The organism is Frigoribacterium sp. VKM Ac-1396 (assembly GCF_015350895.1).
GTDB lineage: Bacteria > Actinomycetota > Actinomycetes > Actinomycetales > Microbacteriaceae > Frigoribacterium.
This window is the reverse complement of sequence record NZ_JADKSD010000001.1, coordinates 1,240,953-1,298,623: the sequence shown is the minus strand read 5'-3', so window position 1 is coordinate 1,298,623 and position 57,671 is coordinate 1,240,953. Positions and strand designations below refer to the sequence as shown.

The following is a 57,671-nucleotide window of genomic DNA, read 5'->3' as shown; positions in this document are numbered from 1 at the left end:
CACTCGTTCAACCGCGTCGCCGACACCGACGGCACCCTCGTGTCGCTCGACGCGCTCGCCACCCCGGTCGAGGTCGACTCGGCCGCCGGGTCCGTCCGCGTCGGTGCGGGCACGACGCACGCCGCCCTCGCCGGCGAGCTCCAGCGTCGCGGCCTCGCCCTGCACAACCTGGCCTCGCTGCCGCACATCTCGGTGGCCGGCGCGGTCCAGACCGGCACCCACGGCTCGGGCGTCCGCAACCCGGCCCTCTCGGCCGGCGTCCGCGCCGTCGAGCTGGTGCGGGCCGACGGCACCCTCGAGACCGTGCGCCGCGGTGACGACGCGTTCGGCGCCTCCGTGGTCTCGCTCGGCGCCGTCGGCGTCGTCACCGCCCTCGAGCTCGACACCGTGCCGACCTTCGACGTCGAGCAGACCATCGCCCTGGGGCTGCCCTGGGCGGCCGCCCTCGAACACCTCGACGCGGTGCTGGCCAGCGCCTACAGCCTGAGCTTCTTCACCCGCTACGACGGCGACGGGGTCGACCAGGTGTGGTCGAAGCACCGCGTCGGCGACGAGGTCGGGCTCGACCTGCGCGACCTCGGTGCCGTGCGGGCCGACGCGACCACGCACATGATCCCGGGTGCCGAGACCGCGGCCGTCACGCAGCAGGGCGGCGTGGCCGGCCCGTGGCTCGAACGCCTGCCGCACTTCCGGTTCGACTTCACGCCGAGCGCGGGCGAAGAGATCCAGAGCGAGTACCTGGTGCCGGCCGAGCACGCCGCGGCCGCGATCGAGGGGCTGCGGGGCATCGCGCACACCTTCGCCGACGTGCTGATGGTCAGCGAGATCCGCACCATCGCGCCCGACGACGCCTGGATCAGCCCCAGCAGCGGTCGGCAGAGCGTCGCGTTCCACTTCACCTGGCACCGCCGGCCGGCCGACGTGCTGGCCGCCCTGCCCGAGATCGAGCGCGTGCTCGGCGCCTTCGACGCCCGTCCGCACTGGGGCAAGGTGTCGACCGCGACGCACGCCGAGCTGCGCCGGGTGCACCCGCGCCTCGGAGAGTTCGCCGCCCACGTCGAGTCGGTCGACCCCGAGGGTCGGTTCCGCAACGCGTTCCTGTCCGCGTCCGTCCTGGGGGAGCCCGCCCGTGTCTGAGCCGACCCCCGTCGCCGACGTCCCCGTGCCCGGCACGACCCCGCCCGTCGTCGAGCCTGCGCCGGGCGCACCGCCCACGGCGACGCTGACCACCTCGCCCGTGCCGGTGTCGGGTGCCCAGGTCGTGCTCGAGCGCGACGGCTACCGCGCCGAGCTGGCCGCGGTCGGGGCGACGCTGCGTGCCCTGACCTTCGAGGGACGCGACCTCGTCGTGCCGTTCGCCGCCGACCAGGTGCGGCCCGGCTTCCGGGGCGCCCTGCTGGCCCCCTGGCCCAACCGCGTGACCGACGGGCGCTACGAGCGCGACGGTGTCGAACGGCAGCTGGCCCTGAACGAGGTCGAGCGCGGGCACGCCCTGCACGGCCTCGCGCACTGGGCCGACTGGACGTTCGACCAGGCCCAGGCCGCGAGGGCGTCGGCCTCGTTCGTCCTCGTTCCGAGCGACGGCTACCCCTGGCGCCTCGCCCTGTCCGTCGTCTACGAGCTGGGCGACGACGGCCTGACCACGACGGTCACGGCCCGCAACGTCGGCGAGGGCACGGCGCCCTACGGCACGGCACCGCACCCGTACCTCGTGGCCGGCGAGGGCCGCGTCGACGACTGGACGTTCGACCTGCCCGCCGCGAGCTACCTCGAGGTGACCGACGACCGCCTCGTGCCCGTCGGCACCCGCCCGGTGGGCGACCGCGAGGGCTTCGACTTCCGCGAGGGGCACGCGATCGGCGACCTCTTCGTCGACCACGCTTTCACCGACCTCGACTTCGGCCCGGCCGACGGCACGTCCGCCGACGGCGCGTCCGCCGACGGCGCGTCACCCGACGGCGCGTCCGCGGACGGCGCGCCCGCCGTCGGCGCGCCCGGCGAGGCGCAGGAGGCGCGGGTCACCGCCACGGTCACCGCGCGCGACGGCCACGGAGTCACCATGTCGTGGGGTCGCGAGCTGCCCTGGGTGCAGGTGCACACCGCCGACCGGCCCGAGCCCGAGAACGACCGCGTCGGCCTGGCCGTCGAGCCGATGACCTGCCCGCCCGACGCCTTCAACTCGGGGCACGACCTCGTGCTGCTCGCCCCCGGCGAGTCGCACGCGGCGAGCTGGACCATCACGGCCTTCTAGCCGCGGCACCCGCCCCGCCCTGCCACCCCGCCCACCCGCCCCGCCCTGCGGCCCCACCCGCCCACCCCACCCGCAGCGCACCGCGTTTCGTGCACCGCACCCGGTCTAGACGCGGTGCCGTGCACGACACGCGGTGCGGTCGCCTCAAGCGGCCTCGACCGCACGCGGTGCGGTCGGCTCAGGCGACCTCGACCTCGGCACCCGCCGCGAGGGCCTCGGTCTGCCACGTCATCGCCGACACGGTGCCGGGCAGGCAGCGTTCGAGGGCGGCCTCGAGTGCGCGTCGCGTCCGGCGTGCCGCGAGCTCGTCGCGCACGACGACGTCGAAGCGCAGTGCGTCGGGCAGCTCGGTCAGCAACACCGTGCCCGCGTCCGCGAGCTGCACGAGGTACTGGCCCACGTCGACCCGGGCGGCCCGGTGCTCGGCCAGCAGGCGGCGCGACAGCCAGAACAGGCCGGCGGCGTCGTGCGCCGTGTGGACGGTCGCGGTCGCGGTGATCATGGCCACACTGTGACGTGACGACCGCTCACGCGCGTGAACGGCGTGTGGCGAACGTGTAAATCCTGCCGCGACACGCCGAGGGCGGACCGACTTGACAAGCACCTGGACCTCGTTCAGTATTGCCCCGCACCACCCGATGTGAGCGCTCACATTCTCAGGTCAGCGCTCGACCGTCCTCGTGACGGACCATCACCCACCACACCGTGACACCCCCAGCCACGTTTCCTGACGAAGAGGTCAACCGTGAACAGCTCCGCCCCCCGCCCGGCCGCCCGCCCGGCCCTCCGCACGTCGCCCGCCCCGCGTCTCCTCGCGTCCGCCCCGGCCTGACGTCCCCCTCGGCCCCGACGGGCACGCCTCGCGCACCCGTCGGCCCGGCACGTCCCCGGCCTCCCGAGTCGTCGCGTGCCTGCACCACAGTGATCCCTCCACAGCACCACCACCCGTCATCGACGACGCCGTCGAGATGACACCTGACACGAATGGAACAACCGTGAAGAAAAAGCTCCTCGTCGGCATCGTCGCCGTCGGCATGGCATTCTCCCTGGCCGCCTGCTCCGGCGGCGGCGGCGGTCGCGGCGGTGACGCCGGCGGCAGCAGCAGCGGCGACAACGCCGGCGCGCTGGTCGGCGTCGCGATGCCCACCAAGGTGTCCGAGCGCTGGATCAAGGACGGCGACGCCGTCAAGAGCGCCCTGGAAGACAAGGGCTACAAGGTCGACCTCGAGTACGCCGACAACAAGATCCCCCAGCAGGTCCAGCAGATCAGCAACATGATCACCAAGGGCGCCAAGGTGCTCATCGTCGCCTCGATCGACGGCGGCTCGCTCAGCGACCAGCTCGACTCGGCCGCCAAGGCCGGCATCAAGGTCATCTCGTACGACCGTCTGCTGACGGGCAACGAGAACGTCGACTACTACGTCTCGTTCGACAACTACAAGGTGGGCGTCGACCAGGGCACCAGCCTCCTGACCGGCCTCGGCCTCGTCGACGCCGACGGCAACAAGGTCGACGGCGCCACCCCGAAGACCATCGAGGTCTTCGCCGGCAGCTCGGACGACAACAACGCGACCTTCTTCTTCAACGGCGCGATGGACACCCTCAAGCCCTTCATCGAAGACGGCTCGCTGACGATCGGCTCCGGCCAGGACCAGTTCACGCAGGCCGCGACGCAGCAGTGGGACCCCGCCACCGCCAAGGCGCGCATGCAGAACCTGATCGCCTCGACCTACTCGGGCGGCACCAAGCTCGACGGCGTGCTCTCGCCCTACGACGGCATCTCGATCGGCATCATCTCGGCGCTCGAGGGTGCCGGCTACGCCAGCGACGCCCTGCCGGTCATCACCGGTCAGGACGCCGAGGCCGCCTCGGTCAAGTCGATCATCGAGGGCCAGCAGTACTCGACGATCTACAAGGACACCCGTCAGCTCGCCGACCAGTCCGTCGTGATGGCCGACGACCTGCTGACCGGCAAGACGCCCGAGACGAACGACGACAAGACGTACGACAACGGCGAGAAGGTCGTCCCGACGTACCTCTTCCAGCCCACCATCGTCACCAAGGACAACTACAAAGAGGTCCTGGTCGACAGCGGCTACTACACCGAGGCCGACCTCAAGTAGGTCCGTCCCTTCCGCGGACCGAGGAGGCGCTGGTCGCCGACCAGCGCCTCCTCGCGTCCCTGCTCCACAGCTGCACCCCACCGAGACACGGAAGAAGGAACACGTGGCGAACACGATCCTCGAGATGCGGGAGATCACCAAGACGTTCCCCGGCGTCAAGGCCCTGCAGGACGTCACGCTCGAGGTCGAGCGCGGCCAGGTCCACGCGATCTGCGGCGAGAACGGCGCGGGCAAGTCGACCCTGATGAAGGTGCTCTCGGGCGTCTACCCGAGCGGCTCGTTCGACGGCCAGATCATGCTCGACGGCCAGCCCGTCGACTTCAAGAACATCAACGACTCCGAGGCCGCGGGCGTCGTCATCATCCACCAAGAGCTGGCACTCAGCCCGTTCCTGTCGATCGCCGAGAACATCTTCCTCGGCAACGAGCAGGCCAAGAACGGCTTCATCGACTGGAACAAGACCAACCTCGACGCCGCCGGCCTGCTGGCCCGCGTCGGGCTGCGCGACAACCCGGTCACCAAGGTCGTCGACATCGGCGTCGGCAAGCAGCAGCTGGTCGAGATCGCCAAGGCGCTCTCGAAGCGCGTCAAGATCCTCATCCTCGACGAGCCGACGGCCGCCCTGAACGACGACGACTCGGCCCACCTGCTCGACCTGATCAAGAGCCTGCAGGGTCAGGGCATCACGTCGATCATCATCAGCCACAAGCTGAACGAGATCAAGGCGATCGCCGACAAGGTCACGATCATCCGCGACGGCAAGACCATCGAGACCCTCGACATGCACGCCGACGAGGTCTCCGAGGACCGCATCATCAAGGGCATGGTCGGCCGCGACCTCGAGAGCCGGTACCCCGCCCACGAGTCGACCGTCGGCGAAGAGCTGCTGCGCATCGAGGACTGGACCGTCCACCACCCGCTCGACGCGACGCGCGAGATCATCCACCAGGCCAACCTGAACGTGAAGGCCGGCGAGATCGTCGGCATCGCCGGGCTGATGGGTGCCGGTCGCACCGAGCTCGCGATGAGCGTCTTCGGCAAGAGCTACGGCACCGGCATCTCGGGCACGGTCTACAAGCGCGGCGAGAAGATCGACACCTCGACGGTGAGCAAGGCCATCGCCTCGGGTCTGGCCTACGCCACCGAGGACCGCAAGAAGTACGGCCTCAACCTGATCGACGACATCACGCGCAACGTGTCGGGCTCGGCGCTCGGCAAGCTCGCGAACTGGGGCTTCGTCAACCGGTCCGAAGAGAGCACCGTCGCCGAGCGCTTCCGCAAGAGCATGAACATCAAGGCGCCCACCGTGGCGTCGGTGACGGGCAAGCTCTCGGGTGGCAACCAGCAGAAGGTCGTGCTGTCGAAGTGGATGTACGCCGACCCCGACGTGCTCATCCTCGACGAGCCGACCCGCGGCATCGACGTGGGCGCGAAGTACGAGATCTACACGATCATCAACCAGCTCGCGGACGCGGGCAAGGGAGTCATCGTCATCTCGTCCGAGCTGCCCGAACTGCTCGGCATCTGCGACCGCATCTACACCCTCTCGGAGGGGCGCATCACGGCCGACGTGCCGATCGCCGAGGCGACCCCCGAGTTCCTCCTGAAGTACATGACCCTCGAACGAGAGAGCCCCGTCAATGAGCGCGCCTAGCCCCACCCAGGCCACCGACCCGAAGCCCACCGGCGGGTCGCCCACGTCCCGTCAGCCGCAGTCCGGCTCGGGCGGCAACCCGATCGTCTCCGCGGTCTCGTACCTCGGCGGCCAGCTGCGCCAGATCGGCCTCTTCATCGCGCTGATCGTGATCGTGCTGTTCTTCCAGATCACCACGAACGGCATCACGCTCGCGCCGATCAACGTGTCGAACCTGGTCGTCCAGAACAGCTACATCCTGATCCTGGCGATCGGCATGGTGATGGTGATCATCGCCGGGCACATCGACCTCTCGGTCGGTTCGATCGTGGCCTTCACCGGGGCCATGGCCGGCGTCATGATCACGCAGTGGGGCCTGCCATGGCCGCTCGCCGTCGTCCTCTGCCTCGTGCTCGGCGCGCTGGTCGGCGCCTGGCAGGGCTTCTGGATCGCCTACTTCGGCATCCCGGCGTTCATCGTCACCCTGGCGGGCATGCTCGCCTTCCGCGGTGCCGCGCAGATCGCCCTGCAGAGCCAGCAGATCTCGCCCTTCCCCCAGGGGTTCCGCGACATCGGATCGGGCTTCCTGCCCGCCTTCGGGACGACCGGCTACGAGCCGCTCACCCTCGTGCTCGGCGCCGTCGCGTCGCTGGCCCTCATCGGCACCGGCCTGCGCGGACGGGCGACGCGTCGCAAGTACCAGCTCGAGGACGAGCCCTTCCTGTGGTTCATCACCAAGATGGTCTTCACGGTCGCCCTGGTCATGTACATCGGCTTCTTGCTCGCGAGCTACTCGGGCACCCCGATCGTCCTGGTCGTGCTCGCCGTGCTGGTCGTCGCCTACTCGATGATCATGAAGAACTCGGTGTTCGGTCGTCACGTCTACGCCATCGGTGGCAACCTGCACGCCGCCGAGCTGTCGGGCGTCAAGACGAAGCGCGTGACCTTCCTGCTGTTCGTCAACATGGGCGTCATCGCCGCGCTGGCGGGCGTCGTCTTCACCGGCCAGCTCAACCTCGCCAGCCCCAGCGCCGGCAACGGGTTCGAGCTCGACGCCATCGCGGCCGTGTTCATCGGTGGCGCCGCCGTCACCGGCGGCATCGGAACGGTCACCGGCGCCATCGTCGGTGGTCTGATCATCGGCATCCTGAACAACGGCATGTCGATCCTCGGCGTCGGCACCGAGTACCAGTCCCTGATCAAGGGCCTCGTGCTGCTCGCCGCGGTCGCGTTCGACGTGTTCAACAAGCGTCGCGCCGCCTCGTCCGGCAAGTAACGAGCGCAGCACCCGACGACGAGGCGCGGTTCCCGATCACGGGAGCCGCGCCTCCTCGTCTCTCCGCCCCCGGGCGGACACCCGGTCCGACCCCAGGAGGCGCGGGTCGGCCGCGCAGGACACCGTCGTCCCGAAACCGAACCGAAATAGGATCACCTCGTGGCAACCCTCTTCGACGTCGCGGCCGCGGCCGGCGTCTCGCACCAGACCGTGTCGCGGGTCGTCAACGGCGACCCCACGGTCCGTCCCGCCACGAAGGCCAAGGTCGACGCCGCGATCGACGACCTCAACTACCGGCCGAGCCTCACGGCGAGGGCCCTGGCCAGCCGCAAGACGAAGTCGCTCGGCGTGATCAGCACCGGGTTCCCGTTCTACGGGCCGTCGAGCACCATGCACGGCTTCAACGGGGCCGCCCGCCGCGCCGGCTACCAGGTCTCGATGGCCACGCTCGACGTCGACGCCCGGCAGGGCATGCGTCAGGCCCTCGACTCGCTGGTCGGGCAGAACGTCGCCGCCATCGTGCTGATCGCCCCCGACTCCGAGGCCCTCGAGGTGCTGCGGCGCTCCGACGTCTCGGTGCCGCTCGTGACGGCCGACAGCGAGGCCGAGGACGGCCACCACACGGTGTCGTTCGACCAGGCCGCCGGGGCCGAGGCCGCCGTCGAGCACCTCGCGGCACTCGGGCACCGACGCATCGCCCACGTCGCCGGGCCCGACGGATGGATGGACGGCCGCGACCGCGAGCGCGGCTGGCGCGAGGCCTGCGCCCGGCTCGGCGTCGACTCGAGCGTGCTGTGCCGGGGCGACTGGACGCCGGGGTCGGGGCACCGCATCGGCCGCGAGCTCGCCCTGCGCGACGACGTGACCGCCGTCTTCTGCGGCAACGACCAGATGGCGCTCGGCGTGGTGCACGCGTACGTCGACGCCGGGCTCGTCGTGCCCCGCGACGTCAGCATCGTCGGGTTCGACGACATCCCCGAGGCCGAGCACTTCGTGCCCCCGCTGACGACCGTGCGGCAGGACTTCGAGGCCTTGGGCCGCCGCCTCATGACCACCGTCGAGGCCGTGCTCGCGGGCGACGACGCCCCCGTCGCGGCGCTCGAGCCCGAGCTCGTCGTCCGCCGCTCGACGGCCGCCCCCGCCCGCTGACCCGCGTCTGCGGTCCCGCGCCCGCGCCTGCGGTCCGGCGCCCGCGGTCCGGCCTGCCCGGCCTGCCCGGGGTGACCCCCGGAACCGGCAGAGAACCTCTGCCTAGGCAAATCGTCGAGCGCCGCTCGTGGGGGTCAAGCCCGGCCGCGGTCCGGCCTGCCCGGGGTGACCCCCGGAACCGGCGGAGAACAGCTGCCTAGGCAAATCGTCGAGCGCCGCTCGTGGGGGTCGGGCCCGAGCCTCGGTCACGGTCGCCGATCGGCCCGACCCGCGTCTCACGAGATTGCACGCGCGAGCCCTCGCGTGTGAGAATGTGAGCGCTCACTTTCGCATCAGGACAAGGACGTTCCATGGCTGAGACCGCCATCCCCTCCGACTCGTCGCCCGGGGGCCCCGGCCCCGCCGACACCTCGGCCGACACGTACGTCGTCGGCGTCGACTACGGCACGCTCAGCGGCCGGGCGGTCGTCGTGCGCGTGCGCGACGGCGCCGAACTGGCCAGCGCCACGTTCGAGTACCCGCACGCCGTCGTCGACCGCACGCTGCCCGGCACGGGCGAGCGGCTGCCCGCCGACTGGGCCCTGCAGGTGCCGTCGGACTACGTCGACGTGCTGAAGAACGCCGTGCCCGAGGCCCTGCGCGCGTCGGGCGTTGACCCCTCGGCCGTCGTCGGCATCGGCACCGACTTCACGGCGTGCACGATGGTGCCGACCACCGCCGACGGCACGCCGCTCAACGAGCTCGAGCGTTTCGCCGACCGCCCGCACGCCTTCGTCAAGCTCTGGCGTCACCACGCGGCCCAGGGGCAGGCGGATCGCATCAACGAGCTCGCCGCCGAGCGGGGCGAGAGCTGGCTGCCGCGGTACGGCGGGCTCATCTCGAGCGAGTGGGAGTTCGCCAAGGGCCTCCAGCTGCTCGAAGAGGACCCCGAGGTCTACGCCGCGACCGAGCACTGGGTCGAGGCAGCCGACTGGATCGTCTGGCAGCTCAGCGGTCGGTACGTCCGCAACGCCTGCACCGCCGGCTACAAGGGCATCTACCAAGACGGCGAGTACCCCAGCCGTGAGTTCCTCGCCGCCCTCAACCCCGACTTCGCCGACTTCGCCGAGACGAAGGTCGTGCACGAGATCGGCGCCCTGGGCGACGTCGCGGGCACGCTGACCGCCGAGGCGGCCGGCTGGACGGGCCTGCCCGAAGGCATCGCCGTCGCCGTCGGCAACGTCGACGCGCACGTGACCGCCCCGGCCGCGAAGGCGACCCAGCCCGGCCAGATGGTCGCCATCATGGGCACGAGCACCTGCCACGTGATGAACGGCTCCGAGCTGGCCGAGGTGCCCGGCATGTGCGGCGTCGTCGACGGCGGCATCGTCGACGGCCTCTACGGCTACGAGGCGGGGCAGTCCGGCGTCGGCGACATCTTCGCCTGGTACGTGAAGAACCAGGTGCCGCAGTCGGCGGTCGACGCCGCCGCGGCCGCCGGCAAGAGCGTCCACCAGCACCTCACCGACCTCGCCTACGAGCAGCCCGTCGGCGCCCACGGCCTCGTGGCCCTCGACTGGCACAGCGGCAACCGCTCGGTGCTCGTCGACCACGAGCTGAGCGGAGTCATCGTCGGGCAGACGCTCAGCACGACGCCCGAAGAGGGCTACCGCGCCCTGCTCGAGGCCACGGCCTTCGGCACCCGTCGCATCGTGCAGGCCTTCGACGAATCGGGCGTGCCTGTCACCGAGTTCATCGCCGCGGGCGGCCTGCTGAAGAACCCGCACCTCATGCAGACCTACAGCGACGTGCTGCGCCTGCCGATCTCGACGATCACGAGCGAGCAGGGCCCCGCCCTCGGCTCGGCGATCCACGCGGCCGTCGCCGCCGGCGCCTACCCCGACATCCGCTCGGCGGCCGAGGCCATGGGCAGCGTCGACCGCGCCACGTACACGCCCGACGAGGCGAACGCCGACGCCTACGACGCCCTCTACGCCGAGTATCTCCTGTTGCACGACTGGTTCGGTCGGGGCGGCAACGACGTGATGCACCGCCTGCGGGCGATCCGTCGTGAGGCGACCCGCGCCTCCTCGGCCCCGACGGCGGACGCAGGAGGCGCGGACGCGGTCGAGCAGGACGCCACCACCTCCGCCACGACCGAGGCGCAGGTGACCGCATGACCGGCTGGATCGACCGCTCGACGCAGGCGGCCATCGACGCCACCCGAGAAGACGTGGCCACCCTGCACGCCGAGCTCGTGCGCTACGGGCTGGTCGTCTGGACGGGCGGCAACGTCTCGGGCCGCGTGCCCGGCACCGACCTCTTCGTCATCAAGCCGAGCGGCGTGCTCTACGACGACCTGACGGCCGAGAACCAGATCCTCTGCCGCCTGGACGGCACCGTGGTCGAGGGCACCCCGGGCAGCGACCGCAGCCCGTCGAGCGACACCGCGGCGCACGCCTACGTGTACCGGACCATGCCGCACGTCGGGGGAGTGGTGCACACGCACTCGACCTACGCCACCGCGTGGGCCGCCCGGGGCGAGGCGATCCCGTGCGTGATCACGGCGATGGCCGACGAGTTCGGCGGCGAGATCCCCGTCGGCCCGTTCGCGATCATCGGCGACGACTCGATCGGCCGCGGCATCGTCGCGACGCTCGAGGGCCACCGCAGCCGCGCCGTGCTGATGCAGAACCACGGCGTCTTCACGATCGGCAAGGACGCCCGCGACGCGGTCAAGGCCGCCGTCATGACCGAAGACGTCGCCCGCACCGTCCACGTCACCCGCCAGCTCGGCGAACCCATCCCCATCCCGGCAGAGAGCATCGACGCCCTCTTCGACCGGTACCAGAACGTCTACGGACAAGCACCCGCAGGAGAACTGAAGTGACGAACGACACCCTCGACCCGACCGCCTTCCTCGCCTCGAGAGAGGTGTGGTTCCTCACCGGCAGCCAGGGCCTCTACGGCGAAGAGACCCTGAAGCAGGTCGCCGACCAGTCGCGCGCCATCGCCGACGAGCTCGCCGCCGCCTCCGACGTCCCCGTGCGGCTCGTCTGGAAGCCCGTGCTGACCGACGCCGACGCCATCCGCCGCACGATGCTCGAGGCGAACCTCGACGACTCGGTCATCGGCGTCACGGCCTGGATGCACACCTTCAGCCCGGCCAAGATGTGGATCGGCGGCCTCGACGCGCTGCGCAAGCCGCTGCTGCACCTGCACACGCAGGCGAACGTCGCCCTGCCCTGGGCCGACATCGACTTCGACTTCATGAACCTCAACCAGGCCGCCCACGGCGACCGCGAGTTCGGCTACATGCAGACCCGCCTCGGCGTGCCGCGCAAGACGGTCGTCGGCCACGTCAGCGACCCGCGCGTGCAACAGCAGGTCGGCACGTGGATGCGCGCCGCCGCCGGTGCCTCGGCCATGCGTTCGCTCAAGCTGGCCCGCTTCGGCGACAACATGCGCTTCGTCGGCGTGACCGAGGGCGACAAGACCGAGGCCGAGCTGGCCTTCGGCGTGCAGGTCAACACCTGGGGCGTCAACGAGCTGGCCGAGGCGGTCGCCGCGGCGTCCGAGTCGGCGATCGACGACCTGGTCACCGTGTACGAGGCCGAGTACGACGTCGTGCCCGCCCTGCGGACGGGCGGCGAGCGGCACCAGTCGCTGCGCGACGGTGCGGCGATCGAGATCGGCCTGCGGTCGTTCCTCGAGGCCGGCGGGTTCAGCGCCTTCACGACGAACTTCGAAGACCTGGGTGCGCTCAAGCAGCTGCCCGGCCTCGCGGTCCAGCGCCTGATGGCCGAGGGCTACGGCTTCGGCGCCGAGGGCGACTGGAAGACCTCGGTGCTGGTGCGTGCGGCCAACGTGATGGGCGCCGGGTTGCCGGGTGGCGCCTCCTTGATGGAGGACTACACGTACCACCTCGTGCCCGGCGAGGAGAAGATCCTCGGTGCGCACATGCTCGAGGTCAGCCCGGCGCTGACGTCGGGGCGCGCCTCGCTCGAGGTGCACGCGCTCGGCATCGGCGGCAAGGACGACCCGGTGCGCCTGGTCTTCTCCGCCGACCCCGGCCCCGCCGTCGTCGTCGCGATGAGCGACGTGCGCGACCGGTTCCGCCTGACGGTCAACGTGGTCGACGTGGTCGACCCCGACGAAGACCTGCCGAACCTGCCGGTGGGGCGCGCGGTGTGGAAGCCCCGCCCGTCGTTCGCCGTCTCGGCCGAGGCCTGGCTGACCGCCGGCGCCGCGCACCACACGGTGATGTCGACCGCCGTCGGCCTCGAGGCCTTCGAAGACCTCGCGCGCATCGTCGAGACCGAGTTGCTCGTCATCGACGAGGACACCCGCATCCGCGACTTCCGCCACGAGGTCGCCTGGAACGCCGCGTACCACCGCCTGGCCCGCGGCCTGTAGGCACTCGCGCAGCTCGCGCCCGTCGCACGTCCCGCGCTCCTCGCGCATCGAATGGTCCCGGATCGTCCTTCGCCCCCCGACGAACGACGATCCGGGACCACTCGTCTTCCGTCTCGGGGCATACGACGACGCCCGTCGTTGTTCACCCCCGCATGAGCATCCCCCTCTCCATCCTCGACCTCGCCCCCGTCGCACCCGGTCAGACCGTGCGCGAGAGCTTCGCGGCCTCCGTGGCCCTGGCGCAGCAGGCCGAGGCGAGCGGGTACCGGCGGGTCTGGTACGCCGAGCACCACAACATGGCGTCCATCGCCTCGAGCGCGACCTCGGTGTTGATCGCCCACATCGCCAGCCAGACCTCGACGATCCGTCTGGGCTCGGGCGGCGTCATGCTGCCGAACCACTCGCCGCTCGCCATCGCCGAGCAGTTCGGCACCCTCGAGACCCTGCACCCGGGTCGCATCGACCTCGGCCTCGGCCGTGCACCCGGCAGCGACCAGGCCACCTTCCGGGCCATGCGCCGCGACCCGTCGTCGTCCGAGCGCTTCCCGCAGGACGTCGTCGAGCTGCAGGCCTTCCTGGCCGGCGAGTCCCGTGTCGCCGGCGTCCAGGCCGTCCCCGGTGCCGGCACGAACGTGCCGCTGTACATCCTCGGCTCGTCCCTCTTCGGGGCCAAGCTCGCCGCGGCCCTCGGCCTGCCCTACGCCTTCGCGTCGCACTTCGCCCCCGGCGACCTGGTCGACGCCGTCTCGGCCTACCGTCGCGAGTTCCAGCCGTCGGCACAGCTGAGCGAGCCCTACGTGCTCGCCGCCGTGAACGCCATCGTCACCGACGACGCCGACGAGGCCGACGTGCAGTTCGCCCAGGTCAAGCGTCAACGTCTGCTGATGCTGCTGCGTCAGAGCGGCCAGATCGACCCCACCCGCGAGTTCGGCGACGACGAGCTCGACCACCTGCTGCGCACCCCGGTGGGCCAGCACGTGCAGACCATGACGACCTACACCGCCGTCGGCACGCCCGGCGACGCCCGCGAGTACATGGAGCAGTTCGCCCGCACCGCCCAGGCGGACGAGCTGATCGTCGCGCACTCGTCCTCGTCGCTGGAGGCGCGCCTCCGGTCCGTGGCGTTGCTCGCGGACGCGATGCAGCCGGCCCCCGCCGCCGCGTAGCCCGCCGGCGCCTCCGAGCGAGAAACGCTGCGCCCCGCTCGCCGGACACCACCGAGTGGACGAGACACCGAGAAATGCGACGGTGTCCTGTCCACTCGGCGGTGTCTTCGTCGTGACCGCCGGTGGCGACGCCGCGGTCGCTACGGTGCGGTGAACAAGAAGACGAAGACGACGGCGACCGGCTGCAGCGCGGCCCCGCCGAGCAACAGGGTGCGGCGAAGCCACGGCCGCGACGAGATCGCGGGCGTGCCCAGCAGCGGGCTGAGCGGCATCAGCAGTCGGAACAGGCTCTGCTGCGGCAGGAAGACCGCCACGAGGTAGCCGAAGAACCCGGCCACGAAGGCGACGACCTCGTGGCCGAGGCGCTGGGTCGACCGGCGGGTCACCCAGTACGTGAACGACCCGACGAGGGCTAGCACGAGCACGATGCCCCCGATGCCGAGCCAGCGGCCGGCGAGCAAGAACCACGGCGTCAACGGCACGAACGCGGGCCGGCCGACGTAGTCGACCCACCAGGCCATCTCGGTCTCGAGGTAGGCGTCCGCCTGGCCGGTGACCACGTGCGCCACGACGGGCCAGGCGAGCCCGGCCGCCGCCATCGCCAGCCCCGCCACGACGATCGTCGTCAGCTCGCGGCCGGGCAGCCGGCCGCCCACGACGAACTCGCGCAGTCCACCCCAGGCGCGACGCACCGAGCGCCGGGCGGCCGTCACGACCGCAGGAGGCGCGGTGCCGACCCCGGCGACCCCTCGCGTCCCGGCGGCGTCGGTCGAGAGGTCGTCGCTCGAGAGATCGTCGGCCGGGAGCGTGGCCGACCCGCCGTCGACCGTGAGGTGGTCGATCGCGCGCGTGCCCTGCACGGACGCGGCGGCGGGTCGCTCACGCTCGGTGTGCCACCGCACGATCAGGTGGATGCCGAGGGCGAGCGCGAGTGCGAGCGCCCCCGGTCGCACGAACGAGGCGACGATGCCGGCGGCCGCGACGAGCGCGTACTGCCGTCGTTGCATGGCCAGCAGGCCGCCGAAGATCAGCAGCAGGAAGAGGCTCTCGGCGTAGCCGACCGACATGACGAAGGCCATCGGCCCGAAGCAGAACAGCAGCACGGCCCAGATGGCGCCGCGGTGGCCGACCTTCGTGACGAGCAGCCGGTAGAGCACGACGGCCGCGGCGGCGCCGAACACGGTCGCCAGCAGGGGGGCGGCGACGGTGAAGTCCATGCCCGTCGCCACCATCAGCAGGTGGCAGAGGTACGGGAACACCGGCAGGAACGCCCACTCGTTGGGCAGCACCTCGCCGGTCGCGTCGGTCGGCAACGTCGACGGGTAGCCGTGCAGGGCGATGGTGCGGTACCGGTCGGCGTCCCACGACGAGGTGAAGTCCAAGAAGCTCCGGTCGCTGCCGGGCGTGATGAAGGTCGCACCGGCGAGCTTCGCGATCTCGTAGACGGCGAAGAGGACGCTCGTCGAGAACAGGCGGGACGCCAGGTAGACCACGAGCACGCTGCGCCAGCTGCCCGAGAGGCGGGCCGCCAGGTCGACCGTGAAGGCGGGTCGGCGCAGCGTCGTCGCGGTCGGCGACGCCATCGTCTCGCGGCTCACCGCCCCGCCCCGTGTCCGGTCATCTGGACGACGCTACCAACAGTCGGCTGGGACGGGGCAAGATCGACGGGTGCCCCCTTCGTCCTTCGCCGCCCTCGGGATCGACGACGTCGCGGTCGCGGTCTACCGTCACGTCGTGGCCGGAGCCGGAGCGGCGGACGAGGGCGGGGCGGCGGCCGCGCCGACCGCCGGGGCCGTGGCACGGGCCGTGCACCTCGACGAGGCGACCGCGCTGGCCGCCCTGGAGCGCCTCCGTTCGCTCGGGCTCGTCCAACGGTCCGCCGGGGGAGGGGGGTACGGCGCGGTCGACCCCCGGGTGGCGGTGCCCGCCGTGGTCGCGGCGCGCGCCGACGCGCTGGTCGAGGTGCGGGCCGCCGTGCCCGAGCTGGGCGAGCTGTTCGACGAGGGGCGTCGTCCGCGCGACGCCGACGAGCTGACCCGCGTCGTCGTCGGGCAGGCGGCCGTGGGCGACTGGTACTCGCAGCTCGAGCACCGCGCCACCACCGACTTCGTCGCCTTCGACCGGCCGCCCTACGTCGTGGCCTCGAACGAGTCCACACAACGCGTCGCCCTCGGGCGCGGGGTGCGCTGGCGGGCGGTCTACACGGTCGCGAGCATCTCGGCCGACGGCAGCTGGCAGGGGGTGCACCGACTAGGCGCCGAGGGGGAGGAGGCGCGCATCACCCACGACCTGCCGATCAAGCTGGCCGTCGCCGACCGCCGGGTGGCACTCGTCTCGATCGGCCACGACCCCGGCCGACCCGAGGCCCTCGTGACCGAGTCCGAGCCGCTCGTCACCGCGCTCTACGATCTGTTCGAGGCGCGGTGGCGCAGCGCCCTGCCCGTGCCCGGCGCCCCCGGTGCGGGTGAGCCCGCGGTCGACTGGGCCGAGGTGGCGGCCCGACTGGCGGCCTCGACCTCGACCTCGACCTCGATCTCGACCTCGGCGTCGGCCGGCTGGCCGGTGCCGACGGCGTCCTCGGCGGGCGGTGCGCCGACGACGCGCGACGAGGAGGCGCGACTCGCGTCCCGACCCCCCACCCCCGCCGAGCGCGACCTGCTCGCCCTCGTGGCCGCCGGGGCGACCGACGACGTCATCGCGGCGCAGCTCGGCATCTCGTCCCGCACCCTGCGGCGGCGGCTGCACGCCCTGTTCGACGAGCTCGGCGCGAGCAACCGGTTCCACGCCGGGGTCGAGGCCGCCCGACGCGGCTGGGTCTGAGTCGGCCCAGCGACCCCGGTCGGACCGGTGTGCGGGCGTGCGTCCCCCCAAGGGAGGACGGCCTCGGTGCCCCGCCCGCGCCTCCTCGTGTGAACTCTCTGGCCGGTCGCGGTCACTGGCCGGTTTCGGCCATGACCCCCACTAGAGGGTCACGCGCATTCACAGGTAGTTCTTATGGATCGACCGTGGCCCGGGGCCCCGGCGCACCCCCGACAGCACGCTCCGAGCGGCGTGCATCGAAAGGCGATCAGTGATCACACCATCCGGCCGACGCAGGCCGACCGCACCCCCTCGCACCCGCCTCCGCGGCGGCTTCGCCGCGATCCTGGCCACCGGCGTCGTCGCCGCGGGCCTCGTCGCGGTGCCGGCCACCGCCTCCTTCGCCGCCGACGGCCCCGCCGTCGTGGGCGACAGCCAGTTCGCCGACGGCAAGTACATCGTCACGCTGCGCGAACCGGCCGCCGCGACCTACGAGGGCGGCAAGGCCGGGCTCGCACGCACGGCCGTGCCCCAGGGCAGCCACCTCGACGCGCAGAGCGCGCCCGTGCAGGACTACGCCGAGCACCTCGAGGGCGTCCAGCAGGACGTCGCCGCCGCCGCCGGCGCCACGGTCGAGGCGAGCTACGCCATCACGACGAACGCCTTCTCGGCCGACCTCACGGCCGCCCAGGCCGCGAAGCTCGCGAGCGACCCGGCGGTCGCCGCCGTCTCGAAGAACGAACTGCTGAAGCTGCAGGCGACGCCCTCGACCGAGTTCCTCGGACTGGGCGACGCCGAGGGCAACGGCGGCGTCTGGGACGCCGTCGGGGGTCGTGACAAGGCCGGCGAGGGAGTCGTCGTCGGCATCATCGACTCGGGCATCGCGGCGGGCAACGCCTCGTTCGCCGGTGACCCGCTGGGGTCGGCGAGCGACGCCGAACCGCACCTCGAGGGTGACGCGACCGTCTTCGCCAAGGGCGACGGCGGCACCTTCACCGGCGTGTGCCAGACCGGCGTCCAGTTCGACGCGAGCGACTGCAACACCAAGCTGATCGGCGCCCGCTACTTCGTCGACGGCTTCGGGGTCGGCAACATCGGCACCGAGGAGCAGGGCGAGTACCTCTCGCCCCGTGACGGCAACGGCCACGGATCGCACACCGCGTCCACCGCAGCCGGCAACGCCGACGTCGAGGCGACCATCGGCGACCGCTCGTTCGGCACCGTGTCGGGCGTCGCCCCGGCCGCCAAGATCGCGGCGTACAAGGTCTGCTGGGACGGCCCCGACCGCGTCGCCACCGACGACGACGGCTGCGCCACGCTCGACCTGATCGCCGCCATCGAGGCCGCGGTCACCGACGGCGTCGACGTCATCAACTACTCCATCGGCGGCGGCGGGGCCACGAGCACCTTCTCGGCCACCGACCAGGCGTTCCTCGGGGCGGCCTCGGCCGGCGTCTTCGTCGCGGCCTCGGCCGGCAACGACGGACCGACCCCCACCACGGCCGACAACGCCGCGCCGTGGATCACCACCGTCGCCGCGTCGACCATCCCCAGTTACAGCGCGACGGTGCAGACCGCCGACGGCACGAACTACCTCGGCGGCTCGATCACCGTGCCGACGGGTCAGGACGGCCTCTCGGGCGACTTCGTCTCGTCGACCGCGGTCGCCGCGGCCGGAGCCGACGCCACCGCCGTCACGCTCTGCGCGCCCGACACGCTCGACCCCGCGAAGGCGGCCGGCACGATCGTGCTCTGCGACCGCGGCGTCTACGACCGCACGGCCAAGTCGGCCGAGGTCGAGCGGGCCGGCGGCATCGGCATGGTGCTCGTCAACCCGACGAGCAGCTCCGTCGACCTCGACGAGCACGCCGTGCCCACCGTCCACCTCAACGCCGACGACTACGACGCCATCCACGCGTACGCCGACACCGAGGGCGCGACCGTCACGCTGCTCGACGGCAACCCGGGTGCCCTGCCCGAGCCCGCCACCCCGCAGATCGCCGGTTTCTCGTCGCGCGGTCCGGTGACGGCCGACGGCGGCAACCTGCTGAAGCCCGACATCTCGGCACCCGGCGTGGCGATCCTCGCCGACGGTGCCAACGCGCAGGGCGAGCCCGGCACGTACGAGTTCCTCTCGGGCACGTCGATGTCGTCGCCGCACATCGCGGGCCTCGCGGCGCTCTACCTGTCGAAGGGCGTCCACCCGGACTGGACCCCCGACGAGGTCAAGTCGGCCATGATGACGACCGCCTACGACCTGGTCGGCGAGGACGGCGCTCCCAGCCAGGACGTCTTCGCCCAGGGAGCCGGCCACGTCGACCCGACCGCGTTCCTCGACCCCGGCCTCGTCTACGAGAACGGCCCCGCCGACTGGCAGGCGTACGTCGACTCGATCGACACCGTCGAGGGCACCGACTCGTCGCTCAACCTGCCCTCGATCAGCGTCGGCTCGTTGGCCGGCACCGCCCAGGTCACCCGCAGCGTCACCTCGACCGAGGCGGGCACGTACACGGTCGCCCCGATCGAGATGGACGGGGTCACGGCCACCGTCGAGCCCTCGACCCTGACGTTCGCCGCAGCGGGCGAGACGCAGGACTACACGGTCACCTTCACCCGCACCACGGCCGCACTCGACGAGTTCGCCACGGGGTACCTGACCTGGAGTGACGGCGAGCACGACGTCCGCAGCCCGCTGGCGGTCCGACCCGTCCGCCTGCAGGCACCGGCCGAGGTGGCCGGCGAGGGCTCCACCGGCGAGGCGGCGTTCGACGTCACCGCGGGCGACGCCCTCGAGCTGCCGCTGACCACCGAGGGGCTCGTCGCCGGTCAGGTGACGACCGGCTCGGGCACGGCGGGAGCCGCCGCGGCCGAGACGCCGATCACGATCGCCGAGGGCACCACCCACGCGCGCTTCGTGCTCGACAGCGCCGACGACACCGCCGACCTCGACCTGCTGCTCTACACGGCCGGCGCCGACGGCGCCCCCGACCAGCTCGCCGCCGCCTCGGCGACGGGTTCGGCGGACGAGCAGATCGACCTCGACGCCCCCGCGGCCGGCGACTACGTGCTGCTCGTCGACTTCTACTCGGGGTCGGGAGCGCTCGACTACACGCTCACGTCGTACCTGCTCGACCCGGCGACGGCCGTCGGAGGCCTCACGGTCGACCCGGCGACCCTCTCGGCCGGACTCGGCGAGACCGCGACGCTCACCGCGTCGTGGACCGACCTGGCCTACGAGCAGACCTACCTCGGCCGCGTCGTCTACGGCGACACCGGGCAGGTGACCTACCTCACGGTCGCCTCGGGCGAGGAGCCCGAGGTGCCCACCGATCCGGGCCCCGGCCCCGGCCAGCCCGGCAACCCCGGTGGCGGCTGGAGCCTCGGCGACGTCCTCCAGTGGATCTGGAACGCGCTCGGCGACCTCTTCCACGGGTGGTTCCCCTGGCGCTGGTAGCGGGCCAGGCCTGACGGCCTGCCGGCCTGCACGGCCTGACGGCCTGACGGCCTGCCCGGCCTGACGGCCTGACGGCCTGCCCGGCCTGCACGGCCACGAGGCGGTGGCCACCTTCCCCGGAAGGTGACCACCGCCTCCTCGTGCGCCCCGCCCCGCCCCGCTCCGCTCCGCTCCGCCCCGCCCCGCCGCGCCCCGCTCCGCTCCGCCCCGCCCCGCCCCGCCCCCGCTCCGCCCCGCCCCCGCTCCGTCGCGCCCCGCCGCGCTCCGCCCCGAACCACCGACCTCCCCCTCAGACCGAGGCGGCAACTCCTGGCTGGTGCTGCGCAGCCCCCGCGTCATCCCGCATCGGCGTCCGGCCGGGCACACCGAGCAGGAGTTGCCCTTCTCGCCGTGACGTGGCGGCAATTCCTGGCTCGTGTCGTCCTGTTTGCATGCGGCCCCGTGACCGGGCTCGGGTGGGCGCAAGAATCAGGAGTTGCCCTTCCCCCTCCGCCCTGCCCCGTGACCCCTCGTCGGACGGCAACTCCTGGCGGGCGCTGCGCGGGCGGCCGCGATGCCCGCGCCCTCGTGCGGGGCGGCGCAGGCGGCAGGAGTTGCCGTCACCACCGGCCGTCGAGTCGGCGGCGACGTCCCCCGAAGCGGGTGGCTCGGGGGACCGCCGAGGTCGCCCGTTCACCCATCCGGGTGATCTGTCCCCCGAATGGTGGACACTGTCAGCAACCCGGCCCTAGTTTGGGGGCACCCGAGACGTGACGATCCCTGTTCACCCGACTCCGGCGCCGTACCCGAACACGGCGCCGGGGGAGCAGGTCGAGGCGCGCGTCCGCTCTACCCGAAAAAGGCACCACCATGCACTCGCTCACCCTCGCGGGGACTCCCCGTCGCGGGCGGAGGGCCCTGCGCCTGTCCGCCACCCTGCTCGCCGTGTTGGCCCTGGCCGGAACCGCCGCCCTCACCGGGCCGGCGACCTCCGCCCAGGCCAGGGAGATCGACGGCGCGATCACGAACGTGACCGTCACCCCGACGACTCCCAAGCAGGGGACCCAGCTCACCACGGCGCTCGCGTGGCAGGTGCCGGACAGCACGATGGAGGGCGACACCTTCACGCTCACGCTGAGCGAGCACCTGAAGAACCTGCCGACCGACTTCGCGCTCCGCGATCCCGCGACCAACGCGGTCGTGGCGGAGGCCACGGTCGTCGGCACCCGCCCCTACGTCGTGACGTTCACGATGACCGCCTACGCCGAGGACCACCTCGACGTGAGCGGCGAGGCCTTCGTGACCTCGGACTTCGAGTCGCGGACCACGCCGTCGGGGGTGCCCACGCCGTTCACGTCGACCACCAACGACGGCCGCAGCTTCACCACCGTGGTCACGCCGACCGGAACGCTTCGCGGTCTCGACGTACCCACCAAGTACGGCACCTACACCGGGGCCGACCAGGGGCGCTCCACGGCCTCGCGCTTCCTCACCTGGCACGTGCTCACCCCGTTGGGTGCCTTCGAGTCGGCGACGACCAGCGACGCCGTCCCGGCGGGTCAGGCCTGGAGCTACGACTGCGACACCATCGTCTTCGACTCGATCCGCGTCAAGGCCGACGGCAGCTTCGCCGCCCCCCTCACCGTCACGCCCACGTCGTTCACGTGCTCGGCCGCCGGCTTCACCGTGAACTGGGGTCCCCAGGTCGAGAACGTCCAGGACCGCGTCAGCATCGCCGTCAGCCTGCCCGCGCCGACCGGCACGGCGACGCCCCCCCAGACCTTCACCAACCTCGCGACGGTGTCGACGGTCGTCGGCGGCGTCACCACCACCGGTTCGGTCAGCTCGTCCAAGACCCAGGCGTCCGCCGGGGGAGAGGGCAGCGGGGTCGTGCCCGCCCCCGCCGTCACCATCACCAAGGACGACGACGCCGGCAACGCGGCCGACACCGCTGAGACCGCTGTCCTCCTCGGCACCGACGGCACCGCCTCGCTCGCCTACCAGGTGACCAACACCGGTGCCGACCCGCTCGCAGACGTCACCGTCTCGGACGCGGTCGTCGCCAACGGCACCGTGACCGACCTCAGCTGCGACTTCTCGCCCCTCGGCGGCCCGGCGACGGGTGTGACGTGGGCCGGACCGTTCGCGGTCGGTGCCTCGTTCGACTGCACGGCGGCGCTCTCCGGAGTGCAGGCCGGCGACGTCGACCACCACGACGTCGGCACCGTCACGGCGCGCGGCATCGAGTCCGGTCAGGCCGTGACGGCTTCGAACGACTGGTTCGCCCGGGTCCCTGCGGCCGCGAGCACGCCCACGACGCCGTCGGCCTCGCCGACCACGCCGGCCGCCGTCGCCGCCCCCGCGGCAGGCCCGACCACGCCGGTCGCGACCACGCCCCGGGGCACCACGACCGGCCTCGCCTTCACCGGCGCCGAGCTGGCCGGCCCGGTCGGCCTGGCCGCGCTGCTCACCCTGCTCGGAGCCGCGCTCGTCATCGGCACCCGTCGTCGGGCGGCCCGCGCCGCCGCGGCGGCCGGCACCGACCGCTCGAACAGCGACGCGTAGCACGCGACCGGGGGTGCCGGGTGCGGCGGACGTGACGTCCGCGGCGCCCGGCACCCCCCGTTCGTCCAACCTGCACATGCTCGAAACACTCGTGGACTAGGTTCGCTACTCGTGGATGAACACAACGGACACACCATGCGCGTCGTCAGCTACAACCTGCGCGAGCACACCGCCAAGGGCGAGATCCGATCGCTCGCCGAGGACAACGACGCCGACGTGCTGTGTCTGCAAGAGGCCGACACGAAAGACATCCCCGACGAGTTCGGCGATTTCGCCCTCGCGGCGTCGACGCAGAACAACCGGCTGGGGCTCGCGGCCTACTACCGGCGTACGCGCTTCGAACTGCTGGGCACGAACGTCTACGCGCTCAAGAAGTCGATGCACGACCGGGTCATGTCGCCGGCGCACGAGCGTCTGCTCGCCATGCACCTGGCCGACCGGCAGAGCGGGCGGGACGTCCTGATCGGCTCGTTCCACGCCGCCCCGCTGACGGCCACCAACGCCCTGCGCAAGAAGCAGGTCGAGTCGGCCCACCGCCTGATGCGTGCGCTCGCGCCGGGCGTGCCGATGCTGATGGTGGGCGACTTCAACTACCCGTGGTTCCACGGCGGTCTGCGGAGGCACATCGAGCGCGACGGCTTCGTGCTCACCCGCAGCTCGACCCCGACCTACCTCGGCTACAAGTACGTCAAGGGCCACTTCGACTTCGCGACCAGCTACGACCTCAAGATCGAGGACGTCGTCACGTTGCCGGCCGGCGTCAGCGACCACCGTCCGATCCTGGTGCGCGCCCAGGGCCTCTGAGCCCCCGCCCCGCGCCGGGCTCCGGCCTGCGGGGACGACGACGGGCCCGGTCACCTCTCGGTGGCCGGGCCCGTGGTCGTGTGGGCGGGGACCGCAGGAGGCGCGGTGCGGCCGACAGCCTCACCGCGCCTCCTCGGGTCGTCGCGCCTCGGGCGCCGGGGCGACCTAGGCGGCGAGGGCGAGTTCGCGCGTCTCGACCGACGAGGCCTGCACGATGGTGCGGCTCGGCTCGTGACGCCAGCTGCGGCCGGGGATGACCCAGCCGGCGGCGCCGTGGACGGTGACCGTCGCGCCGGGGCGGACCGCGGCCGTGACGTCGTCGCGCCAGGCGCGGACGGCGAACTCGGTGCCGTGGTCGTCGACGACGACGAACTCGACGAGACGGGCGGTGGTCAGGGTGGGCGCGGTCGCGACCGTGCCGGTGATGCTGATGGTGTCGTTCATGATGCTCGATTTCGATGTGTGCTCTGTGCTGCGACAGAATCCGTGGGACGACCCGCCGGAAGGGCGGTCGTGGTCCGCCTGACGGCGGTGGTCGGGCCCGCGATGACGGCGGCCGGAGAAGTAGGGCAACGACGATCGGTGGTCGTCGTGCGCATCCGGCGAGGTCGTCTCGCGAGGCTTTTCGGGCGGTGGACCGGTGTGGACTCGGTCGTCACCGCACGGGGACCCTGTGAGAAGAGAGGCCCAAGCGACTCATGACTGTAACACGCCCGGGGTACGTGCACCAGTGCTTTCTCGGAAGGCTCGACGGTGGTCGGTGGTTGGCTCTACACATGACCACGATCCCCACCATCACCCTGAACAACGGAATCCAGATCCCCCAGCTCGGGTTCGGCGTCTACCAGGTCGACCCGGCCGAGACGAAGGACGCCACGCTGACGGCCTTCGAGGTCGGCTACCGCCACATCGACACCGCCGAGATGTACGGCAACGAGGCGGGCGTCGGCGAGGCCATCGCCGAGAGCGGCATCGACCGTGCCGACATCTTCGTCACCTCGAAGCTCAACAACGGCTTCCACAAGCGTGACGACGCGCTGAAGGCCTTCGACGGCACGCTCGACGCCCTCAAGCAGGACTACGTCGACCTCTTCCTCATCCACTGGCCGCTGCCCGGCATCGACGTCGACTACGTCGAGACCTGGAAGGCCATGGAAGAGATCCACGCCAGCGGTCGCGCCAAGTCGATCGGCGTCTCGAACTTCCAGCAGGTCCACCTCGAGCGCATCCTCGACGAGGGTTCGGTCGTGCCGGTCGTCAACCAGATCGAGGTGCACCCGTACCTCACGCAGGACGCCCTGCGCGAGTTCGGCGTCTCGAAGGGCATCCACACCGAGGCCTGGTCGCCCATCGCCCAGGGCGGCGTGCTGAAGGACGAGACGATCACCGAGATCGCCGAGCGCGTCGGCAAGACGACCGCCCAGGTGACGCTGCGCTGGCACATCCAGCGGGGCGACATCGTCTTCCCGAAGTCGGTCACGCGGTCGCGCGTCGAGGAGAACTTCGACCTGTTCGACTTCGAGCTGACCGACGCCGACGTGTCCGCGATCACCGGCCTGAACAAGGACGAGCGCACCGGCCCGAACCCGGACGAGTTCAACTACATCCCCAGCTGATCCCCTGATCGGCGACGGTGCCGTGCGTCACGGCCGCGCCGAGCAGTGAGCACCGAGGCCGGGCCGGCACGTCGTCACGACGTGCCCGCCCGGCCTCGTCACGTCGGGGCCTCCGGTGGGGGCTAGTACGATCGACGTCTCCCCAGACCACGACCAGACCCGGAGGGCGTGACACGGTGCGACGGATCGTCGGCGTCCTGCGCCTGCTCGTGGCCGCCGTCGGCGTCGTCGCCCTCGTCGCGGACTTCGTCTACGTCCTCGGGTTCAGCACCTTCAGCTCGATCAACTACTTCAGCTACTTCACGCAGCAGAGCAACATGGCCAACGTGGTCGTGCTCGCGATCGCCGGGGTGCTGCTGCTCGTCGGTCGGCCGGAGCCCGGGTGGTTCGCCGCCGTGCACGCCCTGGTGAGCACCTACGTGATCGTGTCGGGCATCGTGTTCGGCATCATCGTGGCCGAGTCGGCGAGTCACGACTACCGCATCGAGGTGCCCTGGTCGAGCCAGGTGCTGCACTTCGTGATCCCGACGTTCGTGCTCGTGGACTGGGTGCTCGGGCCCGACCGTCCCCGGGTGCGCTGGCGGGTCGTGTCGGTCGTCCTGGTGTTCCCGCTGGTGTGGGGGGTCTACACGATCGTCCGCGGGGCCGACGTCGGCTGGTACCCGTACTTCTTCCTCGACCCGGCCCAGGTGACCTGGCCGGGCGAGTTCGTCCTCTACAACGGCATCGCCCTGGGCACGATCGTCGGGGTGGTCGTCGCGCTCGTCGCCCTCAGCCATGTGCGGCCGCACGCCAGGGGGCGGCTGGGCGGCGGGTCGTCGTCGTCGACGGGCACCGCGCCTCCTGCGGTCGTGGGACGAGGAGGCGCGGGTCAGGCGGTCGGGTCGGCCGGCGGCTCGTCGGTGGGCGCGGGCGACCCCTCGGCCACGAGGTCGAGGTAGGGCGCGAGGCTCCGCATCGCGGCCGCCACGGCGTCGTCGTCGTCGAGGTCGGCGACCGTGGACGCGGCCTCGCCACCCGTCAGGGCGAGCAGCACCGGAGCGCCCGTGGCCGGCATGAGGTTGACGAACAGCCGGTAGGGCGCGTCGTCGTCGAGCACGGCCCAGACGGTCGCCTGCGTCGACCAGAAGGCCTCGTCGAAGCGCAGCCAGAGCACCTCGCGGGTGCCGACGCCGAGGGCCTCGATCGCGTCGGCGTGGGTCGACGGCAGTTCGGGGGAGAACTCGGGGACCCCGGACTTCAGCACACCGAGCGGGATGGTCGACACGGCGCGGTCGACCGAGAGTGACTCGCCCGTGGCGAAGCGCAGCCCCACGCCCTGGTCGCCGTACTGCAGCCGCACGACGTTGCTGTCACGGAGCACGTCGAGCCCGTCGAGCAGACCCGCCACGAAGCCGGACAGACCGCCCGTGACGAGGGTCGCGCCCGTGGGCAGCAGGTCGGCCGAGGGGTCGTCGCCCAGGACGGCGGCCGAGAGGTCGTCGGCTGCGGCACCCCAGCGGGCGGGCAGCAGGTCGTCGAGCACGAGGGCGAGCCGGTCGGCGTCCGAGACGCCGTCGGGGCCCGGAGAGGTCGAGACCTGGTCGGCACCCGACCCGGCGAGGGCGGCCGTGACGCTCGTGCCGACGTCGGCGTCGCTCGACCCGGCTCGCGCGGACGCCCAGGACGCCGCCCGGTCGAGCCGGTCGGCGGCGTCGCCGAGCGAGTCGACCGTGCCGTCGGAGGTGCGGACCTCGAGGGTCTCGTCGAGGGGGCGGGTGCGGACCCGGGCGAGGGCGAGGGCGGCCTCGAGGGCGACCGCCCCGGAGCCTTCGAGCAGACCGACGCCGAGCTCGAGCGGGTAGGGCCAGTCGTCGTCGTGGACGCTGTGCACCCGACCGCCGACCCGCCCCCTGGCCTCGACGACGACGACGTCGTAGCCTCGCTCGACCAGGGAGCGCGCGGCCGTCGCCCCGGCGATGCCGGCGCCGATGACGGCGATGCGCTCATCGGTCGCGGCGACCTCGGCGACCTGGGCCGCGACGTCGAAGCCCGACTGGCGGGCCCCGTAGACCGTGCCACCCATCGACGCGGCCACGGCCTCGCCGGCGAAGAACAGTCGGTCGTCGATCGGGGTGCCGAGCAGACGCCGGTCGGCGTCGGTCGTGCCGGGCGTCAGGTGGCTCGTGGCGCCGAGCGCGTAGGGGTCGTCGCTCCACGAACTGCGACGGAAGGCGGCGGGGGTCACCGTGCCCGTCGGGGCGGCGGACGGGGTCGTCGTCGGCGTCGGCGTGCTGCCGGTCGGCGGGGCGCTGCCGGTCGGCGTGGCGCTGCCGGTCGGCACGGGCACGTCCGTTGTGCACGCGGACAGCACGAGGATCGCGGCCCCCGAGACCGAACCCGTCAAGAACGCTCGCCGACTGATGCCCATGGTGCGCCCATTCTCGCAGCCGGGGCGGGCGTCCGCTCGCGACGGACCGGTGACGCGGTCGACGGCCGTGAGTCGGGGGCTCGCTGCGGTGGCGGGTCGCGCCTCCCTGGGGGCTCCCGCGGTGGCGGGTCGCGCCTCCCTGGGGGCTCCCGAGGTGGCGGGTCGCGCCTCCTGGGGGCCTCCCGCGTTCGCTCGCTGCGCCTCCTGGAGGTTCTCGCGGTCGTCGGTCGCACCGCCCGGTCGCGCCGACCGGCGTCAGGCGTCGACGGTCTCGAGGAACGTGCGGAGGAGGTCGGTCACCTGGTCGACGGGCAGGAGCGACGACGCGTGGTCCTGGCCGACGAGCGAGTAGAAGACGGCGGCGGGCATGCGACGCGCGGCCTCTTGCGACTCGCGGTGCCGGTCGACGTCGCGCGTGCCCGCGAGCAACAGGGTCGGGACCTCGACCGAGTCGAGCTGGGCCACGGTCAGGCCGCCACCCGTCTCGGCGGCGGTGAAGAAGGCGGCCAGGGCGGCGGGGTCGTCCTGCATGAAGGCGAGACGCGTCTCGGGGTCGATGGGTCGGCCGATCGTCTGACCCCAGCGGTCGACGAAGCGGGCCATGCCGCCGCTCGTCAGGGCATCGTGCCAGTCGGGCGTGAAGGTCGCCCCGATGTTGCCGTTCATCGGAGCCCAGCTGCCACCGATCGTGGTCAGGGTGCGGAGGCGCTCGGGCTCGTTCGCGGCCAGGGAGAGGCCGATCCGCGCGCCGAACGAGTAGCCGACGTAGTGCGCCGGATCGAGCCCGGTGGCGTCGAGGACCGCCGCGACGTCGCCGCGGTGGAGGTCCATGTCGTAGGCCGCAGGGTCGTGGGGCTTGCCGCTCTTGCCGTGCCCGCGCATGTCGAGCGCGACCACCGTGAAGTCGCGCTGCAGGTCACGCAGGTAGCCGAGACCGCGCCAGGTGCCCCGCGACAGGCCCGAGCCGTGCACCAGCACCAGGGGCGGACCGTCGCCGTCGACCTCGTAGGCGATCTCGGTGCCGTCGACGGGGTTGGGGGTGCTCGCACGCATCCGGCCAGTCTGGCAGTGCCCGGCGGTGCACGAGGGTTGTGGTCGTAGTGCTCGCTGCGCACGTTCTGCGCGTTCTGCTCGTCTTGCTCGTGTGTCCGCGAGCCCGTCCGCCTGTGCGCCTGTGCGCCTGTGCGCCCGCGAGCACGCGCTCCTGTGCGCCCGTGCGCCCGTGCGCCCGTGCGCCTGCGAGCCCGTCCGCCTGTGCGCCTGCGAGCCCGCGAGCACGCGCTTCTGCGCGCCCGTGCGCCTGCGAGCCTGCGAGCCTGCGAGCCCGGCCTCTCGTCCCGTCCTGCCTGCCCGCCTCACCCCCTCCTCCCGTCACGCCCCCGCCCGTCCCGCCCTGCTCGGCAGCAATCAAGGGTCGGCAACTCCTCCGTTGTGCCGCGAGCGACGCGTGCGACCCGTCCCCTCGTCCCCGGCCGCGTCACGGCGGAGGACTTGCCGACCCTGCGTGCCGCGTCGACCGATCCCGGACCCGGCACGAGGCCGCGCGCCGGGCAAGAGCTCGGTTGGGCCGGGAGTGGACGGTGCGAGGCAGGCCCGGCCGGCTGGCGGGTGATCGGAGCAGGCTCGGGTCATGATCGACGCATGGACGGCCGCGCAGGTCCGCGAGGCCGAACGTCCGCACCTCGACGCGGGAGAACCCCTGATGCAGCGGGCCGCCGACGGGCTGGCGACCGTCGTCCGAGAGGTGCTGCGCGCCTCCTCGGTTCGTCGGGGTGGTCGCCCTGCGCGCGTGCTGCTGCTCGTGGGCAGCGGGAACAACGGGGCGGACGCCCTCTTCGCGGGGGAGTCGCTCGCCCGCGAGCTCGTGCCGACCGGGGGCGCCGTGACCGTGGTGCCCGCCGGCTCACGTGTCCACGAGGAGGCGCTGGCCGCCGCGCTCGAGGCTGGGGCCGTCGTGGACGACGACGAGTCCTGGTTCGGCCCCGCTGGGGTCTCGGAGCGGCTGGCCGGGTACGACGTCGTGCTCGACGGCCTCGTCGGGACGGGATCTCGCGGGCCCGGTCTGCGAGGGGATGCCCTGCGGGTGGTCCAGGCGATGCTCGGTGCCGGTGCCGGAAGGGGGGCTGGCGGGGCTTCGGCCGTGGTGGTCGCCGTCGACGTGCCGAGCGGCATCGGGGTGGACGACGGAACCGTGCCCGATCCACTCGCCGTGCTGGCTGCGGACGTCACCGTGACGTTCGGCGGGTACAAGGTCGGGTTGCTCGTCGCCCCGGCGTCGCGACTGGCGGGGCGTCTCGTGCTCGTCGACATCGGCATCGGTGCCGAGCTGGCGCGCCTTCCCCCGGCGTTCTCCGCTCCCTGACCACCCCCTGCATCTGCACACCCGTCGTGAGTCGACCCCTCCGATCGACCCGCGGCTTTCGGTGGCAACTCCTGTCGCGTGTCGTCGCCCCCACCGCAACCGGCTTCTTGGCCCGCCCTCCGATGTCACGGGACAGGAGGTGCCGACCTGCAGGCGCCCGCACGGGCGATTCCTGCCCGCCGAGCGAAGTCAGCCCGCCGTCCACCGGGTGGAGGGCCGTGACCGAGCACCGATGAGGAGTTGCCGACGGTCAGCGCGTCGTGTCGGCGCCGACGTCGCGACTGGCTCGCGAAGGCCTCCTCCCCGACACTGGATCAGGGAGCGTCCTCCACAGGGTGTGCGCCACGAGCCGGACGTCGGCCACGTCTCGGCCACTCTCGGTCCCATGGCCACGATCGCCGAACTCGTCACGTCCGCCGGGGGGCTGCTCCACAAACGCGACCTGGTCGCGCACGGGGCCACCGACCGTCATCTCACCGCCGCCGTCCGGTCGCGCAGCGTGAGCAGGCCCCGACGGGGGTGGTACTCGACCTGGCCGAAGAGCGACCCCCGCTTCGTCGCGGTGGCTGTCGGCGGCCGGCTCACGGGCGCGTCGGCGCTCCACCTGCTCGGGGCCTGGTCGTGGCGCCGGCCACCCCTCACCGTGTCGGTTCCCGAGACGGCCTCGCGTCTCCGGCGCCGCCGCGGCGTGCGGGTCGTGTGGGATTCCGTCGACCTGAGCGGTCGTGGCTCGACGTGGGCGGTGGACCCCCGTGACGCGCTGGCGAGGGCGGTCGTCGAGGCGGACTCGTTCGAGGACGCCGTGGTGCTCGTCGACTGGGCGCGCGAGGCGGGCATCGTCTCGGACGACGACGACGCGGCCGAGGTGCTGGCCCGCCTGCGTGCCGACGCCGCCGGGCTCGTGGCCTGGAGCGAAGGAGGCGCGGAGAGCATCCTCGAGAGCGCCGCCGGCACACGACTCAGGCGAGCCGGGCACCACGTGGTGCGTCAAGTCCCCATCGAGGGAACGAACAAAATCATGGACATGGTGGTCGACGGGATCGTCGGCCTCGAGACCGACGGTCGGGCCCACCACGCCGATCGCTTCGATCAGGACCGGTCGAAGGATTCGGACATCGCGCGGAGCGGTCGAGTCCCCTTCCGGGCGAGTGCGCAGATGGTGCGCGACAGATGGCAGGCGACCGTCGACGCCGTCGAGGCCCTGATCCACATGGCGGGTGGTGCGAGGCCGGCAGCACACATCGGCGACGCCTCATTGCCGCGGGTGCTGGGGCCCCGAGGGCGCAGACGCTGGCGTCTCGCCGTACCCCGCCACGGTGTCGGTCTCGAACGGGGGCTACAGGCGGCGACGTCCTGATCTGATGGGCGGGCGGACGGGCGGGATCTATGCCCGTACCCCCGCCCGCCGCGGGTCAGGCCCGGGGGGACTGCCCCGACGGTGGCACCACCGAGAGGGGCGTGGTGATGGTCTCGAGCGACTTGCGTGCCGCGTCGACGCCGAAGAGGAGGGCGATGACACCGCCGACCAGCATGACCCCGGCTCCGAGGAAGTAGCCACCGGTCAGCGGCCCTCGGTCGCTCCCGTCACCGATCAGTGCTCCGTACAGGCTGGGCGCTACGGCCCCGACGATCTGGCCGAGAGCGAAGAAGTACCCGATCACCTGACTGCGCAACTCGAGCGGGAAGATCTCGCTGACCGTCAGGTAGGCCGAAGACGCCCCGGCCGAGGCGAAGAAGAACGAGACGCTCCAGAAGGCGGTCTGGGTCGCAGCGTTGAGCACATCGGCCTGGAAGAGGATGGCGGACACGGCCAACACGGCAGCCGAGACGGCGTAGGTCAGGAAGATCATCTGACGCCGACCCCAGCTGTCGAACAAGGGGCCGAGCACGAGCGGCCCGAGCAGGTTGCCCACGGCGAAGATCAAGAAGAAGTACTGCGTGCTGCTGGGACTCGTGCCGTAGAAGTTCTGGAGCACGAGCGCATACGTGAAGAAGATCGCGTTGTAGAGGAACGACTGCGTGATCATCATCGCAGCGCCGACGAAGGTCCGCTTCGGGTAGTCCCGGACCAGGGTCCGGACGATGGTCCCGAAGCCGATCCGTCCGGCGGCCACCACCTCGATCGCCTGGTCGTCCGACACCGGTGAGAGGTGGTCGGTGCCCTTGTCGCGTTCGACGCGAGCCTCGATCTCGTCGACGGTCGCCTCCGCCTCCTTCTCGCGACCGTGGGTCATCAACCACCGAGGGCTCTCGGGGATGTGCCGCCGCAGGTAGATGATCGCCAGCCCGAGCACCGGCCCGATGAAGAACCCGATGCGCCAGCCGACGTTCTCGGCGAACAGGTCGGGGTTCAGCAGGAAGATGTTCGCGGTCGCTCCCAGGGCTGCCCCGCCCCAGTAGGTCCCGTTGATGGCGATGTCGACGCGGCCCCGGTACTTCGAGGGGATGAGCTCGTCGATCGCCGAGTTGATGGCGGCGTACTCACCACCGATCCCCGCACCGGCGAAGAAACGGAACACGGCCAAGAAGACGAAGTTCGGCGACAGGCCGGCGATCGCGCTCGCCACGAGGTAGATCGCGAGCGTCAGGATGAACAACTTCTTGCGACCCAGGCTGTCGGCCATCCGTCCGAAGATCAATGCGCCGAACACCTGACCGACGAGGTAGATCGTCCCGAGCAGGCCGACCTCCGCGGCGGTGAGCCCGAGGTCGGCCTGGAACCCTGCCGAGGCCACGATCTGGATCTCGAGCCCGTCGAGCACCCACGAGAATCCCAGGCCGACGACGATCGACCAGTGGAACCTCGTCCACGGCAGGCGATCCATTCGGGCCGGCACCAGGCTTCTGGTGCCTCCTGAAGAGGTCGCGGGTGTGCTGGTCATGGGTCGGCCTCCCGGTGGTGCGTGGTCTGCAACTGTGCACGTTCTGCACGTGCCCGGACGCTACTCGTGCCCGGCGGCCGTGTCCGCGTCCAGATCCGGACCGACAGATCGATCGCTGCGAGGAGGTGCAGGTCGGCAACGCAGGATCGCTGACCGAACACGGGCGGAGACGCGGGCAGCACCGAGGCGCGCCTGGTCACCGGTCAGGATTTACCCGCACCTGGCGGCGGACCGAGCAACTGGTGTCCACGAAGGTGGCGGCCCACCGGTGGGACGTCTCCGTGGCCGTGCACGTCGGGAACGCAGGAACCGTGAGGGGACCCGGCCGAGAAGACGCCGACCTCGAGCTGGCGCGCGTCACGAGCCAGGAGTTGGCGACGGTGCTCGGCCTTCGCCCGCTCGGTTGCTCAGCGGCGCACGGGGGCGTTCGGGTCACCGGCGGGTCGTCTGGGCGCGGCGAGAAAGGCGAGTGAGCTGGCAGGAGGCAGGAGGCAGGAGGCAGGAGGTAGGAGGCAGGAGGTAGGAGGCAGACGGCGGCGCGCCCGCAACGCGCGCACGCGAACCGCTCGCGCCCGTACTGCGCGCACCCCGAACCGCGGCCGCACTGCGGGCGTCAGCACTGCGGGCGTCAGCACTGCGGGCGTCAGCACTGCGACCGCCAGCACTGCGGGCGTCAGCACTGCGGGCCTCAGTAGTAGGGAGTCAGCACTGCGGGCGTCAGCACTGCGTGCGCGCGCACGCGCACCGTGCGCAGCAGCGGCGCCCGCACCGCGAGCACCCCGAACCGCAGCCGCACGGCGCGCGGCCGCACTGCGGGCGCCAGTACGGCGCGCCGCCGCACGGCGGGCGCCAGCACGGCGCTCGCCCACACTGCGCGCAGCAGCCGCACCGCGCGTGCCCGCCCGCACTGACCGCGTCCGCTGAGGCCGGGCGCGGCGTGCTAGTGGGCGACGACCGGCTCGGCTCCGTCGACGACCGGCGGGCGCCGGACGAAGAACGACCCGACCACGGCGAACACCGAGATGATCGCCCCGACGAGGAAGGCCGCGCGCACGCCCGCCCCGGTCGCGGCGGCTCCGGCGCCCGACTGGCTGGCGGCGGCAGTGGCGGCGAGGGTCATCACGGTGACGAACACGGCGGTGCCGGCGGCTCCGGCGAGCTGCTGGACGGTGCCGACGATCGCGCTGCCGTGCGAGTAGAGGTTCGAGGGCAGCGAGCCGAGGCCCGAGGTGAACAGCGGCGTGAACATGAACGCCAGCCCGATGCTCAGGGCGACGTGGGCTGCCAGCACCATCGGGATCGGCGTGGACTCGGACACGGTCGACATGAACCAGAGCACCGCGCTGACGAGCATCGTGCCGGGGACGAGCAGGACGGTCGGGCCGTAGCGGTCGAACAGTCGGCCCACGACGGGCGAGAGCAGCCCCTGCACGAGACCACCGGGCAGCAGCAGCAGGCCGGTGGCGAGCGGGTCGAGGCCGTGGACGTTCTGCAGGTAGATCGGCAGCACGATCAGCGTGCCGAAGAGCGCGATCATGCCGACGCCGAGCACCGAAGCCGAGATGGTGAAGGTGCGCGAGCGGAAGGTGCGCAGGTCGAGCAGCGCCCGGTCGCGACGTTGCAGCGCCCGCTGGCGCAGCACGAAGGCGACCAACGCGACGACGCCGACGGCGAGGGGCACCCAGGCGGGGACCGCGGCCTCGGCTCCTTCGCCGATCGAGCTGAGCCCGAAGACGATGCCGCCGAAGGCGAAGGCCGACAGGATCACCGAGGTGACGTCGAGCGGCACCTTCTTCGGCGTGGTGACGTTCTTGACGCGGGCGGCGCCGAGGGCGAGGGCGGCCAGGGCGATCGGCAGCACGAGGATGAACATGAAGCGCCACTCGAGCACGCTCAGGATGACGCCCGAGATCGTGGGGCCGATGGCCGGCGCGACCGAGATGACGATCGAGATGTTGCCCATCGTGCGGCCTCGGGTCGCCGGCGGCACCAGTGTGAGGACGGTCGTCATGAGCAGCGGCATCATGATGGCCGTGCCCGAGGCTTGGACGACGCGGCCGAGCAGCAGCACGCCGAAGCCGGGGGCGACGGCCGAGATGGCCGTGCCGAGGCTGAACAGGCTCATGGCCGTGATGAACACCGGCCGGGTGTTGAAACGCTGCAGCAGGAAGCCCGTGATAGGGATCACCACGGCCATGGTGAGCATGAAGCCCGTGGTCAGCCACTGGCCGGCCGTGACGGTGATGCCGAGGTCGCGCGTCAGGCTCGGCAGCGCGACGCCCATGATCGTCTCGTTGAGGATGACGACGAACGCCGAGACGAGCAGCAGCCCGATGACGAGCTTGTTGCGGGCGGCGGTCGCGGCCTGATCGCCGTCGGCGCCCGCCGACGTGGCGCCAGCCGTCGCGGTGTCGCCGGCGCGGCTGTCGCCGACGGTCGTCGGGGGAGAGGGGTCGATGCTCAAGTGGGGCTCCTCGGAGGTGACGGCGGGTGTGCCTGTGCGGCTGAACGTACGAGACGGTCCGGTTCTTCCCGATCCGTCACGATCGCCTCGCCGTCACCCCGAGGAGGCGCGGTGCGGGTCGGTCAGACGTCGCGTCGCTTCACGAGCGCGAGCGCGAGCCCGAAGAGCACGACGACCCAGCCGACCAGCACGAGCAGGGCGCTCCACGGTTCGAGGACGAGGGCTCCGTCCGGGCTCGGCAGCGTCGTGGCCGACTGGCCGGCGACGACGTAGTCGTAGAGGCGGGCGGCGGCGTTCGGCGGGATGATCTCGGCCACCGTGGAGACCCAGGCGGCGTCGACGAACGCCGTGAAGATCTGCATGATGATCGGCAGCACGAAGACCAGGCCGACCGCGGCGGCGATCGCCCCGGCGCCGTTGCGGATGATGGCACCGAGCGAGAAGGCGATCATGCCGGTGAAGGCGATGGACGCCGCCGCGCCGAGAACGCTGCGCCAGAGGGCGCCGTCGCCGAAGTCGACCGTGATGTCGTTGGACGGCAGGATCGCGCTGTTGATGAGCAGCGTCACGACGAGGGCGACCAGCGACAGCACGAAGAGCGTCAGCGTGATGACCACGAGTTTGGCGACGACCGCGGGCACGCGCTTGGGCACCGTCGAGAACGTCGACCGGATCATGCCCGTGCCGAATTCGCCCGTGATCACCAGGACGCCCAGGATCGACGCGACGAGCTGGCCGAAGACCACGCCGACCGAGACGGACTGCGCGACGATCTGCTGCTGTTGCTCGGTGGTGGCCTGGCCGGCCTGGAACAGGCCCGCGCTCAGGGCGAACAGGGCACCGAAGCCGACGATGACGACGACCATGATCGACAGGCACCACCAGGTCGAGCGCAGCGTGCGCAGCTTGATGACCTCGCTGCGCAGCACGCCGCCGAAGGTGAGCTTCGTGGTCGGGCGGGCAGGCCGGTCGCGGTGACGGGTGGGGGTCGTGGCGGTCATCGGGTCGCTCCCTGGGGGGTCTGCGCGTCGGGGGCGACGTGGCTGCCTCGCGCCGCGCCTCCTGCGTGGTACTCGACGGCGTCTTGGGTGAGGGTCATGTACGCGTCTTCGAGCGAGCGGACGAGGGGGGTGAGTTCGTGCAGCACGACGCCCGACGAGGCGGCGACGTCGCCGACTCGTTCGGCGCTGACGCCCCGCAGCTCGACCACGCCGGGCTCGACGGCCGTCACGGCGACGTCGGGGCCCTGCAGCAGCGACACGAGGTGGTCGGCGTGCGGGCTGCGCACGCGGACCGCGTCGCCCGAGGCCTGCGCGATGACGTCCGCGACGGGGGAGTCGGCGAGCACCTTGCCCCGCCCGAGCACGATCAGGTGGTCGGCGGTCTGCGCCATCTCGCTCATGAGGTGCGACGAGAGGAACACCGTCCGGCCCTCGCTCGCGAGGAAGCGGGCGAGGGTGCGCACCCAGACGACGCCCTCGGGGTCGAGGCCGTTGACGGGCTCGTCGAGGATCACGGTCGCCGGGTCGCCGAGCAACGCTGCGGCGATGCCGAGGCGTTGCCCCATGCCGAGCGAGAAGCCGCCGACCCGTTTCTTCGCCACCGACTCGAGTCCGGTCAGGGCGATGACCTCGGCCACGCGCTTCTTGCCGATGCCGTGCGTGGCGCCCATGGCCAGCAGGTGGTCGTGCGCGCTGCGGCCGGTGTGCACGGCCTTGGCGTCGAGCAGGACGCCGACCTCGTGCAGCGGGGCCGCGTGGTCGGCGAAGCGCTTGCCGTTGACGGTGACGCTGCCGCTGGTGGGGCGGTCGAGGCCGACGATCATGCGCATGGTGGTCGACTTGCCGGCGCCGTTCGGGCCGAGGAACCCGGTGACCAGGCCGGGTCGGACCGTGAAGGTGGCGTCGTCGAGCGCGCGCTTGTCTCCGTAGATCTTGGTGAGGTTCCGGGCTTCGATCATCGCGTGCGTCCTGTCGTCGGCATGCTGAGGGGTGTCCGCATCGCCCCAGGCTAGGGGCGTGACCTGCCCCGGGGCATCCCCCGCCCGGCCGAGACCGGCGGATGACGGCATGGTCCGCTCGGCGGACGCCTCGCCCCGGGGTCGACCCGTTAGGGTCGTCCCTCGTGATCGCCGACGCCCTGCTCGCCGCCCTGCCCGCCTCCACCGGCGGGGGGTTCGTCCTGTTCAACCCGGACGAGTTGCTGCCCGCCCTCGGGCCGTGGGCGCTCGCCGGCATCTCGCTGATGGTGTTCGTCGAGTCGGGCGTGCTGTTCCCCTTCTTGCCGGGCGACTCCCTGCTCTTCACGGCGGGCGTGCTGCACGAGGCGCTGGGCCTGCAGGTCTGGGTGATCGCGCTCTGCGCCTTCGTCGCCGCGGTCTTGGGCGACCAGGTCGGCTACTTCCTCGGCCACCGCTTCGGCCGCCGCCTGTTCACCGACGACGCCCGCATCTTGAAGACCGCCTACCTCGAACGCGCCGAGGCGTTCTTCGCCAAGTACGGCGGCACGAGCCTGATCCTGGGCCGCTTCGTGCCGATCGTCCGCACCTACGTGCCCCTGGCGGCCGGCACGGCGGGCTACCGCTACCCCAAGTTCTTGCTCTTCAACGTCACCGGTGCGTTCCTCTGGGCCGTGGGCATGACGGTGCTCGGCTCGCTGCTCGGCGGCATCCCGTTCATCCGCGACCACATCGACGTGCTCGCCGTCGTGCTCGTCGTGCTGTCGGTCGTCCCGATCGCCCTGCACGCCCTGCTGGCGTGGCGTCGGTCGCGTCGCGAGGCCGCCCTGACCGAGCTGCGCACCGCCGACGTCGGCGACGACCCGGGCACCCTGCCCGGCTCGGCCGGCCGCGCCGAGTGACGGCGACGCCGCTCGGCTCGGTCGACGACCTCGTCGCCCGCGCGCTCGCGGTCCACGCGAGGGCCCAGGAGGCGCGGCTCGGCACCCCGGCCGACCTCACGTCCCCGACGACGGCCGCCCCGACGCCCGTCCGCACCCTGATCGGCGTCGCCGGCGAGCCCGGCGGCGGCAAGAGCACGGCCGCCGCGGCCGTCGTCGAGGGGCTCACGCGCGTCGGGGTGCGCGCCGTGGTCGTGCCGATGGACGGCTTCCACCTGGCGGGAGCGACGCTGGCCCGGCTCGGCCGCCTCGACCGCAAGGGAGCGATCGACACGTTCGACGCCGAGGGCTACCTGGCATTGCTGCACCGGCTGCGCACGAGCAGGTCGACGGTCTGGGCGCCCGAGTACGTGCGCGGGGTCGAGGAGTCGATCGGCGGAGCCGTCGAGGTCGACCCGCGCGTCGAGGTCGTGGTCAGCGAGGGCAACTACCTGCTGGCCGAGCTCGCACCGTGGCCCGCCGTGCGGTCGGCGTTCGACGAGGTGTGGTTCGTCGACACCCCGGCCGGGCTGCGACGCCGGTGGCTGGTCGCCCGGCACGTCCGGTTCGGCATGACGCCCGAGGCGGCCGAGGCCTGGGCCGCCGGCCCGGACGAGGCCAACGCCCGGCTCGTCCGCGCCACCCGGGGTCGCGCCGACGCCGTCGTGGACGCGGGCCGCCTCTGGCCCGACGCCTGATCGCCCGTCGCCTGACCGCCTGACCGCCTGACCGCCTGACGCCTGACCGCCCGTCGACACCGCGCCTCCTCGTCCCGGTCGGGAGGCGTGCCGGGGCGAAGGAGGCGCGGGTCGGGTCCGCCCTCGGCCGGCGGTGTCGGAGGCCCACCGTAGGGTGGACGATCATGCGCCTGTTGTTGATCCGCCACGGTCAGACCCCCGACAACGTCGAGGGCAAGCTCGGCACCGTCGCCCCCGGTGTCGGGCTCACCGACCTCGGGCGACGCCAGGCCGAGGCACTGCCCGACGCGCTCGCCGACGAGACGATCGGCGCCCTCGCCGTCAGCACGCTGGTCCGCACCCACCTCACGGCCGCGCCCCTCGCCGGGGCCCGGGGGCTCACCCCGACGGTGTTCGACGGGCTGCGCGAGGTGCGGGCGGGCGACCTCGAGGGCCGCAGCGACACCGCGGCGGTGACGACCTACGTCGGCTGTGTCGTCTCGTGGGCGGCGGGCGACCTCGACGCCCGGGTGCCCGGGTCCGAAGACGGGCACGAGTTCCTCGCGCGGTACGACACGGCCCTCGCCGAACTGATCGCCGCGGGCGAGCGCGACGGGCACGAGACGGTCGCGGCCGTCAGTCACGGTGCCGCGATCCGCGCCTGGGTCGGGTCGAGGGCGGTCAACGCCGACGACGAGTTCATCCGTCGGCACCTGCTCGAGAACACCGGGGTCGTCACGCTTGAGGGCACCCTCGAGCGTGGCTGGCGCCTGCGCACCTGGCAGGGGCTGCCCGTCGGCGGCACCGAGCTGCTCGACCTCGACGCTCCCGACCCCACGGGCGAGTCGTACTGAGCTCGGCTCGGCGTCGGCTCGGGGTCGTCCCGAGCGCGCCGGCGGCTGGGTGAGCGCGGCCGCGGCGGGGTGACCGAGCGCGCCCGCGGCTGGGTGAGCGCGGCCGCGGCGGGGTGACCGAGCGCGCCCGCGGCTGGGTGCCCGCGCGCCTGCGGTGGGGTGACCGCGCGCCCGGCTACCCGAGCAGGCGCTCGAGCGCCGGGCCCGAGAACTTGCCGCCGGGGTCGACCTCGTGCACGAGCGCGGCGAAGTCGTCGAGGCGGGGGTAGGCCGCCCGGATCGCCGCCGGGGGCAGGGCCGACAACTTGCCCCAGTGGGCCCGCGGGGTGAACGGGGCCAGCGCCTCCTCGACGCGGGGGATCAAGGCGGCGACCTCGGCGGGGTGCTTCTTCCAGGTGAAGGCGATGGCGAGGCTGTCGCGCGGCGTCGGGCTCAGCCAGAGGGGGTCGCCCGCGACCGTGCGGGTCTCGCAGGTGTGCAGGTGCGGGCGCAGCGCGTCGCCGAGCCGCTGCACGGCGCGGAGGGCGGCCGTGCCGTCCTCGAGGGCGACGAAGTGCTCGCTCTGCAGCTCGGAGCCCACCGACGGCGTCGCGTCGATGCGGAAGTGCGGCAACCGGTCGGCCCACGAGCCGACGCTGCCGTCCATCGGCGTCGACTTCGTGCCGGTGACCTCGGCGTGCTCGTCGACGGGGGCCGGGCGGGCGCCCCAGAGGTCGCGGGGCATCGAGACGTCGGCGAGGCCGTCGGGCACGCGCGACTTCACCAGCACCTCGCGGATGCGGTGGTCGAACTCGTGGAAGAAGCTGACGCTGTAGCCCGCGCCGAAGACGTCGAGCAGGTGGTCGTCGACGCTCGTCCAGGGCAGGTCGACGTAGGTGTCCTGCCGCATGCGGAACCCGGGCTGCACGTCGAGGGTCACCCGCACGACGACGCCGAGGGCACCGAGCGCCACGACGCTGCCGTCGAACCCCGGCTGCCCGCGGCGGACGGTCCGCAGCGACCCGTCGGCCCCGACGATCTCGAGGGCCGAGACGGCGCTCGCTAGGCTGCCGAGGCCGAGCCCCGAGCCGTGCGTGCCGGTCGCGATCGCGCCGCCTACCGAGATGTGCGGCAGCGACCCCATGTTGAGCAGGGCGAGTCCGTGCCGGTCGAGGTGCCGGGCGACGGCGGCGTAGTTCGTGCCTGCCCCCACCGTGACGCTGCGGCCGTCGTCGGAGATCACCGGGTCGGCGGGCAGGGCCGTGGTCGAGACCAGCAGACCGGGCCCGTCGGCGACGTCGCTGAACGAGTGGCGCGTGCCGAGCGCCCGGATGCGCGGCGCCCCGGCGACGAGTTCGCGCAGCTCGTCGACGGACGTCGGCGTCACGACCCCGGTCGCGCCGTAGCTGAAGCTGTCGGCCCAGTTGCGTTCGTCGCCTCGGGGCGGCCGGAGGGTCTCGTGCGTCGTCGTCACCGTCCGAGTCTCGCACGAGCTCCGGCCCGGGCCGGGCTCCACCGGCGGCACCGCCCGAGGAGGCGCGGTGCGCGATCACCGCTCGCCGCGCCTCCTCGGGTGGTCGGCCCGCGTCGCGTCAGGCCGCGATGCCCTCCTCGTCCTCGCGGACGGTGACGCGCTCGTTCGCCAGGCGGGTGCGGCGCACGCTCCAGAGGTGCGTGAGCCCGGCGAGGCCCAGCCCCACGGCCAGCCAGAGGGCGAGCGTCAGGCCGGCCCGACCCCAGCCCTGCCCGGGGAAGTACACGATCGACTGGGTCGCGTGGAGCCAGGCCGAGCCGTTCCAGAAGGCGCCGAGCGCACCGAAGAAGGGCGGCACGAGCTGCGACGAGAAGACGCCGCCCGAACTGGTGAAGTTGAGCATGACGAAGAGCATCGTCAGCGCCGGCGTCGTCCAGTGCCGCAGCAGCGGGTGCAGGCCGATGCCGATCACGACGATCGCCGTGACGTACAGCCAGCTGACGAGCGCGAGGGCCCACAGCCCCCTCGTGACGATCCCGTAGACGGGGCCGACGACGATCGTGCCGACGGCCGCGATGACGGCGGCCGTCGCGACCCCGGCGAGGAGGCGCGAGCCGAGACCCAGCCGGGCGCTCGCCGCCGAGATGGCCGCCGCGCTCGCGTAGGCGCCGACGCTCAGGGCGACGAGCAGGAAGAACAGGCCCTGGCCCGTCGGGTCGCCGTCTCCACTCGGCGCGACGTCGTCGACCTTCAGCGGCAGGCCGAGCTGGTAGGCCACCGGGCCGAAGACCTTCTGCAGCACGCTCGCGGTCGTGTCGGAGGCCGCGGACGAGACGTACAGCGTCGCGTCGGTCGCCCCCACCTCGAACGCTCCTGAGATCTCGCGGCTGGTGATGAGGGCGCGGGCGGCGGACGCGTCGGCCACCGTGCGGACGTCGAGAGCGTCGGGGTCGGCGTCGTTGAGCTGTTGGGCGAAGACCTCGCTCTGTGCCGAGGTGCCCACGACGGCGACGGGCACGTGGTGGGGGGTCGGCTGGCCGAAGGCCCCGAGGTAGGCCAGGGCCATGCCGGTCGCGAGGAAGAGCGGGATCAGCACGTGCAGCGCCAGCGAGCGCCAGGCCGCGGCGTCGACGCGCGGTCGTCGGACGGCCGACGGGCCGGCGTGCAGGTGCCCGCGGTGGAGGCGCGGGTCGGCGCGCAGCGCGTCGTCGCGTCGCGCCCCGTCGTCGGTGTGCCCGTCGGAATCGGGTCGTGCCCGGTCGTCGGGTCGGTGCAGGGTCAGGTCGGTGGTCGTCACGGTGCTCCTCGTGGTCGGGGGCCCCGTTGCCCGGTCGGTCGTACAGTTGCATTATGCAACAGAAACCATCGCCCCGATGTTCCCGCCCACCCCTGGCTAGGCTGGCCCCGTGACGGACCAGCGGGGGCAGCAGGGCATCGACACCGTGTACTCCGAGCTCGAGACGGTGTCGCGGCGGGCGGTCGCCCGCGCCCGGCACAAGAGTGCGCCGCTGTCGTTCGTCGAGCACTCGCTCGTCACCTTCATCGCGGCGAACCCCGGCTGCCGTGCCACCGACATCGCGGCGGACTTCGGCCTCAATCGCTCGACCGTGTCGCGTCAGCTCGGTGGGCTGGTCGAACTCGGGCTGGTCGAACCCGGCGCCGCGGCCGTCGGCACGGCCGGCGGCGAGGCCCGGCGGGGTCAGGCGCTCGCCCTGACGGACCGGGGGCGAGAGCTGCTGGCCCGCTCGGTCGACGCGAACCGGTCGGCCCTCGCCGACCGCCTCGCCGGCTGGACGGCCGCCGAGGTCGACGCGCTGGCCGCGGCCTTGCACCGGTTGAACTCGGCGTTCGTCGACTGAGCCCGGTGGGGCCCGACCGGGCCCGACGGGGCCCGACGGGGCCTGGCCGGAATCCGGCGGGGGATGAAAGCGACACGTGTCGTCGTGACGGACGACGGTCGCCCCGCCGCGCCTCCCGCCTTTCGGGGTACAGATCGTGTGACTCGTGTGACTCACGTCATGTCGTGTGTTCGCATGTGAACCCCTGACTGGGGACATGCCGATGACGAGAAACCTTGAGGTGCGGGTTTACCCTTCACGGTTCCGCCCGTAGGCTGAGCGGGTTCCCCACCCCCGACGACCGTCGATCCGACGCGTCCAGCGGGCCAGGACCGACCACAGATAGGTGCCCCCTCCGTGACTTCGCCCGTGACCCTGCCCCGCCGCCGAGGCATCGCCGCCGCCGCGACGGTGCTGCTCAGCCTCTCGCTGGTCGTGTCGGGCACGGTGCTCGGAGCCTCGCCCGCGCAGGCCGTGACCTACCCCTCGTGGGACGACGTCCAGGCGGCCAGGTCGAACGAGTCGGCCAAGGCCGCCGAGGTCAGTCGCATCCAGGGGCTGCTCGACCAGCTCGCGAGCGACGCCGCCGACGCGCAGGCCGAGGCCGAGCGTCTCGGCGTCGAGTTCGAGAAGGCCCAGGCCGACGCCGACGCCGGCGCCGCCAAGCTCGCCGAGCTGCAGGCGCAGGCCGACGAGAAGGGTGCCGTCGCCGACGCCAGCGAGCAGCGGGCCGGTCAGGTCTCCGCCCAGCTCGCGCGCACGGGTGGTGGCGACGTCTCGTCGCAGCTCGTCGGCGACACCGAGAAGGCGGGCGACCTGCTCTACCGTCTCGGGGCCATGAGCAAGCTCACCGAGCAGACCGACGGCATCCGCCAGCAGGCGGTGACCGACCGCAACGTCGCGCAGTCGTTGTCCGACCAGGCCAAGGTCGCGTCGGACGCGCTCGTGAAGCTGCAGGGCGCCGCGCAGGTCTCGATGGACGAGGCCCAGGCCGCGTCCGACGCCGCCGCGACCGCGGTGGCCGCCCAGCAAGAGAACGAGTCGCGCCTCCAGGGCCAGCTCGCCGTGTTGCAGGACCAGAGCCTGCAGACCGAGGCCGACTACGCCACCGGCGTCGAGGTCGCGCGTCAGGCCGAAGAGGCTCGCAAGGCCGCCGCGGCCGCCGAGGCCGCCCACCAGGCCGAGGTCCTGCGCCAGCAGCGCGCCGTGGCCGCAGCTGCCGCCGCCGCGGCCGCCGCTGCCCGGCCCAGCAGCCCCGCGCCCGCTCCGGCGCCCTCGAGCGGTGGTGGCTCGTCGGGCGGCGGGGTGCCGACCGGCTCGGGCTGGGTGCGACCCAGTGCCGGCTACATGTCGAGCGGCTACGGCATGCGCGTCAACCCCGTCACGGGCGTCTACCGCATGCACGACGGCATCGACCTCGCGCCCGGCTGCAACAGTCCGATCTACGCCGCGACCTCGGGCACGGTCACGTTCGCCGGCCTGACCGGCGGCTACGGCAACTACATCCAGATCAGCCACGGCGGTGGTGTGTCGACCGCCTACGGCCACATCGTCAACGGCGGCATCAAGGTGTCGCGCGGTCAGAGCGTCGTGGCGGGCCAGCTCATCGCGCTCGTCGGGTCGACGGGCAACTCGACCGGTTGCCACCTGCACTTCGAGACGCGGGTGAACGGTGCCTCGACGAACCCCGTGCCGTTCATGGCGGCCCGGGGCGTGGGGCTCTAGGCCGGATCTCGCACGGGTCGGACCACCGGCCCGCGAAGGGGCAGAATCGTCGGGTGACGAACACCGCTCCCACCGCCCTGCCCCCACTCCACCTCGAACGCGTCGCCTTCGACGACCCCCGGGCCGTCGCCCTGCGCGACGCCATGGACGCCGAGATGACCGTCCGCTACCACCGCGACGTGGTCGAGCCCGTCGCCGTGGTCGAGGCCCGGAACGCCGCCCTCACCGTCCACCCCGCGAACGTGCGGGGCACCGTGCTGGTCGTCGCCGACGACGGCACGGACGGTGGCACCCCGGTCGGTCACGCCCTCGTGCAGGACCGCGACGGCGAGTGGGAGGTCAAGCGCGTGATCGTCGCGGACGGTCACCGCGGGCGGGGCATCGGCCGGTTGCTGATGGCCGAGCTCGAGACGATCGCGCGCGAGGGCGGTGCCCACCGGCTCATCTTGCAGACGGGCGACCGTCAGCCCGACGCCGTCGCCCTCTACGAGAAGATCGGCTTCTCGCGCATCCCGACCTACGAGCCCTACGTCACGACCATCCCGCAGTCGATCTGCTTCGAGAAGCCGATCGCCTGACGACGGACTGCCTGACGACGGACTGCCTGATGGCGGACTGCCTGACGGCCGGCGGCCGGTGCACCGAGGAGGCGCGGGTCGCCACGACGCAGGAGGCGAGCCCCGGCCGCGTGGTCGGGGCGCGCCTCCTGCGCTGGTGTCGCGGGTGACTCGGTGGACACCGGGCCGACGTGACCGCCCGTGGTCGCCGGACGGCCCGCTCTCGGACTAGAGGCCGGCCGTCGAGCGGATCCAGCTCGCGCTCTGCGACAGCACGGCGTAGTTCGACCCGGCCCGGGTGTTCGCGCCCGGGTCGGCCTCGTCACCGGTCGAGCAGACGGCCACGATCTGGCCGCCCACGATCAGGGGGCCACCCGAGTCGCCGTGGTTCGCCGCGCCGGTGGTGCCGTTCAGGTGCTGGGCGACCCCGCCGTAGGCGTCGGTGCTGCGGCCGGTGAGGCCGACCGTCGCCTGGTACAGGCCGTCGGACTGCACCGAGTTCGCGCGCAGGCCGTAGCCCATGATCGTGCCGCTGCCCGACGAGGTCGCCTGGAACCCGAGGTTCAGCGACGGGTAGCTGCCGAGCGCCTTCGACTGGCTCAGGTGCACGAGCGCGATGTCGCCCGCGGGGGCGGCGGCGACGCGGTCGACGGCGATCGCGGTGCCCGGGTTCGTCGTGCTGTTCGAGTGGTACACCTGCATCGAGGTCACGCCGTCGATGCAGTGTCGCGCGGTCAGCACCCAGCTGGCGGTGATCTGCTCGCCGGTGCAGGCGTAGCTCGCGGTGCCCCCGGTCTGGAAGACCAGCTGCACGGCCCACGGCGTCGTGGGTGCCTTCTCGCCACCGACGACGTCCGTCGACCGGATGGTGTCGACGGGGGCGGCGGCGAGGGCCGAGGTCGAGACCCCGAGCGATCCGACGGCGAGGGCCGCGGCGGTCAGGGCGGCGGCGACGAACTTTTGCATGTGGTTCCCCTTGGTTCGTGTGGTGCGTGTCGGGTGGTGCTGGCCCGGCGGTCCGGTGATCGCTCGACCCGGTGGATCGGGCACGTCCCGCCTGGGTCGAGCCTCCGCCTGGCCCCCGTTCGGGGGCAAGTCGGCACTCTGGCCGACTTGACGAGACGTGTTGCGCGTGGCAACAGGGACTCCGCTCGCGGGGGTGCGGGCGGACGGGTAGCGTGTGCGGGTGATCACGCGACGAGACGCCGCCCTGCGGCTGGACATCCCGCTCGAGATGGCGAAGCGCCACGGACTGCCGCCCAAGATGACGGTCGACGAGTTGGTCGCGATCGAGCGGACGCCCCCGGCGTGGCTGGTGCAGTCCCGCGCGAACCGCACGGGCAAGCCGGTCTGGGTCGAGCTCGTGTGCGTCGTCTGCGGCTATCACGAGGCGGCTCGCCCCAAGAAGTGGTGGCCCGAGTACACCTACCTCAGCTGCGACGACCACGGCGCCGACGAGTTGCCCGAGCCCGAGCCGGGCGTCGTGCGCGCCGAGGTGGACGGCGTCGGCACCCGCTTCGTCGCCATCGTCGACGTCGCCCCCTGACCCGCCCGGGCGGCTCGGCCCGGTGGAGTGCCCGCCCCGGTCAGACGGTGTACTGCACCGAGACCGGCGGCTCGAGGCCGGCGAGGACGTGCACGTACGCCTGGCGGGCGTCCTCGACCAGCAGCTGGCGCTGGATGTGCTGATCGTGCCAGTCGACCAGGTCGTCGGGCGTGACGTCGTCGACGTCGTCGGCGACGAGGTAGCTGAAGGCGTAGGCACTGCCGTCGACGTCGAGGGTGCGGCGGTACCCGAGGGTCTGGCGGCTGGTCGCGTCGACGAAGACCTCCCAGCCGGGGTCGCTCGCGTCCGGCAGCGTGACGTCGACCACGGGGTGGGCGGCGCCGGGTGCGGGGGAGGCGAGCCTCGTGCCGAGGGTGGCCGTGCGCATCGTCGTGGCCGCCGGGCCCGCCGTGGCCAGGTCGACCGACCGGGCACCGGCACCGGCACCGTCGGCGTCCGGACCCGTGGCCCGGGCCGTCGTCGCCGCACCGGCGAGGGACGACTCGGGCGAACTCGCATCGATGCCGCGGACGACGTCGTGGTCGACCCGGGCGACGGCACGCGCCAGGGCACCCTCGACGAGCTGCAGGCGTCGGGCCGTGGCGCGGAGCCAGGCCTCGAGCGCAGCGAGGTCGTCCGACGTGAAGGGCTCTGGCTCGATTGAGTTGACGGCGAACGACGCGGCCTCGACCGACCACTCCCACTCGAGCACGACCCGCAGCAGGGCCGAGCGACGGGGCATCAGCGCGAGCGTGCCGCGACGCAGGCCCGGTGAGAAGTGCAGCTCGGGCTCGTCGAGCAGGTGCCGCACGCCGGTGGCGGCGTCGGTCGAGGTGACGGGGACGAGGAAGGCGACCCGCACCTCGCGCCACGGCGAGGCCCGGACGGGAGGCGCGTCCTCGTCGCGGAGGATCGTCAGGCTGCGCGGCATGTCGGCGGGCAGGTGCGGCCCCGGGCCGAACGCCGTCGGCGCGTCGCGCGCGGCGTCGGAAAGCGCCTCGTCGAGGGGGTCGACGGGATCGACGGGGTCTGGGTCGTTCGCTGCCATGGCCCGAGAATCGTGGCACGACTCGATGCGAACCGCCTGGACGAGCCGCGCGCCCGGGCCGGTGCGCCGTGTCGCGCCCACATGCCCGGCACCCCGGAGCCCGGCACGCACGACCCGCCCGGCCGGCCCTCAGAACGAGAGCTGGTCGACCGACGTGAGCGGCACCCAGCCGGCGCGGATGCCGTCCGGCGGTTCGACGGTCGGCACCGGCTGCAGGGTGTCGGCCTCGGCGAGCTGCGCCAGGTCGAAGCCGGTCATCTCGGCGATGTCGCGGACGGGCACCTGGTAGGTGCGGTACGGCCCGAGCGGGGGCGGGTCGCCCAGCTCGTGCGCCCGGGCGAACGCCGCCTCGAGGTCGACGCCCTCGAGCTCGGGCGACTGGTCGAGCAGGTAGGCCGCCGTGCGCAGCGACCCGCCGTCGGACGTCGTCCACGCCGCGACCTTGAAGAACCGACGGGGCAGCCGGACTCCGCGGTAGGGCGCGTCGTCGTCGAGCAGCACCGGTGCCGTGAAGACGGTCAGGCGCTGCCGGTGGGTCGAGGCGTACTGCAGCACCTGGTCTTCGAGGCCGAGCCAGAGCTCTTTCGACTGGTTGAACTCGGCGGCCTGCGGGGCGGCGTTCGTGAAGCTGAACGTGTCGACGTTCGCCGCCGCGGCCACGGAGCGGTCACCCCAGACCGGGTCGCGTCGACGGACCAGGTGGCCCCGGTCGAGGTCGTTCGCGGCGTAGACGTCGGGGCCGGTCTGCTCGTCGTCGGGCACACGCTCGTCGACGTGCCAGTCGTCGCCGCGGCCGAGGTCGAGCAGGCTCGCGCCGTCGATGTTGACCGCCGTCAGGGCGGCCAGTCGCCGGGTCGGGTCGAGCAGCACGGTGAAGTGGACGTACGGCAACTCGCGCACGGTCGTGTGGAGGGCCGGCAGGGGCACGTCGACCGTCAAGAAGGTCGGGTCGTAGCCGGTGCGGTCGAGGTCGGGGGTGGTCGCGGTCGTGGGGTCGTCTGCGGTGCTCATGGGCGCCTCCGGCGGGTCGTCGTGCTCGTGGGGCCATCATGCCCACGGCCTCCGACATCCGGCCCGGTCGGCGAGGGGACGACGTGGCGACACGACGGAGGCGCGGTGCGGGTCGGCCCCGCACCGCGCCTCCTCGGGTGCTCGCGTCGAGCGGCCGCCGCCGGCCGGGGCTCGGATGCCCCGGCCGGACGCCGGTCGGGCCTCAGTCGGCCAGGCCTCAGTCCGCCAAGATGGCGTAGAGCGCGCGGCGGGTCTCGTCGAGCTTGGCGGTGGCGGCGGCCCGCTGGGCCTCGCTGCCGTCGTGGTGGAACTGCTTGACGACGCCCATCAGCTTCATGAGGCTGGTCTGGAACTCGCGGTCGGTGTCGCTGGCGTCGTCGGCCGTGGCGGCCCAGGCCTTGTCGATCTCGTCCGCGTGCTCGGCGACGTACGCGCGGCCCGCCTCGGTCAGCGTGAAGACGCTCTTCGTCGCGGCCTCGTCGCTCGAGATCAGCTCTTCGTCGACGAGCTGCTGCAGCGTGGGGTAGACCGAGCCGGGGCTGGGCTTCCACGTGCCGTCGGTGCGCTCGGCGATCGCCTTGATCAGGCCGTAGCCGTTCGCGGGGGCGTCGGCGAGCAGCGAGAGGATCGCCAGTCGGACGTCGCCACGTCGGGCCCGGCCGCGTCCGCCGCGGCCCGGGCCGAAGCCGCCGGGGCCGAAGCCCGGGCCGCCGGGGCCGAAACCGGGGCCGAAGCCGCCGAAGCCGGGGCCGGGACGGAAGCCGCGGCCGAACGGGCGGCCGAAACGGCCGTGACCCTCGCCGCGGCCGAAGGGCTCGCGACGGGAGTCGGGGGAGTCGTGGTGCGCACGGCGGGGGTCGCCGTGGTTCTCGGGGGTGAAGTCGGTACCCATGGGGTACTCCTTTCGGGTCGGGGGAGAAGTCGAGATTGCGACGTCCTGTCGCGATGTGTCAAAGATATGTCGTTGACTATCGCCTGTCAATCGTTTCGTGAGATATGAGAGAAAAAAAGAAGGAGGCGCACCCCGGGTGGGGTGCGCCTCCTGCGGTCGTCGCGGGGATCAGCTCGCGGGCTGCACGCCGAACGCCGACGCGAGCTTCTCGATCTTCTGGGCGCGGCCCAGGCGGGGGAGGTCGCTGCCGTCGCGGATGACGCGGCCGCGGCCCTCGAAGTCGGCGAGGAAGTCCTGCGCCCAGGCGACGTCGGACGGCGTCGGGCTGATGACCTCGTTGATCACGGGCAGCTGCTCGACGTCGAGGCAGAGCTTGCCGGTGAGGCCGAGGGCGACGGCCACCGACGACTGCTCGCGCAGCACGGGGTGGCTGCTGCCGACCGTGGGGCCGTCGATCGGGCCGGGCAGGCCGCCGATGCGGCTGGCCACGACGAGGCGCGAGCGAGGGTAGGCCATGGCCAGGTCGTCGGCGCTCGTGCCGGTGTCGCGACGGTAGTCGCCGCTGCCGAAGGCGAGGCGGAAGGCCCCGCGCGCCTTGGCGATGGCAGGGCTCTCTTCGATGCCGAGGGCCGACTCGACCAGGGCGAGCACCGGCACCGCGCCTCCGAGGCGGTCGAAGGTCTCGGTCACGTGCTCGGGAGCCTCGGTCTTGGCGAGCATGACGCCGTGCAGCCCGGGCAGGCCCATCAGGGCGTCGACGTCGTCGGACCAGAACGCGGTCGACCGGTCGTTGATGCGCACCCACGCCTCGCCACCACCCGTGAGCCAGGCGACGACGTCGTCGCGGGCGGCGGGCTTGCGGGCGGGGTCGACGGCGTCCTCGATGTCGAGCACGATCTGGTCGGCGCGTGACGCCTGGGCCGAGTCGAAACGGTCGGGCGCGGTGCCGGGCACGAGCAGCCACGACCGGGCGATGTCGGGGTTCGGTCGCGTGCGGCCGGCCCCTGAGGCCCGACGCGTGGTCGTGGCGGCCCCGGACGCTGCGGCGTCGGTCGCGGTCGGGTCGGAGGGGGTCTGGCTGGTGTCGGTCATGACGTCGTCGTCCTTCGTCGCTCGGCGGTCCCGTCCACGCTACCGGCTCGCCCTGGCCTGCGAGTCCTCGTGGCCAGGGCGGGGGCTCCCGGCCCGAGGTGCCGTTCGGGCGTAACGTTCAGGAGGATCACAGATCCAGGGAACGACCCCACCGACAGGAGTGAGCCATGACCGACGCGAACGATCCGCGGCGCGACCGCCCCGACCACGAGGGACGCGATCCCCAGCACGACGACGACTCGTACGACGCCGGGCGCCCCGACGAGGCGGACCAGGCGGGCCAGGGCGACGCGCCCTACGGCTCGCAGGTGCCGACCCAGCAGCCCCCGGCCGTCGACTTCGGCTCTGACGCCTCGACGCAGCAGCAGCCCGCCGTGGACTTCGGCTCTGACGCCCCGACGCAGCAGCAGCCCGCCGTCGACTTCGGTTCCGACGCCCCGACGCAGCAGGTACCGGTCGCCGATGCCGACGACCGCCCCGTGGTGGCCGAGGCGCGGGACCCGCGGTCGACGTCGGACGAGGAGGCGCTGCCCGACTCGGTCCCGGCCGAGTACGTCCCCGGCGACGCGGCTTCCGACGGCACCTCGTCGTCGGACGGCACCTCGTCCCCCGACGGCACCTCGTCGTCGCTCGGCGGGTCGTCGTCGGACCCCGACCGGAACGACACCGAGGTCCTCTCGGAGTCCGACCGCGACGCGGCCTCGGCCGACCGTGACGGCGGGGCTCCGACCGACCGCGACGCGGCCTCGACCGACCGCCCCACCGAGGCGATCCCCATGGTCGCCCCGTCCGAGCCCGCCCAGCGGGCCTGGTCGGCATCGACCGACGGCAGCCGCCGTCCCCTGCACGACGACGAGGCTCTGCGTGCCGCCGAGGCCGCACGCGCCGGAGACCCCGCCACGGGCGACCGTGGTGACGACACGGCCACCGCGGCGTCCGCGACCGCGGCGACCGGCGCCTCCTCGTCCGGGCACGACGCCTGGGTCGACGACCGCTCGGACGCCGAGCGCGACGCCGTCGACCGTGCGGCCGCCGACCGCCAGCCCTCGTTCGGGCAGGACGCCCCGACGGTCGTGGCCCCCGCCGCGGCCGCCGCAGGAGGCGCGGCCGCGGGTGCCGCCGCCGGTCGCGACACCGACTCCCACGCCTACCCCCTCGTCAAGGACTCGGGCATCGACCACGTGTCGGTGCGCCGCGAGCTGCTCGCCCAGCAGAAGGAGGAGTTCGGCGGCATCCGCTTCGGCGCCGGCTTGCTCGGCTGGTTCGCTGCGACCGGCTTCGGCCTCGTCATGATCACCATCTTCGGCGGCGTCCTCGCGGCCTGGGGCGGGGTCGCGTCGGGATCGACCGCCATGGCCGACCTGAGCGCCTTCACCTCCGACAACGCCGACGTGCTCGCGCTCACCTCGGGCATCGTGGTGTTGGCGATCATCTTCTTCGGGTACCTCATCGGCGGGTACACGGCCTCGCGCATCGCCCGCTTCAGCGGCTTCAAGCAGGGGCTCGCGACCTGGCTGTGGGGGCTCGTCATCACGATCGTCCTCGCCGTGGTCGTCGGCGTCGTCGGCACCCAGGCCGGCGACTCGACGTCGCCGAACCCGTTCGTGCCCTCGATGGACGACCTGCAGTCGTCGTCGCTGGCCGGCCTGATCGGTCTCGCACTCGTCGTCGTGCTCAGCTTCGGCGGTGCCGTCCTCGGCGGACTGCTCGGGCAGCGCTACCACCGCAAGGTCGACCGCTTCTACGCCGAGGACGAGTGAGCCGCGCGAGGGGGTGGGCCGGTCGGCCCGCCCCCTCGCCCCTCGCCCCATCCGACGCCGCCCGGGCGTCGAACACCGATCAACCCCGCCGGGCAGCACAGACAAGGACCACTCATGCGCACCCCCACCCGTTCGTCCCTCGGCCGTGGCGTCCTCGGCGTCGTCGCCGCCGGAGCCCTCGCGTTCTCGCTCGCGGCCTGCGCCTCGACCTCGGACTCCGAGAGCAACAACACCGCCCCGACCCACCCCGTGAACCAGACCCGCGAGCCCGGCCCGGGCGAGAGCCTGCTGCCCGAGGCCTCCATCGCCGACCTGTCGAACGGCGTCGACACCCAGGTCGCGGTCGACTCGTCGTTCGTCGAGGCCCTCACCTCGCTCGGCCTCACCCCCGGCGTCGTCGGCACGGCCACCTTCACCGACGGGACGTTCTCGTTCCCGATCACGGGTGGCCACGTCGACTACTTCGGCCCCGACAGCTCGGTGCGCCCGTACGTGCAGGGCGAGATCGACCACGACGGCTCGGGCCTGTCGTTGACCGCCGGCGACACCGTCGTCGAGCTCACCGACTTCCGCATCGACCCGGGTGAGAGCAAGCTCTACGGCACCGTGACCGCCAACGGCCAGGTCGCCGCCGAGGACGCCTACCTGTTCAACCTCTGGGGCGGCACGCTGAAGCCGCTCGAGGTCGTCGACGGCAACGCCGTGCTCGAGGGCACGACGGTGCACGTCAGCCCCGACGCCGCCGAGCTGCTGAACCAGACCTTCGACACCGACGCCGTCCAGGACGAGATGCTCGTCGGCGTCGCGAAGATCACCGCCGCGACGGAGTAGCACGGCCCCCACGGCTCGATCCGGTACGTACCGGATCAGCCTCCGACCCGGTTTCGAACCAAGAACCCGATTTCTTCTGGGTTCATGGTTCGACACCGGGTTTTTCGGCACCAGCCAGGATTGAGCCGCGTCGACAAGCAAGTTTCGGCAAGCCGAAACCTTGCTAGGGTCGAGGCATGAGTTCGACCGACGCCCGCCGCGCCGACCCCGACCGGCCGCGCGCCGACCCGGCGACCGACGGTGACCACCAGCCCGTCGTGCACGCCAGGCCGCGCGGCACCCTGCTCGGCCCGGCCTTCGTCGCGGCGATCGCGTACGTCGACCCCGGCAACGTCGCGGCCAACCTCACGGCGGGTGCCGCGTACCAGTACACGTTGCTCTGGGTGCTCGTGCTGGCCAACGCCATCGCCGTGCTCGTGCAGTACCTGTCGGCCAAGCTCGGCATCGTCACGGGGCGCTCGCTGCCCGAGGTGATGGGCACGCGCCTCCGTCGTCGGCCCCTCCGCCTCGCCTACTGGGGGCAGGCAGAGCTCGTGGCCGCCGCGACCGACGTCGCCGAGATCATCGGCGGGGCCCTCGCCCTGCAGCTGCTCTTCGGCGTGCCGCTGGTCGTCGGCGGCCTGATCACCGGGTTCGTCTCGCTCGGCCTGCTGACGTTGACGCGGTACCGCGGCGGGCGGGTCTTCCAGACCGTCGTCATCGCGTTGCTCGCCGTGCTGACGCTGGGCTTCTGCGCCGGCCTGCTCTTCGCCCCGCCGTCGGCCGGGGGCATGCTCGCCGGTCTCGTGCCCCGCTTCGAGGACAGCACGGCCGTGCTGCTCGCCGCGTCGATGCTCGGGGCGACGGTCATGCCCCACGCGGTCTACCTGCACTCCGCGCTCACGCGTGACCACCACGGCGTCGTCGCCGAGGGGACGGACCGTGCCCGCGTGCTGAAGGCCACGCGGTGGGACGTCGTCCTCGCCCTGCTCGTCGCCGGTGGCGTCAACGTCGCCATGCTCGTGCTCGCGGCCTCGACCCTCTCGGGGCAGGACGGCACCGACACGATCCCCGGCGCGCAGCGGGCCATCGCCTCGGCCCTCGGGCCGGTGATCGGCGTCCTGTTCGCGGTCGGGCTGCTCGCCTCGGGTCTGGCGTCGACGTCGATCGGGGCGATGGCCGGTGCCGAGATCATGAAGGGGCTGCTGCACGTGCAGGTGCCGCTCCTGGTGCGCCGGGTCGTGACGTTGATCCCAGCCCTCGTGCTGCTCGCGACGGGCGTCAGCCCGACCTGGCTGCTCGTGCTGAGTCAGGTCGTGCTGAGCTTCGGCATCGCCTTCGCCCTCGTGCCGCTCGTCGTCGCGACGAGCGACCGTGCGCTCATGGGCACGGGCGTGAACGCGGTCGGCACCCGCGTCGCGGGGTGGGCGGCCGTGGTCGTCGTCGTCGCGCTCAACCTCGTGCTGATCGGGCTGACCGTCTCGGGGGCGTGAGGGGCGGGGTCGACACGACCCGCGCCTCCTCGGCTCTCGATCGCGCGGGGCGCCGCCGGGCCCCGCTAGCCGCGAGTGGGCTCGATGTGGGGACCGTCGTCGGGGTCGTCACCCGCGGCGGCCTTCTCGGCCTGCCGGCGGTCGAACGCGGCCTGCATCGACTCGGCGTGGTCGGTCTTGGCCCTGGCGAGCGCCTCGTCGTCACCGCGCATGGTGGCGACGGTCGAGCGCAGGCGGGCACCGACGGCCTTGACGAAGTCGGCGGGGCTGGGGCTGAAGTCGTCGCTCTCGTCGCCGTCGCCCGCGTCGACGTAGTGGTGCAGCTCGTCGCTCTCGTCGTGGCGGATCGGCTGCTGGGCGTGCTCGACGCAGAGCTTGGCGACCTCTTCGGCGTGGGCGTGCATGACGGAGTGGGCGGCGCCCGGCATCTCCCACAGGCGGGACGACGGCAGCAGCTCGCCGACCCGGCGCACCCACTCGCGCGGGGCGACGGCGTCGTGCTCGCCGCGGATGACCAGGGTGTCGGCCGTGATCGCCGACAGGTGCTGCTCGATCGGGTACGTCATCATCTTCGGCAGGATGCGCGAGAACCACCGCACCCCGCAGAGGACGTAGGCGCTGAGGGCCAAGAACTTGACGCGCCCGGGCTCGTGCCACGCCGCGCGCGCGAACCTCACGCCCTGCGAGAGGACGTTGCGGTGCGCCGGGTCGATCACGGGCCCGATGAGCACGACGGTCGAGAGGTCGGGTCGGCGCGAGACGAGGTCGACGACGATCTGGGTGCCCATCGAGTGCCCGACGACGACCGGGTCGTCGAGCCCCAGCTCGTCGATGGCGGTGCCGACCAGGTCGGCGTACTCACGGATGGTCAGGGCGTGCCCCGGGTGCGGCACCCCGGCGAAGCCCGGCAGGTCGAGGGCGTGCACGGGGCCGAACTCGTTGAGGTTGGGCGCGAGGCGCTCGAAGTAGTCGGACGAGACGCCGATGCCCGGCACGAGCACGAACGGTCGTTCGCCGGTGTCGCCGATGGTGTTGACCCGCACGTACAGGTCGCCGCGCTCGACCCGGCGGACGGTGACCCTCGTGTCGACGTCGGAGGCGCGGGCGGCGTCGCGGGCGGCCGCGCGGCGGGCGGAACCGGCGTGGCGACGTCGAGGGCTCATCGGATCAGTGTGGCACGGCGCGCCCTTCGCCCGGAGCGACGCGTCAGGCGCACGCCACCACCGCGTCGAGGGCGCGCAGGTTGCGCCGCAGGATGAGCGAGAGGGCCAGCGCCGACGCGGGCCCGGCGGCCCGCATCCACCAGGCGGCGGGCCGCCAGACGACGCGGATGTCGAGCGTGACGCGGTCGTCGCTGTGGTGGCGCACGCGGTAGCTCTCCCAGCCGCGCTGCGGGTGGCCGACCAGGGCGGCGTGGCCGAAGCCGATCTCGGCGTCGGAGCGCACGACGGCGAACACCCGGCACGCGACGGGCGGGTGCAGCGGTCCGAAGGTGACGCCCCAGACGCTCGTCGCCCCGACGGTCACGCCGTCGGGCACCTCGAGCGGCACGAAGCCCGAGCCGCGGTGCACCTGCCAGTGCAGCACGGCGTCGCCCGCGGCGACGAAGGCGGACCGGCCGTGGCCGATCACCCGGCTGCGGGTCGTGACGTGGAACCCGGCCGGCGGCGGGCCGTCGAGGGTCGGCTCGCCGTCGAACGCGTAGCCGTCGCCGAAGCACGCGCGGGGCGTGCGGGGCGTGCGGGGCGTGCGGGCCGATCGTGACCCGTGCGGCTGTGACCCGTGCGGCTGTGACGTCATGGGTCGACCCTGCCACGTCGCGGGCAGCCGTCGGGGCATGATCGGAGCGTGACCGACGCGACCACCCCGACGCCGACCCCGCCCGCGACAGGGCCCACGGCGTACCTCATCCTGCACGGCTGGCAGAACCACCGCCCCGAGGGCCACTGGCAGCGCTGGCTCGCCGGCGAGCTCGGGGCCCGCGGGCACGTGGTGCGCTACCCGCAGCTGCCCGACGCCGACGAGCCCACGCCCGCCGCCTGGGAAGCCGCGGTCCGACGCGAACTCGCCGCCCTGCCCGCGGGCCGACCGGTGACGGTGCTGTGCCACAGCCTCTCGTGCCTGCTCTGGTTGAGGCTGCAGGCCGGCGACGCGCCTCCTCGGGCCGACCGGGTCGCGCTCGTCGCGCCTCCGTCGCCCGAGCTGATCGCCGGGCAGCCGATCCACGCGTTCGTGGCCGGCGACCTGTTCGACGGACGTCGGCTCTCGCCCGGCGGGTCCGCCGAGGCGGTCGTCGTCGCCGGGGACGACGACGAGTGGCTGCCGCTCGGCCCGGTCGACACCTGGGAGGCGCGGGTCGGCGCCCCGGTCGTCGTCGTGCCCCGAGGCGGTCACCTCACCCCCGACTCGGGCTACGGCGAGTGGCCGGCCGTGCTGGCCTGGGCGCTCGGGGCGCCCGCGGCGGAGGCGTTCGGCTGAGGGGCCGTGCCCGGCGGCTGGTGGCGTCTACGCGTCCGGCGCGAGGAAGGCGGCGGCCGCGCGTGACAGGTAGGCCGGGTCGTCGGCGCCGCAGAGCTCGCGGGCCGAGTGCATGCCGAGCAGCGGGATGCCGACGTCGATCGTGCGGATGCCGAGCCGTGTCGCCGTGATCGGCCCGATGGTCGAGCCGCAGGGCACCGAGTTGTTCGAGACGAACTCCTGGAACGGCACG

Annotated in this window: 49 protein-coding genes (2 of these 49 cut by a window edge); 29 read left to right on the top strand and 20 right to left on the bottom strand. The window is 72.7% G+C overall.

Going from position 1 to position 57,671, the window contains the following annotated elements:
• Both ITJ55_RS05995 and ITJ55_RS05990 read left to right on the top strand, forming a co-directional pair.
• Positions 1–1,137: the 3' portion of a D-arabinono-1,4-lactone oxidase gene (locus ITJ55_RS05995; RefSeq protein WP_194594487.1), read on the top strand. 120 nt of this gene lie to the left of the window's left edge; only the last 1,137 of its 1,257 coding nucleotides appear in the window; its start codon lies beyond the left edge, outside the window; it ends in the stop codon at positions 1,135–1,137.
• On the top strand, positions 1,130–2,251 hold the full coding sequence (locus tag ITJ55_RS05990) for an aldose 1-epimerase family protein (protein ID WP_370544038.1): 1,122 nt from the start codon (positions 1,130–1,132) through the stop codon (positions 2,249–2,251). Before ITJ55_RS05995 ends, ITJ55_RS05990 begins: the two co-directional genes overlap by 8 nt.
• Before the next feature lie 178 nt (positions 2,252–2,429).
• Here ITJ55_RS05990 and ITJ55_RS05985 read toward each other — a convergent pair whose 3' ends face one another.
• Positions 2,430–2,753, bottom strand: coding sequence for a hypothetical protein (locus ITJ55_RS05985; protein ID WP_194594486.1), 324 nt, complete (start codon positions 2,751–2,753; stop codon positions 2,430–2,432).
• 466 nt (positions 2,754–3,219) lie between these two features.
• Here ITJ55_RS05985 and chvE point away from each other — a divergent pair, with 466 nt between their 5' ends.
• The 8 genes from chvE to ITJ55_RS05945 all read left to right on the top strand — a co-directional run bounded on the left by chvE (position 3,220) and on the right by ITJ55_RS05945 (position 13,993).
• A complete protein-coding gene (chvE, locus tag ITJ55_RS05980; RefSeq protein ID WP_194594485.1) occupies positions 3,220–4,374 on the top strand; it encodes a multiple monosaccharide ABC transporter substrate-binding protein in 1,155 nt (384 codons plus the stop codon).
• A gap of 103 nt (positions 4,375–4,477) precedes the next feature.
• Positions 4,478–6,028 (top strand): multiple monosaccharide ABC transporter ATP-binding protein, encoded by a 1,551-nt coding sequence (mmsA, locus tag ITJ55_RS05975; RefSeq protein WP_194594484.1) that lies wholly within the window; start codon positions 4,478–4,480, stop codon positions 6,026–6,028.
• Positions 6,015–7,283: a multiple monosaccharide ABC transporter permease gene (mmsB, locus tag ITJ55_RS05970; RefSeq protein WP_194594483.1), complete on the top strand. Its 1,269-nt coding sequence runs from the start codon at positions 6,015–6,017 to the stop codon at positions 7,281–7,283. Before mmsA ends, mmsB begins: the two co-directional genes overlap by 14 nt.
• Before the next feature lie 159 nt (positions 7,284–7,442).
• The gene (locus tag ITJ55_RS05965; protein ID WP_194594482.1) at positions 7,443–8,432 is read left to right on the top strand and encodes a LacI family DNA-binding transcriptional regulator; all 990 of its coding nucleotides are present in this window, start codon (positions 7,443–7,445) and stop codon (positions 8,430–8,432) included.
• 350 nt (positions 8,433–8,782) lie between these two features.
• Complete coding sequence (gene araB / locus ITJ55_RS05960; protein ID WP_194594481.1) at positions 8,783–10,591, top strand: ribulokinase; 1,809 nt, start codon at positions 8,783–8,785, stop codon at positions 10,589–10,591.
• Complete coding sequence (locus tag ITJ55_RS05955; RefSeq protein ID WP_056225236.1) at positions 10,588–11,301, top strand: L-ribulose-5-phosphate 4-epimerase; 714 nt, start codon at positions 10,588–10,590, stop codon at positions 11,299–11,301. The genes araB and ITJ55_RS05955 overlap by 4 nt, the downstream gene beginning before the upstream one ends.
• Entirely contained in the window at positions 11,298–12,827 is a 1,530-nt protein-coding gene (araA, locus tag ITJ55_RS05950) for an L-arabinose isomerase (protein WP_194594480.1), read from the top strand. Before ITJ55_RS05955 ends, araA begins: the two co-directional genes overlap by 4 nt.
• A gap of 152 nt (positions 12,828–12,979) precedes the next feature.
• Positions 12,980–13,993 carry an LLM class flavin-dependent oxidoreductase gene (locus tag ITJ55_RS05945; protein WP_194594479.1) on the top strand — a complete coding sequence of 338 codons (1,014 nt, stop codon included), beginning with the start codon at positions 12,980–12,982 and terminating at the stop codon, positions 13,991–13,993.
• A 140-nt stretch (positions 13,994–14,133) separates the two neighbouring features.
• On the opposite strand, the gene ITJ55_RS05940 is transcribed toward ITJ55_RS05945, so the two are convergent.
• A complete protein-coding gene (locus ITJ55_RS05940) occupies positions 14,134–15,591 on the bottom strand; it encodes a mannosyltransferase family protein (protein ID WP_194594478.1) in 1,458 nt (485 codons plus the stop codon).
• Between the two features lie 70 nt (positions 15,592–15,661).
• Here ITJ55_RS05940 and ITJ55_RS16470 point away from each other — a divergent pair, with 70 nt between their 5' ends.
• From ITJ55_RS16470 to ITJ55_RS05920, 4 genes are all read left to right on the top strand, one after another.
• Complete coding sequence (locus ITJ55_RS16470) at positions 15,662–16,813, top strand: LuxR C-terminal-related transcriptional regulator (protein WP_370544037.1); 1,152 nt, start codon at positions 15,662–15,664, stop codon at positions 16,811–16,813.
• 250 nt (positions 16,814–17,063) lie between these two features.
• Entirely contained in the window at positions 17,064–20,246 is a 3,183-nt protein-coding gene (locus ITJ55_RS05930; RefSeq protein ID WP_194594477.1) for a S8 family peptidase, read from the top strand.
• A gap of 849 nt (positions 20,247–21,095) precedes the next feature.
• On the top strand, positions 21,096–22,790 hold the full coding sequence (locus tag ITJ55_RS05925; protein WP_194594476.1) for an Ig-like domain-containing protein: 1,695 nt from the start codon (positions 21,096–21,098) through the stop codon (positions 22,788–22,790).
• 111 nt (positions 22,791–22,901) lie between these two features.
• Positions 22,902–23,594 (top strand): endonuclease/exonuclease/phosphatase family protein, encoded by a 693-nt coding sequence (locus ITJ55_RS05920; protein ID WP_370544036.1) that lies wholly within the window; start codon positions 22,902–22,904, stop codon positions 23,592–23,594.
• 165 nt (positions 23,595–23,759) lie between these two features.
• On the opposite strand, the gene ITJ55_RS05915 is transcribed toward ITJ55_RS05920, so the two are convergent.
• Entirely contained in the window at positions 23,760–24,038 is a 279-nt protein-coding gene (locus ITJ55_RS05915; protein WP_194594475.1) for a hypothetical protein, read from the bottom strand.
• 332 nt (positions 24,039–24,370) lie between these two features.
• Here ITJ55_RS05915 and ITJ55_RS05910 point away from each other — a divergent pair, with 332 nt between their 5' ends.
• A complete protein-coding gene (locus ITJ55_RS05910; RefSeq protein WP_194594474.1) occupies positions 24,371–25,210 on the top strand; it encodes an aldo/keto reductase in 840 nt (279 codons plus the stop codon).
• 176 nt (positions 25,211–25,386) lie between these two features.
• A complete protein-coding gene (locus ITJ55_RS05905; RefSeq protein WP_194594473.1) occupies positions 25,387–26,151 on the top strand; it encodes a Pr6Pr family membrane protein in 765 nt (254 codons plus the stop codon).
• On the opposite strand, the gene ITJ55_RS05900 is transcribed toward ITJ55_RS05905, so the two are convergent.
• The gene (locus ITJ55_RS05900; RefSeq protein ID WP_194594472.1) at positions 26,082–27,620 is read right to left on the bottom strand and encodes an FAD-dependent oxidoreductase; all 1,539 of its coding nucleotides are present in this window, start codon (positions 27,618–27,620) and stop codon (positions 26,082–26,084) included. The genes ITJ55_RS05905 and ITJ55_RS05900 overlap by 70 nt on opposite strands.
• A gap of 255 nt (positions 27,621–27,875) precedes the next feature.
• Positions 27,876–28,673 carry an alpha/beta fold hydrolase gene (locus ITJ55_RS05895; RefSeq protein WP_194594471.1) on the bottom strand — a complete coding sequence of 266 codons (798 nt, stop codon included), beginning with the start codon at positions 28,671–28,673 and terminating at the stop codon, positions 27,876–27,878.
• Between the two features lie 577 nt (positions 28,674–29,250).
• Here ITJ55_RS05895 and ITJ55_RS05890 point away from each other — a divergent pair.
• Entirely contained in the window at positions 29,251–29,982 is a 732-nt protein-coding gene (locus ITJ55_RS05890) for an NAD(P)H-hydrate epimerase (protein WP_194594470.1), read from the top strand.
• Between the two features lie 385 nt (positions 29,983–30,367).
• Complete coding sequence (locus ITJ55_RS05885) at positions 30,368–31,339, top strand: glycyl-tRNA synthetase (RefSeq protein WP_194594469.1); 972 nt, start codon at positions 30,368–30,370, stop codon at positions 31,337–31,339.
• A gap of 55 nt (positions 31,340–31,394) precedes the next feature.
• On the opposite strand, the gene ITJ55_RS05880 is transcribed toward ITJ55_RS05885, so the two are convergent.
• The 5 genes from ITJ55_RS05880 to ITJ55_RS05860 form a co-directional block, all read right to left on the bottom strand.
• Complete coding sequence (locus tag ITJ55_RS05880; protein ID WP_194594468.1) at positions 31,395–32,807, bottom strand: MFS transporter; 1,413 nt, start codon at positions 32,805–32,807, stop codon at positions 31,395–31,397.
• Positions 32,808–33,552: 745 nt separating this feature from the next.
• Positions 33,553–33,753, bottom strand: a complete 201-nt coding sequence (locus ITJ55_RS05875) for a hypothetical protein (protein ID WP_194594467.1) — start codon at positions 33,751–33,753, stop codon at positions 33,553–33,555.
• A 51-nt stretch (positions 33,754–33,804) separates the two neighbouring features.
• On the bottom strand, positions 33,805–35,322 hold the full coding sequence (locus ITJ55_RS05870; RefSeq protein WP_194594767.1) for a DHA2 family efflux MFS transporter permease subunit: 1,518 nt from the start codon (positions 35,320–35,322) through the stop codon (positions 33,805–33,807).
• A gap of 128 nt (positions 35,323–35,450) precedes the next feature.
• Positions 35,451–36,329: an ABC transporter permease subunit gene (locus ITJ55_RS05865; RefSeq protein WP_194594466.1), complete on the bottom strand. Its 879-nt coding sequence runs from the start codon at positions 36,327–36,329 to the stop codon at positions 35,451–35,453.
• The gene (locus tag ITJ55_RS05860; RefSeq protein WP_194594465.1) at positions 36,326–37,288 is read right to left on the bottom strand and encodes an ABC transporter ATP-binding protein; all 963 of its coding nucleotides are present in this window, start codon (positions 37,286–37,288) and stop codon (positions 36,326–36,328) included. Before ITJ55_RS05860 ends, ITJ55_RS05865 begins: the two co-directional genes overlap by 4 nt.
• A gap of 164 nt (positions 37,289–37,452) precedes the next feature.
• Between ITJ55_RS05860 and ITJ55_RS05855 the strand changes: the two genes are divergently transcribed.
• The 3 genes from ITJ55_RS05855 (at position 37,453) to ITJ55_RS05845 (ending at position 39,736) form a co-directional block, all read left to right on the top strand.
• Positions 37,453–38,187, top strand: a complete 735-nt coding sequence (locus tag ITJ55_RS05855) for a DedA family protein (protein ID WP_370544035.1) — start codon at positions 37,453–37,455, stop codon at positions 38,185–38,187.
• Entirely contained in the window at positions 38,184–38,903 is a 720-nt protein-coding gene (locus ITJ55_RS05850) for a nucleoside/nucleotide kinase family protein (protein WP_194594463.1), read from the top strand. Before ITJ55_RS05855 ends, ITJ55_RS05850 begins: the two co-directional genes overlap by 4 nt.
• A gap of 164 nt (positions 38,904–39,067) precedes the next feature.
• The gene (locus ITJ55_RS05845) at positions 39,068–39,736 is read left to right on the top strand and encodes a histidine phosphatase family protein (RefSeq protein ID WP_194594462.1); all 669 of its coding nucleotides are present in this window, start codon (positions 39,068–39,070) and stop codon (positions 39,734–39,736) included.
• 175 nt (positions 39,737–39,911) lie between these two features.
• On the opposite strand, the gene ITJ55_RS16465 is transcribed toward ITJ55_RS05845, so the two are convergent.
• Together ITJ55_RS16465 and ITJ55_RS05835 are read right to left on the bottom strand one after the other, a co-directional pair.
• Positions 39,912–41,189: an FAD-binding protein gene (locus tag ITJ55_RS16465; RefSeq protein WP_194594461.1), complete on the bottom strand. Its 1,278-nt coding sequence runs from the start codon at positions 41,187–41,189 to the stop codon at positions 39,912–39,914.
• A gap of 118 nt (positions 41,190–41,307) precedes the next feature.
• Entirely contained in the window at positions 41,308–42,486 is a 1,179-nt protein-coding gene (locus tag ITJ55_RS05835) for a hypothetical protein (RefSeq protein ID WP_194594460.1), read from the bottom strand.
• A 109-nt stretch (positions 42,487–42,595) separates the two neighbouring features.
• Here ITJ55_RS05835 and ITJ55_RS05830 point away from each other — a divergent pair, with 109 nt between their 5' ends.
• The 3 genes from ITJ55_RS05830 to ITJ55_RS05820 all read left to right on the top strand — a co-directional run bounded on the left by ITJ55_RS05830 (position 42,596) and on the right by ITJ55_RS05820 (position 45,330).
• On the top strand, positions 42,596–43,048 hold the full coding sequence (locus tag ITJ55_RS05830; RefSeq protein ID WP_194594459.1) for a MarR family winged helix-turn-helix transcriptional regulator: 453 nt from the start codon (positions 42,596–42,598) through the stop codon (positions 43,046–43,048).
• Positions 43,049–43,384: 336 nt separating this feature from the next.
• Positions 43,385–44,752, top strand: coding sequence for a M23 family metallopeptidase (locus tag ITJ55_RS16345; RefSeq protein WP_370544034.1), 1,368 nt, complete (start codon positions 43,385–43,387; stop codon positions 44,750–44,752).
• Between the two features lie 53 nt (positions 44,753–44,805).
• Positions 44,806–45,330, top strand: coding sequence for a GNAT family N-acetyltransferase (locus tag ITJ55_RS05820; protein ID WP_370544033.1), 525 nt, complete (start codon positions 44,806–44,808; stop codon positions 45,328–45,330).
• Between the two features lie 207 nt (positions 45,331–45,537).
• Here the strand turns inward: ITJ55_RS05820 and ITJ55_RS05815 are convergent, their stop codons facing one another.
• A complete protein-coding gene (locus tag ITJ55_RS05815) occupies positions 45,538–46,275 on the bottom strand; it encodes a trypsin-like serine protease (protein WP_194594458.1) in 738 nt (245 codons plus the stop codon).
• 220 nt (positions 46,276–46,495) lie between these two features.
• On the opposite strand from ITJ55_RS05815, the gene ITJ55_RS05810 reads away from it, so the two are divergent.
• The gene (locus tag ITJ55_RS05810) at positions 46,496–46,855 is read left to right on the top strand and encodes a hypothetical protein (RefSeq protein ID WP_194594457.1); all 360 of its coding nucleotides are present in this window, start codon (positions 46,496–46,498) and stop codon (positions 46,853–46,855) included.
• Between the two features lie 40 nt (positions 46,856–46,895).
• Here ITJ55_RS05810 and ITJ55_RS05805 read toward each other — a convergent pair whose 3' ends face one another.
• From ITJ55_RS05805 to ITJ55_RS05790, 4 genes are all read right to left on the bottom strand, one after another.
• Positions 46,896–47,903, bottom strand: a complete 1,008-nt coding sequence (locus ITJ55_RS05805) for a hypothetical protein (RefSeq protein WP_194594456.1) — start codon at positions 47,901–47,903, stop codon at positions 46,896–46,898.
• A gap of 129 nt (positions 47,904–48,032) precedes the next feature.
• Positions 48,033–48,914, bottom strand: coding sequence for a DNA/RNA non-specific endonuclease (locus tag ITJ55_RS05800; RefSeq protein WP_194594455.1), 882 nt, complete (start codon positions 48,912–48,914; stop codon positions 48,033–48,035).
• A 217-nt stretch (positions 48,915–49,131) separates the two neighbouring features.
• Positions 49,132–49,806, bottom strand: a complete 675-nt coding sequence (locus ITJ55_RS05795) for a PadR family transcriptional regulator (protein WP_194594454.1) — start codon at positions 49,804–49,806, stop codon at positions 49,132–49,134.
• 168 nt (positions 49,807–49,974) lie between these two features.
• A complete protein-coding gene (locus ITJ55_RS05790) occupies positions 49,975–50,898 on the bottom strand; it encodes a CoA ester lyase (RefSeq protein ID WP_194594453.1) in 924 nt (307 codons plus the stop codon).
• A 167-nt stretch (positions 50,899–51,065) separates the two neighbouring features.
• On the opposite strand from ITJ55_RS05790, the gene ITJ55_RS05785 reads away from it, so the two are divergent.
• From ITJ55_RS05785 to ITJ55_RS05775, 3 genes are all read left to right on the top strand, one after another.
• Positions 51,066–52,658, top strand: coding sequence for a hypothetical protein (locus ITJ55_RS05785; protein WP_194594452.1), 1,593 nt, complete (start codon positions 51,066–51,068; stop codon positions 52,656–52,658).
• A 114-nt stretch (positions 52,659–52,772) separates the two neighbouring features.
• Positions 52,773–53,489 (top strand): hypothetical protein, encoded by a 717-nt coding sequence (locus ITJ55_RS05780; RefSeq protein WP_194594451.1) that lies wholly within the window; start codon positions 52,773–52,775, stop codon positions 53,487–53,489.
• Between the two features lie 176 nt (positions 53,490–53,665).
• A complete protein-coding gene (locus ITJ55_RS05775; protein WP_194594450.1) occupies positions 53,666–54,961 on the top strand; it encodes an Nramp family divalent metal transporter in 1,296 nt (431 codons plus the stop codon).
• A gap of 65 nt (positions 54,962–55,026) precedes the next feature.
• Here the strand turns inward: ITJ55_RS05775 and ITJ55_RS05770 are convergent, their stop codons facing one another.
• Positions 55,027–56,124: an alpha/beta fold hydrolase gene (locus ITJ55_RS05770; protein ID WP_194594449.1), complete on the bottom strand. Its 1,098-nt coding sequence runs from the start codon at positions 56,122–56,124 to the stop codon at positions 55,027–55,029.
• A gap of 43 nt (positions 56,125–56,167) precedes the next feature.
• On the bottom strand, positions 56,168–56,761 hold the full coding sequence (locus ITJ55_RS05765) for a DUF1990 family protein (RefSeq protein WP_194594448.1): 594 nt from the start codon (positions 56,759–56,761) through the stop codon (positions 56,168–56,170).
• Positions 56,762–56,809: 48 nt separating this feature from the next.
• On the opposite strand from ITJ55_RS05765, the gene ITJ55_RS05760 reads away from it, so the two are divergent.
• Positions 56,810–57,439 (top strand): alpha/beta hydrolase, encoded by a 630-nt coding sequence (locus ITJ55_RS05760; protein ID WP_194594447.1) that lies wholly within the window; start codon positions 56,810–56,812, stop codon positions 57,437–57,439.
• Between the two features lie 27 nt (positions 57,440–57,466).
• Here ITJ55_RS05760 and ITJ55_RS05755 read toward each other — a convergent pair whose 3' ends face one another.
• On the bottom strand, positions 57,467–57,671 hold the final stretch of the coding sequence (locus tag ITJ55_RS05755) for a M18 family aminopeptidase (RefSeq protein WP_194594446.1). Its footprint extends 1,082 nt past the window's final position; the window shows 205 of its 1,287 coding nt (coding positions 1,083–1,287); its start codon lies beyond the right edge, outside the window; its stop codon occupies positions 57,467–57,469.

What these genes read in the sequence shown, in the direction of transcription:
- ITJ55_RS05800 (WP_194594455.1), bottom strand. Translation starts at nt 48,914, where the DNA reads ATGAGCACCGCAGACGACCCCACGACCGCGACCACCCCCGACCTCGAC.
- ITJ55_RS05815 (WP_194594458.1), bottom strand. Translation starts at nt 46,275, where the DNA reads ATGCAAAAGTTCGTCGCCGCCGCCCTGACCGCCGCGGCCCTCGCCGTC.
- ITJ55_RS05860 (WP_194594465.1), bottom strand. Translation starts at nt 37,288, where the DNA reads ATGATCGAAGCCCGGAACCTCACCAAGATCTACGGAGACAAGCGCGCG.
- ITJ55_RS05985 (WP_194594486.1), bottom strand. Translation starts at nt 2,753, where the DNA reads ATGATCACCGCGACCGCGACCGTCCACACGGCGCACGACGCCGCCGGC.
- ITJ55_RS05885 (WP_194594469.1), top strand. Translation starts at nt 30,368, where the DNA reads ATGGCCACGATCGCCGAACTCGTCACGTCCGCCGGGGGGCTGCTCCAC.
- ITJ55_RS05900 (WP_194594472.1), bottom strand. Translation starts at nt 27,620, where the DNA reads ATGGGCATCAGTCGGCGAGCGTTCTTGACGGGTTCGGTCTCGGGGGCC.
- ITJ55_RS05895 (WP_194594471.1), bottom strand. Translation starts at nt 28,673, where the DNA reads ATGCGTGCGAGCACCCCCAACCCCGTCGACGGCACCGAGATCGCCTAC.
- ITJ55_RS05790 (WP_194594453.1), bottom strand. Translation starts at nt 50,898, where the DNA reads ATGACCGACACCAGCCAGACCCCCTCCGACCCGACCGCGACCGACGCC.
- ITJ55_RS05845 (WP_194594462.1), top strand. Translation starts at nt 39,068, where the DNA reads ATGCGCCTGTTGTTGATCCGCCACGGTCAGACCCCCGACAACGTCGAG.
- ITJ55_RS05770 (WP_194594449.1), bottom strand. Translation starts at nt 56,124, where the DNA reads ATGAGCCCTCGACGTCGCCACGCCGGTTCCGCCCGCCGCGCGGCCGCC.
- ITJ55_RS05890 (WP_194594470.1), top strand. Translation starts at nt 29,251, where the DNA reads ATGATCGACGCATGGACGGCCGCGCAGGTCCGCGAGGCCGAACGTCCG.
- ITJ55_RS05780 (WP_194594451.1), top strand. Translation starts at nt 52,773, where the DNA reads ATGCGCACCCCCACCCGTTCGTCCCTCGGCCGTGGCGTCCTCGGCGTC.
- ITJ55_RS05915 (WP_194594475.1), bottom strand. Translation starts at nt 24,038, where the DNA reads ATGAACGACACCATCAGCATCACCGGCACGGTCGCGACCGCGCCCACC.
- araB (WP_194594481.1), top strand. Translation starts at nt 8,783, where the DNA reads ATGGCTGAGACCGCCATCCCCTCCGACTCGTCGCCCGGGGGCCCCGGC.
- ITJ55_RS05925 (WP_194594476.1), top strand. Translation starts at nt 21,096, where the DNA reads ATGCACTCGCTCACCCTCGCGGGGACTCCCCGTCGCGGGCGGAGGGCC.
- ITJ55_RS05805 (WP_194594456.1), bottom strand. Translation starts at nt 47,903, where the DNA reads ATGGCAGCGAACGACCCAGACCCCGTCGATCCCGTCGACCCCCTCGAC.
- ITJ55_RS05765 (WP_194594448.1), bottom strand. Translation starts at nt 56,761, where the DNA reads ATGACGTCACAGCCGCACGGGTCACAGCCGCACGGGTCACGATCGGCC.
- mmsB (WP_194594483.1), top strand. Translation starts at nt 6,015, where the DNA reads ATGAGCGCGCCTAGCCCCACCCAGGCCACCGACCCGAAGCCCACCGGC.
- ITJ55_RS05880 (WP_194594468.1), bottom strand. Translation starts at nt 32,807, where the DNA reads ATGGATCGCCTGCCGTGGACGAGGTTCCACTGGTCGATCGTCGTCGGC.
- ITJ55_RS05945 (WP_194594479.1), top strand. Translation starts at nt 12,980, where the DNA reads ATGAGCATCCCCCTCTCCATCCTCGACCTCGCCCCCGTCGCACCCGGT.
- ITJ55_RS05795 (WP_194594454.1), bottom strand. Translation starts at nt 49,806, where the DNA reads ATGGGTACCGACTTCACCCCCGAGAACCACGGCGACCCCCGCCGTGCG.
- chvE (WP_194594485.1), top strand. Translation starts at nt 3,220, where the DNA reads ATGACACCTGACACGAATGGAACAACCGTGAAGAAAAAGCTCCTCGTC.
- ITJ55_RS05910 (WP_194594474.1), top strand. Translation starts at nt 24,371, where the DNA reads ATGACCACGATCCCCACCATCACCCTGAACAACGGAATCCAGATCCCC.
- ITJ55_RS05865 (WP_194594466.1), bottom strand. Translation starts at nt 36,329, where the DNA reads ATGACCGCCACGACCCCCACCCGTCACCGCGACCGGCCTGCCCGCCCG.
- ITJ55_RS05955 (WP_056225236.1), top strand. Translation starts at nt 10,588, where the DNA reads ATGACCGGCTGGATCGACCGCTCGACGCAGGCGGCCATCGACGCCACC.
- ITJ55_RS05775 (WP_194594450.1), top strand. Translation starts at nt 53,666, where the DNA reads ATGAGTTCGACCGACGCCCGCCGCGCCGACCCCGACCGGCCGCGCGCC.
- ITJ55_RS05785 (WP_194594452.1), top strand. Translation starts at nt 51,066, where the DNA reads ATGACCGACGCGAACGATCCGCGGCGCGACCGCCCCGACCACGAGGGA.